Raw genomic sequence first — 56556 nt, forward strand, 5'->3', positions numbered from 1 at the left:
TGAGCTGCGAAGCAGCTTCAAAACCCGCCACTCGGTTATTGCAGAAAAAATGAGCTGACCTTATTGGGACCGCTGCGCGCTCCAACGGGGGACAAGCCCCCTCGCCACAAGGGCCTGAGGATTCCAGTATGAGCCGCGCACCCGATACATGGATTTTGACCGCCGACTGCCCCAGCGTGCTCGGCACGGTGGACGCGGTCACCCGCTACCTGTTCGAGCAGGGCTGCTACGTCACCGAGCACCATTCGTTCGATGACCGCCTCTCCGGCCGGTTTTTTATTCGTGTGGAATTTCGTCAGCCGGATGGCTTTGACGAACAGGCTTTCCGCGATGGCCTGGCCACGCGCGGTGAAGCCTTTGGCATGATCTTCGAGCTGACGGCGCCGAACTACCGGCCAAAAGTGGTGATCATGGTCTCCAAGGCCGATCACTGCCTCAACGACCTGCTGTACCGCCAGCGTATCGGGCAACTGTCCATGGACGTGGTCGCGGTGGTGTCCAACCATCCCGATCTCAAACCTTTGGCCGACTGGCATCAAATTCCCTACTACCATTTCCCCCTCGACCCTAACGACAAACCGTCCCAGGAGCGTCAGGTGTGGCAAGTGGTGGAAGATACCGGCGCCGAACTGGTGATCCTTGCGCGCTACATGCAAGTGCTGTCGCCGGAGCTGTGCCGCAAGCTGGACGGCAAGGCCATCAATATCCACCACTCGTTGCTGCCGGGGTTCAAGGGCGCCAAGCCGTATCACCAGGCGTACAACAAGGGCGTGAAATTGGTCGGCGCCACGGCGCATTACATCAACAACGACCTGGATGAAGGTCCGATCATCGCCCAGGGTGTGGAGGTGGTGGATCACAGCCACTATCCCGAGGATTTGATTGCCAAGGGGCGGGACATCGAAGGGCTGACATTGGCGCGGGCGGTGGGGTATCACATTGAGCGGCGGGTGTTTTTGAACGCCAATAGGACTGTGGTGCTCTGACTGCCCCCGATGAGGCCCTCACAAACAACACAAGAAACAGCATCTGTACCCGAGCACTTAAACGCGCTGCCCACCCAAAAGGGCAACGCAGTTCCATAAAAACAACAGCGAGGTGAAAGCATGTCTGGTAATCGTGGTGTCGTGTATCTCGGCAACGGCCAGGTCGAAGTACAGAAAATCGACTATCCCAAAATGCAGGACCCCCGTGGCAGGAAGATTGAGCACGGCGTCATCCTGCGCGTGGTCTCCACCAACATCTGCGGCTCCGACCAACACATGGTGCGCGGCCGCACCACTGCCCAGACCGGCCTGGTGCTCGGTCACGAGATCACCGGTGAAGTGATCGAGAAGGGCAGCGACGTCGAAAACCTGAAAATCGGCGACCTGGTTTCCGTACCCTTCAACGTCGCCTGCGGGCGCTGCCGCTCGTGCAAAGAGCAACACACCGGCGTGTGCCTGACCGTCAACCCGGCGCGTGCCGGTGGTGCCTACGGCTACGTCGACATGGGCGATTGGACCGGCGGCCAGGCCGAGTACGTGCTGGTGCCGTACGCCGACTTCAACCTGCTGAAACTGCCGGACCGTGACAAGGCCATGGAGAAAATCCGTGACCTGACCTGCCTCTCCGACATTCTCCCGACCGGCTACCACGGCGCCGTCACTGCCGGCGTTGGCCCTGGCAGCACCGTCTACATCGCCGGTGCCGGCCCTGTCGGCCTGGCGGCGGCGGCGTCTGCACGCCTGCTCGGCGCGGCGGTGGTGATCATCGGCGACGTCAACCCGATCCGCCTGGCCCACGCCAAGGCCCAGGGTTTTGAAATTGCCGACCTGTCCACCGACACCCCCCTGCACGAACAAATCGCCGCGCTGCTCGGCGAACCCGAAGTGGACAGCGCCGTCGACTGCGTAGGCTTTGAAGCCCGCGGCCACGGCCACGACGGCGTCAAGGCCGAAGCCCCGGCCACGGTGCTCAACTCACTGATGGGTGTAGTGCGCGTAGCGGGCAAGATCGGTATCCCCGGCCTGTACGTCACCGAAGACCCAGGTGCTGTGGACGCCGCCGCGAAAATGGGCAGCCTGAGCATCCGCTTCGGCCTGGGCTGGGCCAAATCCCACAGCTTCCACACTGGGCAAACGCCGGTGATGAAGTACAACCGCCAACTGATGCAGGCGATCATGTGGGACCGTATCAACATTGCCGAGATCGTCGGTGTGCAGGTGATCAGCCTGGATGACGCACCGCGTGGGTACGGCGAGTTCGATGCGGGCGTGCCGAAGAAGTTTGTGATTGATCCGCATAAGTTGTTTAGTGCGGCGTAGGTGATAGATAAGGGCGACTTAGAGTCGCCCTTGTTTTGTCGCAGATTAGTCTTTTAAAAGCCAGCTGATAAGCATGCCGACGAAGGAAGTGCAAGTAACGAGTGTTGGTATGACCATCCAGTACTTGAGGTGTCTTGGTATTTTTTCAACGTCTTCAACAAGCACCAAACGTCTCCATTGGAGTACTTTTGGAATAAGTATAATGGTGGCCATCGCGAACACCCGTTGAGGGCGTCCTTCAAAGTGTGTATTACGAAAGATATGTTTTTGCACGACTAGATAGGCGCTGTATTGCACATAGCGTTCCGCTGTATCGAGTTTTTCGTACATGGCACAAAAGATGAGCGGAAAGCTTAGTAGCAGCAGGATGGCTGAACCAATGCCAAGATAGAACCAGACCATTTAGTCCCTCACCGTCTCATAGAGAAATTTTCCTGTACTTTCCGCTAGTCCGTTTCCCAGCGCAGCCCCAGCGATTCCGCCTGCTGCGCCGCCGACGATGGCACATGCCAAGGCTCCGGCGCCAGCCGTAGGTATACCAAAAATAATCATGCAGGCGCCGATGCCGACGGAGGCTCCTAGTTTCCCTCCTAAGTATGAGCCACCAACGCCAGCTATCAACTTGCCTGCCTCAACATATTTCGCTTGTTTACATTCTTGTTCACGCCCGGTGGAGCAAGCCTCCGCTATCTCCAGCGTAGTCGCTCCAATATCCAGAGCGATCCCGAGGTAAGTGCCTTTTTTCAACATCTCTGCGGCCTTGGCTACTCGCTTGACCGTCTCTTCATATCCGCGAATTTCCCCATGATGCCAATAACTCTTACTGGAAATCCCCAGCATTTTTTTAATCGAACCTTCGTTTTTCAAACCCGTACCCAAGCGCGCCAGTCCTGACAGTTGCCCATCCAGCCTGGTAAACAACACTCTGCGCTTGGCCAGAAATTCATTCCTCGCACTGGCGGTACCGTTCCTCAGGTACTGCTTATGCAACTCGTCGATTTCCTTGAGCGTCTGCTCGATCTGCGTCAGGTGCTTGCTCCAGGCACTGCTCACGCTGCCGATCCCTAGGGAGGCATGGGACATGATGGCTTGTAACTGATCGTAGTTTTTGATCAAGAATTGATCAGTGGCGGAATGTGCGAACAGAGCATGTTTGATGTTGGCGGCCGATTGCATCAAGCGAGCTTCTTCAGCGGTACAAGCAGCGGTGCGGTTGTCCCCGATAATGACCAACTGTCCAGGTAGCACGACGGTGTTGCGAATGTGCTGGTTGAGGATGTCGAACTTGGTTTGGGTATTTGGGTTGAGCGAAAGGCTGAGTTTTAGCAGTGGATAAGGCTGCGGTCGTTCATTGATAAATGCGTAGGGTCCCTGCATCGCGTACACCTCCAAGACTGTGGCGCACGACTATAAGAAGGCGCCACAAGGGGTGTAAGAGACGTGCAGGGCAGTCGGTAGGATTTCAGAAGCGGACTACCTCAGTTCAGGCTGGTGCCTACAGTTCAGCCCTTACGCCGTGCAACTTTCATTGATGGTTGAACGCGCATCTCAGGTTGTCATTGGCTTTACAGTAGTTGTTGTTCCAAGACGTGCCGGGCGCTGGTGAGAACTGATGCACAGGTTTCAGGACCAGCCTCACGGCGTCGTAGCCGGCCCCGACGTAATCACAGATGACGGCAGGCATGCTGTTTCTTTCGTCGTTCATGGGTTTGTAGTCTGCCGCCGTGAATTCCAGGCTTGCCATGCGTAACTCTGCGGCTGTCTCGTTCTCGCCGATCCACTTCTGATCCACGGGACCATCCGCCAGATAGTGATAGCCGCCTTTGTCCATCCGGTATTGCTTAATGTCGGCAGGCTTGGGGCAGGAAGAGGTTTGTGCCAATGCATTCCCGGTAACAGCGAGCATTGCACACAGCCAAACGGCACGATTGAGGTTCATGAGGGAGACTCCCAGTACAGTGGAGCTTGAATGCTGTGGGAGTTTTTCAGGGGCATCTACTGTGAGAAATGACAGTGGCTTAGATTCAATCTTGATAAAGAGCAGGGTGCTCAGAGCACTCTTGCCACTGTAGGGTCAGCGAGTTGCCAGCGCGCCCTGATACAGCACCGGCCCGGTCGGTTGGCCAGTGGGCGAGCCGCCGCGTGGCTCCAGGCTCACGGCCAGGGTCAGCGGCGCGGTGAGCAGGGCTCGCTGCGCTTCGTTCAGTGGGATTCGGCCCTTGCCTGCGGCGGGCACCAGACCCAGGGAGATCGGTTTGCCACCGGGCGCAATGGCCCACAATTCCAGGTCCTGGGCCGAGGCTACGGCGGCCAGGGTCAAGGGCTCGACTTGCAGGTGATCGGCAAACGCCTTGATCTGCAACGCCGGTTGTTGGTTGGCGGCGACCAGTGTGGCGTTGTACTCCACGCCCAGGTCGCGCTGGTACAGCACGCCTGCCAGCACCGCGATGACAATCGCGAACGCCGCCGCCAACAGCCGCAGGTTCATCCAAAAGGGTTTCTTCGCCGGCACATGCAACACCTGCGGTTCGATGCGTGCCTTGATGCCTGCCCACACGTGGTCCGGCACCGGGCGTTCGGGAAGGGCACCGGTCAGGCTGGCAAGGGCATCCTGCCAATGACCGAGTTCAACGCGCAGCGCGGCGTCGGCCAATAACAGCGCATCAAAACGCCGGCGGGCGGTGGCAGGCATCAGCCCGATGGCGTAGTCGGCGGCGAGCGCGCGGCGCAGGGCAGTGGTTTGGTAGTTCATGATTCCAGGCACCTGCGCAGACGTTCCAGGCCACGGCGAATCCAGGATTTGACCGAGCCCAGGGGGGCGGCCATGTGGTTGGCCAATTCCGAGCACGACAGGCCCTGGAAGTACGCCACGCTGATCGATTGGCGCTGCATCCCGTCGAGGGTGTCCAGGCAACGGTTGAGGGCGCGGGCTTCGCGCTCGCGGTCGAGTTGCTCGTGGGCGCTGGGGCTGTCGTCGAGCATCGCGTCCTGTTGGCCGTCGGCCAGGGGCTGTTCGCGGCGTTTGCGCAATTGGTCGATGGCCAGGTTGCGGGTGATGTTCACCATCCAGGTCATCGGCGCGGCCAGGTGCGCTTCGTAGCGCGAGGCGTTGTACCAGATGCGCACAAAGGCTTCCTGCAGCACCTCTTCGGCCAGGTCCTGGCGGCCCATGAAGCGCAAGGCAACCCCGTGCAGCCTGGGTGAAACCGTGCGATAGAGGGTTTCGAACGCCAGGCGGTCGCCCAGCGCACATTGGGCCAGCAGAGGCTGCAGCGGGTCGGCGTCGGACATGGAAATAGGGCTTCTCCAGGCTCTGGGGGCAGGGCGATGGGACTGCGCACGGTAGGCAGAGGGTAGTTCAGCTTGGGCATTCATTCCATCCGACTCCGGGCGGCGCATAAGGGATATACGCGGCGACGAGTCATTTGGATGCGGACGCTTCTGAACTATTCTTCAGGTGGGAACATTCCTTCGGGACTGTCAGTCAAACGCCTGCTTTTACCCCTACATCCAGAGGTTGCTTCAATGAAGATTTCACGCGGTTTCGCCCTTTCCTGCCTGATGAGCCTGGCCGCCACCCCGGTATTTGCCGCAGGGTTCAGCCTTGGCGACGCGGCCAATGCCATCTCCGGCATGCAAGGGGGCAACAACAAGGCCGCAGCTGCTGCACCGTCGTCCGAGACGGCTGGCCTGCTCAGCGCCCTGACCTCGCAACTGAACATCACCCCCGAACAAGCCGTAGGCGGTACCGGCGCCATGCTCGGCCTGGCCAAGAACAAGTTGAGCGGCAACGACTATTCGCAACTGGGCAACAGCGTGCCGGGCCTCGACCAACTGTCGGGCAACAACGCATTGGGCAGTCTTGGGGCCTTGAGCGGGATGCTCGGCCAGACCGGCGGCAGCAAGACCAGCGGCCTGGACGGCTTGCTGGGTAACGTGAAGAACACCAACGACCTGAACACCGCGTTCAGCGCACTGGGCATGGACAGTGGGATGGTCAGCCAGTTTGCTCCGGTGATCCTGCAATACCTGGGCGGGCAGGGCGCCAACAGCTCGCTGCTGGGTAAACTGGCCCAGGCCTGGGGCACCGGTAGCTAAGGGCGCTCCGCGCGCAATTGTTCGATGCGCGCATCCTTTTCACTCCAGAGCTGGTTGACCCAGTTCTGGACGGTCTGGCGAAACGCTGGATCGTTCTCGTAATCCCCTTGCCACAGTGCTGGATCCAGCTCACGGGTCTGGATATCAATAATCACCTTCGGCACTGCGCCGCTGATCAAATCCCAGAACCCCGGAATCTTTGGCTGCGGATAGACCACGGTCACGTCGAGCACCGCGTCCAGCTGTTCCCCCAGCGCCGCCAGCACAAACGCCACACCGCCCGCCTTGGGCTTGAGCAAACGTGTGAATGGCGAATCCTGCTGCTTGCGCTTGGCCTCGCTGAACCGCGTACCTTCCAGGTAATTGACCACCGTCACCGGCTGGCGCTTGAACAGCTCGCACGCCTCCTTGGTGATCTTCAAATCCTGCCCTGCCAGCTCAGGATGCTTGGCCAGGAATGCCTTGGTGTAGCGCTTCATGAAGGGGTAATCCAACGCCCACCAGGCCAGGCCCAGGAAGGGCACCCAGATCAGCTCTTTTTTCAGGAAGAATTTGAAGAACGGTGTGCGGCGGTTGAGTGCCTGGATCAGCGCCGGGATGTCCACCCAGGATTGGTGGTTGCTGATCACCAGGTAGCTGGTGTCGCCGCGCAGCTCATCGCCGCCGCGAATGTCCCACTGGGTGGGGATGCACAAGGCGAAAATAAGCTTGTCGATCTCGGCCCAGGTCTCGGCGATCCACATCACCGCCCATGAGGCGTAGTCCCGATAGCGACCGGGCGCCACCAGTTTGAGCAGGGCAAACACCAGCAGCGGTCCGATCAGGACCAGGGTGTTGAGCAACAGCAGCAGTGAAACCAAACAGCCGGTGAGCAGGCGGCGCATAAGTAACTCTTGGAATCTTGTGGGCGGGCCATCATAAGCAAGCTGAGTCTAGAGGCCAAATCGCAAATGGCCGTACGAATGTTTCACAATGTGCCGGTTATGGTGGGTGTGACTAACTAAGTGCTGTCTTTGCGGTCTAGAATCCGCCTACTTCTTTCCGAGGAAATCACTTCGTGAAACTGCTTCTTGCCTCCCTAGCCCTGGCTGCCCTGCCTGTCATGGCCGCCGAGCCGACCCTTTACGGTCGCTACGAATACATCCAGTTGCCGGAGATCGGCGAAACCTTCAAGGCCAAGATGGACACCGGCGCGCTGACGGCTTCGCTGTCGGCCCGTGACATCGAAACCTTCACCCGTGACGGTGACGACTGGGTGCGCTTCCGCCTCGGCGGCAAGGACGCCACCAACAAGGTCTACGAGCACAAGGTGTCGCGCATCAGCAAGATCAAGAGCCGCGCCGATGAAGACGATGACAAGGACGAAGCCACCGTGGCCAAGCGCCCGGTGATCGACCTGGAAATGTGCCTGGGCAACGTCAAGCGTACCGTCGAGGTCAACCTCACCGACCGCAGCAGCTTCAATTACCCGTTGCTGATCGGCGCCAAGGCCTTGCGTGAATTTGGCGCAGCAGTAAACCCGGCCCGTCGCTACACTGCCGACAAACCGGACTGCTGATTTGAACCCATGCCCCACATCCTGATTGTCGAAGACGAAGCGGCGATAGCCGACACGCTGATATTCGCCCTGCAAGGCGAGGGCTTTACCACCACCTGGCTGAGCCTCGGCCAGGAGGCGTTGGCCCATCAGCGCCAGACCCCCGCCGACCTGATCATCCTCGACATCGGCCTGCCGGACATCAGCGGTTTTGAAACCTGCAAGCAATTGCGCCGTTTCAGTGAAGTGCCGGTGATGTTCCTCAGCGCGCGGGATGGCGAGATCGACCGCGTGGTGGGGCTGGAGATCGGCGCCGACGATTATGTGGTCAAGCCGTTCAGCCCACGGGAAGTGGCGGCGCGGGTGCGGGCGATCCTCAAGCGCGTCGGCCCCGGTGTGGCGCCGGCGCTGTTCCAGGTCGATCTGGAGCGCATGCAGATCAGCTATCGCGGCCAACCCCTGAGCCTGACCCGGCATGAATTCCGCCTGCTGCAAAGCCTGCTGGAGCAACCCGAGCGGGTGTTCAGCCGCGAGCAGTTGCTGGACGCGGTGGGCGTGGCGGCCGACGCCGGTTACGAGCGCAATATCGACAGCCACATCAAGAGCCTGCGCAGCAAGTTACGCAGCGTGGCCGCCGATGCCGAGCCGATCCAGACCCATCGCGGCCTCGGCTACAGCTACAGCCCGAGCAACAGCTGATGCGCCTGGGGCTGCGGATTTTCCTGGTGTACGCGCTGTTTATCGGCCTCACCGGTTACTTCGTGCTCAGCACCGTGATGAAGGAAATCCGCCCCGGCGTGCGCCAGTCCACCGAAGAAACCCTGGTGGACACTGCCAACCTGCTGGCCGAAATCCTGCGCGAAGACGTGAAGAACGGCACCCTCGGCCAGAGCCACTGGCCCGAATTGCTCAAGGCCTACGGCAACCGCCAGCCCGGCGCGACCATCTGGGGCTTGCCGAAAAACCAGGTCAACCATCGTATCTACGTGACCGACGCCAAAGGCACGGTGTTGCTCGACTCCACGGGCGAAGCGGTGGGCCAGGACTACTCCAAGTGGAACGACGTCTACCTGACCCTGCGCGGCGAGTACGGCGCGCGTTCCAGTCGCAGTGCAGTGGATGATCCCACCTCATCGGTGATGCACGTCGGCGCGCCGATCCGCGATAACGGGCAGATCATCGGCGTGGTCACCGTGGCGAAACCGAACAGCTCGTTGCAGCCGTATGTCGACCGCACTGAACGCCGCCTGCTGTGGTACGGCGCGGGCCTGGTCATCCTCGGCCTGTTGCTCGGTGCGTTGCTGTCGTGGTGGCTGAGCGTTGCACTGCGTCGCCTGACCGCTTACGCCGAAGCCGTCAGTGAGGGCCGAAGGGCAGAGCTGCCGCATTATCGCGGCGGCGAGCTGAAGCAGCTGTCCACCGCCGTCGAGCACATGCGCACGCAACTGGAGGGCAAGGCCTACGTCGAACATTACGTGCACACCCTGACCCATGAATTGAAAAGCCCGCTGGCAGCGATTCGCGGCGCGGCAGAGTTGCTGCAGGGCGAGATGAGCCGCGAACAGCAGCAGCGCTTCGTCGGCAATATCGACAGCGAAAGTGCACGCCTGCAGCAGTTGATCGAACGCCTGCTGAACCTGGCGCAGGTCGAGCAACGCCAGGGTTTGGAGGAGCAGGCGAGTATCCCGCTGGCGGCCTTGGTCGACGCTGTACTCAACGCCCAATGTGCGCGAATCGAAGGTGCTGGGCTGCACGTCGAACAGACGATTGCCGCTGATGTGAAGGTGTTTGGCGAACCCTTCCTGCTGCGCCAGGCCCTGGGTAACGTGCTGGACAACGCACTGGACTTCACACCCCCCGGCGGCGTGTTGAGATTCAGCGCGCAGACGCTGCACAACGACGTGCAGGTGAGCCTGTTCAATCAGGCCGCGCCGATCCCCGACTACGCCCTGCCGCGTCTCAGTGAGCGCTTCTACTCCTTGCCGCGTCCTGGCAGCGGGCGCAAAAGCACTGGCCTGGGCCTCAATTTTGTCGAGGAAGTCATGAAGCTGCACGGCGGCACCTTGCAGATCGGCAATGTGCCGGGCGGCGTGCACGTGGTGCTGCATCTCCACACAGTCTCCACATTGCCCACATAAATCCCCCACACAGGCTGCCCAGACTCTCCCCATCAAAACAGGGAGAGACCCATGAACCGCAGCCTGCTTTTCAAACTTGGCGCGATTGCGCTGCTGATCCTGCTGTTGCTGATTCCGTTGCTGATGATCAACGGCATCATCAGTGACCGCCAGCAACTGCGCGACGGCGTCCTGATGGATATCGCGCGCAGTTCCAGCTACGCCCAGCGCCTCACCGGCCCGGTGATGGTGGTGCCGTATCGCAAGACCGTGCGTGAGTGGAAGCTCAATGAAAAGCTCAACAAGCGCTACGAGGTCACCCGTGAAGAGCGGGGTCGTCTGTATTTCCTGCCGGACCGTTTTGAGCTCGACGGCAAGGTGCAGACCGAACTGCGCGCACGGGGGATTTACCAGGCGCGGCTGTTCCATGCCGACAACCGTATCAGCGGGCGTTTCGAGCTGCCTGCGCAGTTGGGCATCACCGAAGACTTTGCCGATTACCGCTTTGAACCGGCGTTTCTGGCGGTGGGTATCAGCGATATTCGCGGCATCGAAAATGCGCTGAAGCTGGAGCTGGGCAGCCAGCGCCTGGAGTTCGAACCGGGCTCCCAAGTGGACTGGCTGGGGGAGGGCGTGCATGTGGCATTGCCAGAGCAGGACAGCAAAAAACCGGCTGTAGTGGACTTCGCTTTTGATCTGCGCCTGCAAGGCACCGAGCAACTGCAAGTGGTACCGGTAGGCAAGACCAGTCAGGTGTCCCTGGCCTCCAACTGGCCGCACCCCAGCTTTATCGGCAACTTCCTGCCGGCCCAGCGCGAAGTGACTGACAACGGCTTCACGGCCAACTGGCAGACCTCATTCTTTTCCACCAACCTCGAACAAGCCCTGCAAACCTGCCTGGACGGCCAGGGCTGCAACGACTTCAACAACCGCAGCTTCGGCGTGAACTTCATCGATCCGGTGGACCAGTACCTCAAGAGCGACCGGGCGATCAAATACGCGCTGTTGTTTATCGCCCTGACCTTTGCCGGTTTCTTCCTCTTCGAAGTGCTCAAGAGCCTGGCGGTGCACCCTGTCCAGTACGCGTTGGTGGGCGTTGCCCTGGCGTTTTTCTACCTGCTGCTGTTGTCGTTGTCCGAGCACCTGGGCTTTGCCTTGGCCTACCTGATTTCGGCGAGTGCCTGTGTGCTGTTGATCGGGTTCTACGTGTGCCATGTGCTGCGCAGCGTTACCCATGGCCTGGGGTTTTCGGCGGGGTTGGCGGCGCTGTATGGCTTGCTGTACGGGCTGTTGAGTGCCGAGGACTACGCACTGCTGATGGGCTCGCTGCTGCTGTTCGGGCTGCTGGGTACGGTGATGGTGCTGACGCGCAAACTGGATTGGTATGGCGTGGGCAAGCGCAAGGCGGCCGAGCCGCTGCAGTTTGATCTGGAGGCGGTGCAATGATCGGGTTGCGCGAGGATCAGCAAGTGGGGGCGCAGTTAGCCGCAAGGATCGTTACATTCCTCAATACCACCACCGTCCAATGTGGGAGTGGGCTTGCCCGCGATAGCGGTGGTTCAGAAACAGATGTGCTGAATGACATACCGCGATCGCGGGCAAGCCCGCTCCCACATTGGGTCGGTGTAAACGTCAGGCGGGCGGCTGGGTCTCCAGCATCGAAGGCCGCTGGCTGACCTCGGCGTACCAGGCGGCCAGCTTGGGATGATCCAAGCGCCATTGCATGTCCGGATGACGGAAGTCGAGGTAACCCAAGGCACAGCCCACGCTGATCGAAGCGATGTCGAAGTGGCTGGTCAGTTCGGCGATGGCGTCCTCCTCCAACTCGGCGAGGGCGCGGCGGATCTTGTTGCGCTGCTCATCGAGCCACGGCGCCCAGTGTTTTTCCGCCGGGCGCAGGGCGGTCTCGTAACGCACCAGCACGGCGGCATCCATGATGCCGTCGGCCATCGAGGCCAGGGTCAGGCGCCGCCAGCGGGCCGAGCCGTCGCGGGGGATCAGCGGGTTGCCGACGTGCTGGTGGTCGAAGTAATCGAGGATCACCCGGCTGTCGTGCAGCACGCTGCCGTCGGCCAGGCGCAGGGCCGGGATCTTGCCCACGGGGTTGTCTTGCACCAGCTGCGCATCCGGGTTGACCGGGGTCGGCATGCAGCCGTGCAGGGCGACGCGATCCTGCTGGCCGGTTTCAGCCAACAGCACACGGACTTTGCGCACAAAAGGTGACGCGGGGTTGTGGAACAAGGTCATGCTGGGCACAGACATGGGCTTTCCTCTGTAGGAGCGAGCTTGCTCGCGAAGAACGTTAACGATAACGCAGCGCGTCTGCTTTGACGCGGTGCTCTCTGGTTTTTCGCCGGCAAGCCGGCTCCTACAGGAGGGCCCATGCGCCGATCAGCGCGGGGATACCCAACCCCAACCAACTCAACGAATCCCACAACCCATCCCCCAGCAACGCGGCAAACAACCCGGTGACACTGAGCAGGCCAATCCCCAGCGGAATGCCAAACACCTTCCAGAAATTCGACTGCCTTGGCTTCATGCCTTGCCCGCCTTGCGCCGGACGATCCACAAGTAAATCCCACTCACCAGTACGATGATGGTCAGCACATCCAGCGCCGCCCAGAGGATCTTCATCGGCATGCCGCCGTAGTCACCAAAGTGCAGCGGCTGCGACATGCCCATGGCGTCCATGTACCACGGTCGTTCGCCAATGGCGGTGACGGCCAGGGTGCTGGCATCGATGAGGACCGGCGTGAGCAGATGCGAGGTCAGGTGCGTGCTGCCTTTCATGAACACCGCGTAATGGTGCTCGCTGGAGAAGCGCGTACCAGGGAAGGCGATAAAGTCCGGCTGCATGCCGGGCGCGGCCTTGGCGGCGATGTTCAGCAGTTCGCTGGCCGGTGCGCGTTGGGTCAGAGGCGGGGCGTTTTTGTAGGGTTCGATCATTGCGCTGAGGCTGTCGGTGCGCCAAGCGGCGATGATCAGGTCGGCACAGGCGCTGATCACGCCGGTCACGCCCACCACCAGTGCCCAGGTCAACGTGACCACACCGATCAGGTTATGCAGGTCGAGCCAGCGCAGGCGCGTGGACTTGTCCTTGCGCACCGTGGCGAACTTCAAGCGGCGCATGAACGGCAGGTACAGCACCGTTCCCGAGACAATCGCCACGACAAACAGAATGCCCATGAACGCCAACAGCAACTTGCCCGGCAGGCCGGCGAACATATCCACATGCAGGCGCAGCAGGAACAGGGTGAAGCCGCCATTGGCCGACGGCATTTCGACCGCGTCGCCAGTGCGCGCATCGAGCATGAAGGTGTGGGACGAGTTGGGCTCGGTGCCCGCTGTGGCGGCCATGATCGCGATCACGCCGTTCTTGTCGTCTTCATCCCACGCCAGGTATTGCATGGCCTCGCCCGGGCGATGAGCCTGGGCTTTGGCCACCAGTTGCTCAAGGTTGAGCCGTGGCGTATCGACGGGCATCTGCGCCAGTTCGGGCTCGTTGCCCAGCAGATGGTCGATCTCGTGGTGAAACACCAGCGGCAGGCCGGTGAGGGCGAGCAGCAGCAGGAACACCGTGCAGATCAGGCTGGTCCAGGTGTGGATGAAGGACCAGCGGCGGATGGTTTTGCTTTTCATGTTCTAGCCTTCAGACACGCCAAAGCCGCCCATAAGGGCGGCCCGGTGGTTAACTCAGCCGATTACCACTGGTAGGTGGCGCTGGCGACGACGCTGCGCTGGTCGCCGAAGTAGCAGTAATTGCCATCACAGGTAGACAGGTAGTCTTTGTTGAACAGGTTGGTGGCGTTCAACTTAACCGAAGCGCCCTTGAGGCTATTGTCCAGTCGGCCCAGGTCGTAGTGCACCGCGCCATCGAACACCGTGTAGGCATTGGCCTTGCCCAGCCAGGTATTGGCCTGGTCGCCGTAGGTGTTGCCGGTGTAACGGGCGCCAAAGCCGATGCCGAAACCGTCAAGTACACCGGTGTGCCAGGTGTAGTCGGTCCACAGCGAGGCTTGCTGGTTGGGCATCAGTGTCAGGCGGTTGCCTTTGTAGATGCCTTTCTGCACTTCGGATTTTGCCAAGGTGTAGGCGGCGATGACTTTGAGGTTCTCGGTCACGTCGGACACGGCTTCCAGCTCCAGGCCCTTGACCTTCACTTCACCGGTCTGGCTGTTGATCTGCTGGCCCCCTGCGCCGAGGGTGGTCACCTGCACATTCTTCTGGGTCAGGTCGTAGACCGCGGCACTCAGCAACGTGTTGGAACCGGGCGGCTGATACTTGACCCCCATTTCCCACTGCTTGCCTTCGGTGGGTTTAAACGTCTTGAGCGCGTTTGTGTCGGCGTTGCTCGCTGGCTGGAATGACTCGGCATAGGACAAGTAGGGCACGAAGCCAGAGTCGAATACATAGCTCAGCGCCGCGTTGCCACTGAAGTGTTTGATGCGGTCAGTGTTGGTCGCATCGCGGTCGTTGAAGTAGGTGGTGCCCTGATGCACCCAATCTTCACGCCCGCCCAAGGTCAGGCGCCACTTGTCCAAGGCCATCTGGTCTTGCACGTAGAGACCGGTCTGCACGGTTTTCTGGTTGTAGTCGTAAAAAGGACGGACATCGGTCGGGCGCAGGGTTGGCTGGGTGTTGATCGGGTTGAAAATATTGGTGCCCGACGCAGTCCCGAATATCGCTCGATAGGAGGTATCGGTGCGCTGGTGGTCCAGGCCAAGCAGCAGGGTGTGGATGACATCGCCGGTGGCAAAGTCAGCCTGGAAGTTGTTGTCCACCGCGAACTGACCGATGTCCTCGTCGACGTTGGTGGTCGAGCGGCTGATATTGCCCGCCGCATCCGCCGGGGAAAACGCGTAGGAACCCACGGTCAGTTGCTGGAACGACAAATCCGATTTGGTGTAGCGCAGGTTTTGCTTGAACTGCCACGTATCGTTGAAACGGTGCTCGAAGGCGTAGCCCAGCGCATAGTAGGTGCGGTCGTAGAACTCGTAGTCCGGGTCGCCCAGGTTCTTGTGGTGGGAGACCTCGCCCAGCGGTGATTTGATCTTGGTGCCCTGGATCGGCATGAACTGGCTGGTGGTCCCGGTATCGTCACGGGTGAATTGCGAGAGCAGGGTCAGCTTGGTGTCGGTATCGATGTTCCAGGTCAGGCTCGGCGCAATGTTGTAGCGCTTGTTGTCGATGTGATCGACCTGGGTGCCGGCATCGCGTACCACGCCGCTGAGGCCATAGAGGAATTGGCCTTCATCATCGATTTTGCCGGTGCTGGCGAAGTTGATCTGGCGGTAGTTGTCACTGCCGTATTGCACTTGGATGGCGTTGCTCGATTCTGCGCTGGGGCGTCGGCTGACCATGTCCAGCAGGCCGCCCGGTGGGGTCTGACCGTACACCGACGAGGCCGGGCCACGCAGCAGGGCGAGACGGTCGAGGTTCCAGGTTTCCGCTTTGGGGTTGGCGTACACACCGCGCGGCAGTGGCAGACCATCGAGGAACTGGGTGGGCTCGAAGCCGCGCACACGCATCCAGTCGTAGCGGGTGTCGCTGCCATAGCTGGCGGACACGATGCCAGGCATGTATTTGACCGCGTCGTCCAGGTTCTGCACGTTGCGATCCTGCATTTGCTCGCGGGTGGCCACGGAGATCGAACGCGGGGCCTCCACCAGGGCGGTGTCGGTCTTGGTGCCGGCGGCGGTGCGGGTGGCCAGGTAGCCTTGAACCGGGCCCCAGGCACTTTCCTGGTTGCCATCTTGCCCTGTGATGTTAGTCACCGGCAGCGCCATCACCCCCTCCGGAACCGCCACCAGCGTGTACGTCCCCGCGCTGCTCTGCTCCAGCTGCAAGCCGGTGCCACGCAAGGCTTCACGCAGTGCGCTCGGTGCATCGAACTGGCCTCGGACCGGGGCCGAGGTCTTGCCTGCTGCCAGCGTCGGGTTGAGGGTCAGTGCCAGGCCGGCCTGGCTGGCGATCTGGTTCAGGGTGCTGGCCAGCGGTGCGGCCGGCAGGTTGTAGGCGCGCACGCTGGAGGCTTGTTCGGCGGCAATCAGCGCAGTGCTGGTCAGTGGGGCGCTGAGGGCAATAGCCACGGCTAACAGGCTGGGGCGCAACAAGGTGTCTAGCGTGCGGGACATGGGCGGCTCCTGAATGGAAGTAATTCGCAATTGCCTATGTGCCGAACGAGAATCGAAAAGTGATAGGGCAGGATCAAAATATTTTTTGTGGTGGGTTTGAGGGCCTCATCGGAGCAAGCCCGCTACCACAGAACCTAAGGCTTACCCGTGACCGTCACCCACCACGGCGTGTGCTGTTCGATCTGCACCGGGAGTGTGGGCAGCAGCGCATTGAGCGCCAGGGTGGTGTCGTGCAGTGGGAAGCTGCCGGTGATGCGCAGGTCGGCGACATTTTTATCCACCCCCAGATAGCCGGTGCGGTAGCGGCTGAGTTCCTGCACCACATCGCCCAGGCGGGCGTTGTCGACCACCAGCATGCCGCGCGTCCAGGCATCGGTGGCGGGGGTGACGGCAAAGGCAGGGCCGAGGCCGTCGCTGCGCATCAACACTTGTTGGCCTGCCTTGAACACCTGTTCCTGTTGCAGCGCTTCGGGCTGGGCACCCACCGCTGATTGCAGCACGCTCAGGCGCGTGGCGTCGTCTTCGCGCTTGACGATAAACCGCGTGCCCAGCGCGCGCAGGCTGCCGTCGCGGGTTTGCACATAGAACGGACGCGCATCGTCGTGGCCGGTCTCGACGAAGATTTCGCCTTCCTGCAACACGATCAGCCGGCGTTTTTCATCGAAGCGCACGTCGATGGCACTGTGGGTGTTGAGGTTGATCAACGTACCGTCCGCCAGTTTCAGCGTGCGCTGCTCGCCGGTGGCGGTGCGCTGGTCGGCCAGCCAATAGTGGATCGGCACATAGCGCTCGCCGGCAAACAACGCCAGGCCGCATACCAGCGCAATACTCGCCAGGCCGCTGCCCAGCTTGCGCACGCGCTGGCGAATGCCTTCGCGCGACTGCAATAACGCCGCGCGTGCCGGGCCCGAAGCCACGCTGAAACGCTGGTCGAGCATGCCCAGTTGGCGCCAGGCACGGGCGTGCTCTTCATCGCTGGCCAGCCATTTGCTGAATTCTTCGCGCTCCACCGGACTGTCGTCGCCTGAATCGAGGGACAACTGCCAGGCAATCGCCGCATCCAGCACCCGTGCTGAGACAGGTTTGGCGCTGATCAGGGTCATAGCGGCTCGCCATACAGGGCGATGTAGCACTGGCGAATGCCCTGGGCCAGGTACTGGCGCACACGCGGCACCGACACACCCAGGCGTTGGGCGATTTCAGCGTGGCCCAGCCCGTCGAGGCGGTTATAGAGGAAGGCGGCGCGGGCCTTGCTCGACAGCTTGCCGAGCAGGCGGTCGATGGCCTTGAGGTCTTCGAGGATCAGGTGCTGCTCTTCGGGCGAAGGGTGTTCGCTTTCCGGGATCAGCATCAATTCGGTGAGGTAAGCCTGTTCAAGGGCGGCGCGCCGGAAGTAGTCGAACAGCAAACCCTTGGCGATGGCCACCAGAAATGCCCGTGGTTCGCGGGGCTCGCGCAACTCGTCACGGCCGAGCAGGCGCATGAAGGTGTCCTGGCTCAGGTCTTCGGCGCGGCTCGGGCAGGCTACGTTGCGCCGCAGCCAGGCCAGCAGCCAGCCACGATGGTCGCGATACAACGCGCCAACAAGCTCACTGTGTGGGTTCTGGACCGACGACAAGGCATCACCGAATAAACTGTAGGTTTAAACTAACGAGAATTATTCGCGATTGTCTCAGAGGCGTAGAGCGGGCGCAATTGGCGTCTGTCGGGAGATGACATTAAAACGATGGCGCGTGTTTACGCCGTTTCCATTGGCTCAAACGCTCTTGCAGTGCCTGAGGCGTGTCGATCTGCTGCTGACGCGCGCGGCTGAACAGGATCAGCATCAGCTCCGCCGTGGCGAGTGCGTCGGCGCTGGCGTGATGGCGCTCGCCTACGTGCAGGTTGAAGTGATTGATCCAGTCGTCCAGCCCGGCTTCGCGTATCGGTGCCTCGGGACACAGCAGCGGGGCGATGTCGGCCACATCGAGGAATGGGTGGGCCAGGCGGTAACCCAGGCTGTCCTTGAGCGCGCGGCCCAGCATGTGTTGATCGAACGGCGCGTGGAAGGCGAGCAGCGGGCTGTCGCCGACAAACTCCATGAAGTCCAACAGTGCCTCGACCGGGTCGCTGCCGGCAGCAATCGCGCTGGGGCCGATGCCGTGGATCAACACGCTGGGGCTGAGTTTGGTTTCGGCGCGGTGCAGGGTGCGCTCGAACAGTTGGGAAAAGTCCACCGCGCCGTCCTCGATCACAACCGCGCCGATGGACAGCACCTGGTCACGGTTGAGGTTCAGGCCGCTGGTTTCCAGGTCCACCACGACCCAGCGCTGGCTGCGCAACGGATCGTTGCCCAACGGTGAGGGCTTGCGCAGTTGCTCCAGGCGCTGTTGTTGCGTGCTGTCGAGTCCCGGTTTTTTCGTCCGCAGCCAACTGAACAGACTCACAGCTGATACCGCAACGTCAGGCTGCTCTGCAGGCGCTGGGCCTGGCGCAGGGATTCGCGCAGGATGCGCCGGTCCAGGTGGTTGAGGCTGTCGGGGTCGACGCGGTTGGAGTACGGCTGGTTTTCCCGGGTCTGTAACTGGTGCTGCTGCATGCGGGTTTGCTGGATAAAGTGGTACGCCTCTTCATAAGCGGCGCCATCCAGCGGCTCGATCACTTCTTTGACCACCAACTGGCGCAGGCGCTCCAGGGTGTTATTGGCGTGGATGCCATTGGCCATGGCCAGCAGGCGCGCGCCATCTACAAAAGGTGTCAGGCCCTGCACCTTGAGGTCGAGTGTGGCCTTTTCCGCGCCTTTACGGGTCAGCACAAAATCGCGGAAACGTCCTACGGGCGGACGCTGGCGCAAGGCGTTCTCGGCCAGCATGCGTTGGAACAGCCGGTTATCCCCGACCTGGTCAAGAATGCCCTGGCGCAGTTGCTCGCAGCCCCGTTCATCGCCCCAGACTGCGCGCAGGTCAAAATAGATACTCGACCCCAGCAGGTTCTCCGGCGTCGCCTCGCGAATAAACGCGGCAAACCGCCGTGCCCATTCAGCGCGCGACAGGCACAGCTCCGGGTTGCCGGCCATGATATTGCCTTTGCACAGGCTGAACCCGCACAGCGCCAGGCTCTGGTTGATCTGCTGCGCCAGGGGCAGCAACCGCTCGCGAATCTCGGCGGCTTCCACCGCGTCCTTGGCTTCGAACAGGATGCCGTTGTCCTGGTCGGTGTACAGCGTCTGCTCGCGCCGGCCTTCGCTGCCGAAACACAGCCAACTGAACGGCACGCCGGGGTCGCCTTTTTCGGCCAGGGTCAGCTCGATCACCCGGCACACGGTGTGATCGTTGAGCAGGGTAATGATGTGGGTGATCTGGGTCGACGACGCGCCATGGGCGAGCATGCGCTCCACCAGTTGGCCGATCTCGCCGCGCAGCGCTACCAGGTTCTCCACCCGTGGCGCATTGCGGATGGTGCGGGCCAGGTGCACCAGGTCGACCCGTTGCAGGGAAAACAGGTCGCGCTCGGACACCACGCCGCACAGGCGCTGGTCCTTGACCAGGCAGACGTGGGCGATATGCCGCTCGGTCATGGCGATGGCGGCGTCGAAGGCGCTGTGGTCCGGCGTTAAAAAGAACGGCGCCTGGGTCATATGGCCTTCAATGCCCTGGCTGAAGTCGCCGGTGCCGTCGGCCACCACCTGGCGCAGGTCGCGCAGGGTGAAAATGCCCAGGGGCGCCTTGTGTTCGTCGACGATCACAATGCTGCCCACCTGCTGCTCATGCATCAGCGTTACCGCTTCGCGTAGCGGTGTCTGCGGGCTGCAGGTGACCGGGTGGCGCATGGCCAATTCGCCCAGACGGGTGTTCAGGGAGTATTGCGTGCCGAGGGTTTCCACGGCTTTTTGCTGCACTTGCTGGTTGATCTGGTCCAACAGGCTGCTGACGCCGCGCAAGGCGAAGTCTCGGAACGGGCTGGAGAGGGCGAACAGCTTGATAAAGGCTGGCTTGTTCAGTTGCAGGCAGAAGGTGTCTTCGGCGGCTTTATGTTCGGTGCGGGTGGCCCGCTCTCCTAACAGCGCCGCGAGGGGGAAACACTCACCGGTGGTGATTTCGAAGGTGGTTTCTGCTGAGTCCGGGCGCTCACCCACGACTCGGCCTTGCTTGACGATGTAAAAGTGTTCGACCGGCCCGCCCGAGGGCTTGAGGATGCTCTCGCCGGGGCCGAAGAAGCGCAACTGGCACTGTTCCACCAGGAACGCCAGGTGCGCGTGTTCCATCTGGTTGAACGGTGGGAAGCGTTGCAGGAACTGCAGGGTGCCGTGGATGTTCTGCAATACAGCAGTTTTCCCCGCCTGGGCGAAGGCATCAGCTTTACTCATAACCATGACCGCAATTTTTTTGTCGTTATCGTCCTGCATGGTCGACTCCTGAGCGGCAGGTGCCCATTGGACGTAAGTCTAGGTCGATGAAAATGCCGCATAACTAAGGAAAAACCTTACACGACTATCGTCCAAACCCCGTAGAACGCCCACTAGGCAAACTTTCCGACGAAGTGCACATTGATCGCCCTTCCGCAGATGTCTGACGAGTGTGCTGGGAGATTGACGAAAACTGCTGAGAAACGTATGTCCGACCACGATATTTTGAGTGATGCCGAGCGCGAGGCGCTGAGCGCCGTGATGCTGGAGCCTGATTTACCGCCACAACGCGTGTTGATTGTTGACGATGACAAGGACGCGCGGGAACTGTTGGCGGAGATCTTGGGGTTGGACGGTATTCGCTGCATGACTGCCGAAAGTGGTGAGGCTGCGTGGAGTTTGTTGAAATCCAGCAGCTCCATCGGTTTGCTGATCACCGATCTGCGCATGAAACCCAGCAGCGGTCTGGAGTTGATCAAGCAGGTGCGCGAATCCACTCGCGCCGCGTTGCCCATCATCATCATGTCGGGGGACGCCGAAGCGCCGGATGTGATTGATGCGATGCATTTGAGCGTGGTGGATTTTCTGTTGAAGCCGATCGACAGCGTGAAGTTGGCGAAGCTGGTCAAGCGCGAGTTGGGGATGGCTTCCTGATTTTGCGGTGTCTGTACGCGCCTCATCGGGAGCAAGCCCCCTCCCACAGTTGACCGCGTACATCCAGCACCGCCCCAAAGAAAAAGCCCTGATCTCACGATCAGGGCTTTTTCATTTACAGGCCGTTTTTAGCCTTGAACTCCCGACGCCGACGGTGCAACACCGGCTCGGTATAGCCATTCGGCTGCTTAGTCCCTTCAATCACCAGCTCCACCGCTGCCTGGAATGCGATGTTGCTGTCGAAATCCGGCGCCAGCGGACGGTACAACGCATCCCCTGCATTCTGGCGGTCCACCACCGGCGCCATGCGCTTGAGGCTTTCCATCACCTGGGCTTCGGTGACGATGCCGTGGCGCAACCAGTTGGCGATGTGCTGGCTGGAGATGCGCAGGGTGGCGCGGTCTTCCATCAGGCCGACGTCGTTGATGTCCGGCACTTTCGAGCAGCCCACGCCTTGGTCGATCCAGCGCACGACATAGCCGAGGATGCCCTGGGCGTTGTTGTCCAGTTCGTTGCGGATTTCTTCCTCGGACCAGTCGGTGTTGCTGGCCAGAGGAATGGTCAGGATGTCGTCTACCGACGCGCGCTCGCGCTTGGCCAGTTCGGCCTGGCGCGCGAACACGTCGACCTTGTGGTAGTGCAGCGCGTGCAGTGCGGCGGCCGTTGGCGATGGCACCCAGGCGGTGTTGGCGCCGGCCAGCGGATGGGCGATTTTCTGCTCAAGCATCGCCGCCATCAGGTCGGGCATCGCCCACATGCCTTTACCGATCTGTGCACGGCCTTGCAGGCCGGTGCTCAAGCCGATATCGACGTTCCAGTTCTCGTAGGCGCCGATCCATTTTTCCGCCTTCATCGCGGCCTTGCGCACCATCGCGCCGGCTTCCATGGAGGTGTGGATTTCGTCACCGGTACGGTCGAGGAAGCCGGTATTGATAAACACCACGCGCTCGCTGGCGGCCTTGATGCAGGCCTTGAGGTTGACCGTGGTGCGGCGCTCCTCGTCCATGATCCCGACCTTGAGGGTGTTGCGCGGCAGGTTCAGCACGTCTTCGATGCGGCCGAACAGCTCGTTGGTGAACGCGGCTTCTTCCGGGCCGTGCATCTTCGGCTTCACGATGTAGACCGAACCGGTGCGGCTGTTCTTGCGCGTGTTGTTGCCGTTGAGGCTGTGGATCGCCGCCAGGCTGGTGAGCAGGCCGTCGAGGATGCCTTCCGGTACTTCGTTGCCGTCTTTGTCGAGGATCGCGTCGATGGTCATCAAGTGGCCAACGTTACGCACGAACAGCAGCGAACGGCCGTGCAGCGTCACGTCCTGGCCGTCGACGCCGGTGTAGACGCGGTCGGCGTTCATGGTGCGGGTGAAGGTCTTGCCGCCCTTGGCCACTTCTTCGGCCAGGTCGCCCTTCATCAGGCCGAGCCAGTTGCGGTAGATCACCACTTTGTCATCGGCATCGACGGCGGCGACGGAGTCTTCACAGTCCATGATGGTGGTCAGCGCGGCTTCCATCAGCACGTCTTTGACGCCGGCGGCATCGGTCTGGCCGACCGGGGTGCTGGCGTCGATCTGGATTTCGAAGTGCAGGCCGTTGTGTTTCAGCAGGATCGCAATCGGCTCGGCTGCAGGGCCCTGGAAACCGATCAACTGGGCGTCGTCACGCAGGCCGCTGTTGCTGCCGCCTTTGAGGCTGACGATCAGCTTGCCGTCGGCGATCTTGTAGCCGGTGGAATCGACGTGGCTGCCGGCGCTCAGTGGCGCGGCTTCGTCGAGGAAGGCACGGGCGAAGGCAATGACCTTGTCGCCACGCACTTTGTTGTAGCCCTTGCCCTTCTCGGCGCCGTCGGCTTCGCTGATGGCGTCGGTGCCATACAGCGCGTCGTACAGCGAGCCCCAACGCGCATTGGAAGCGTTGAGGGCGAAGCGGGCGTTCATCACCGGCACCACCAGCTGCGGGCCGGCCATGCGGGCGATCTCGTCATCGACGTTTTGGGTCGAGGCCTGGAAGTCTGCGGCTTCTGGCAGCAGGTATCCGATGTCTTGCAGGAAGGCTTTGTAGGCCACCGGGTCATGGGCCTGGCCGGCGTGGGTCTGGTGCCAGGTATCGATCCGCGCCTGGAAATCGTCGCGTTTGGCGAGTAGGGCTTTGTTCTTCGGCGCCAGGTCGTGGATGACCTTGTCGGCGCCGGCCCAGAACTGGTCGGCCGTGATGCCGGTACCGGGAATGGCTTCGTTGTTCACGAAGTCGAACAGGACTTTGGCGACCTGCAGGCCACCGACTTGAACGTGTTCAGTCATTGCTTGCCTCACTCTGCGGAGCTTATGCGCTGTTTCAGATTTTCATTATGTAGTGCACGGGATGGCATACTACATGATGACTTGCGGTTGTGAAAATTAGACTAAATACGTCGTTTAGCGACCCACTTTGGTCGTACGGTCACAGCGGAGAACCGGATGTTCTCAAAAAACTATTGGATTGTTCCAGATAAAAATAAAAATGGTACACGATTTGTTTTCGCGGGCTTCCGAGTCCACCTTGTAGATTGAATTCAGAGGGCGTCGCCATGGACCATCTTGTACTCACTATTATCGCCGCCGACAAACCCGGCCTGGTGGAACGCATCGCGCAGAACATTGCGGCCCACGGCGGCAATTGGCTGGAAAGCCGAATGGCGCATATGGCCGGGCAGTTTGCCGGGATCCTGCGGGTCAGTGTTCCTGCGGAGAGCCGTCAGGCGTTGGTAGGGGCGCTGGAAGACTTATCCACCCATGGCATTCGCGTGCTGGTAGGAGAGGGCAGCACCGGCCAGGCATCGGCTTCCAAACCGATTGTGATGACCTTGGTCGGCAATGACCGCTCGGGCATCGTGCGTGAGATTACCGCGCTGTTGAGCAAGCAGGGCGTGAACCTGGAACGCCTGAGCACCGATGTGCGGCCGGCCCCGATGAGCGGTGATCCGCTGTTCAATGCCGAGGCGTTATTGCAGGTGCCCGCGACGCTGTCCCTGGATAAGTTGCAGGCGTCGCTGGAAACCTTGGCGGATGACCTGATGGTGGAACTGCGCGCCGAGGAATGATTGGTCCACAAGGTTATGCATGGAAATCTTGCATGGGCCTGTGGATAACCTTTGGGTGAATGTCTGCAAGCCACGCTGGCTGTGGCTTACAGAGGCTTGTACGTTATTTGATCAGCGCTTGCGCACGGTGAGCCAGGCGTCCACGCTGTAGACCACCAGGCCTGCCCAGATAAAGGCGAAGGCGATCAGCGTGCTTGGCGCCAGCTGTTCGCCGAACAGCAGCACGGCTTCCAGCAACACCAGGGTCGGTGCCACATACTGCAAAAAGCCTAAGGCGGTGTAGGGCAAATGCCGCGCGGCGGCGTTGAAGCACACCAGCGGGATCAGGGTCACCGGGCCTGCGGCCACCAGCCACCAGGCTTCGGAAGTGCTCCAGAAGGCCAACTGCGCACTATGGGCCGAGGGGTTGAACAGCAACCACGCGACAGCAATCGGCACCAGCATCCAGGTTTCCACCACCAGCCCCGGCAGTGCCTTGACCGGCGCCTGCTTGCGGATCAGGCCGTAGAAACCGAAGGTCAGCGCCAGCACCAACGACACCCATGGCAAGCTGCCCACCTGCCATACCTGCTGCGCCACCCCCACAGCGGCGAGTGCCACGGCCACCCATTGCAGGCGACGCAGGCGCTCGCCGAGGAGCAGCATGCCCAGCAGCACATTCACCAGCGGGTTGATGTAGTAACCCAGGCTCGCTTCGAGCATGCGCCCGCTGTTGACCGACCACACATAGGTCAGCCAGTTACCGGCGATCAACGAGCCGCTGAGTGCCAGGATTGCCAGGCGCTTGGGGTTGTCGCGCAATTCGCGGAACCAGCCGGGGTGCTTCCACACCATCAACAGCAAACCACCGAACAGCGCCGACCAGAGCACCCGGTGCACGATGATTTCGGCGGCGGGCACACTGGCGATGGCTTTGAAGTAGAGCGGGAACAGACCCCAGATGACATAGGCGCTGAGGCCCAGGATGTACCCCTTGCGGGGGTTGGCGGCTTGCATTCGGAGTCCTTGCTTAGGCAGCTAACAAAGCGCGATTGTAAGGATATTTGTCAACCAATGGGATTACCCTTCTGTAGGAGCGGGCTTGCTCGCGAAGATCGTTAACGATAACGCGGGCATCCTGACCGCACGCGGCGCCCTCAGGTTTTTCGCGAGCAAGCTCGCTCCTACAGGAGCGAGCGGCGATTTCAGAAGAGTTTGAGGGGTTCTTCGTTGAGCGCTGAGAGCTGCTCACGCAACGCCAGCACTTGGTCGCCCCAGTACCGCTCGCTGCCGAACCACGGGAAGCTGTGGGGGAACGCGGGGTCATCCCAGCGCCGTGCCAGCCAGGCGCTGTAGTGCATCAGGCGCAATGCGCGCAGCGGTTCGATCAGCGCCAGTTCGCGCGGGTCGAAATCGTGGAATTCCTGGTAGCCGTCCATCAGTTCCGACAGCTGGCCCAGGCATTCCTGGCGATCACCGGCAAGCATCATCCACAAGTCCTGCACCGCCGGGCCCATGCGGCAGTCGTCGAGGTCGACGATGTGGAACATCTCATCGCGGCACATCATGTTGCCGGGGTGGCAATCGCCGTGCATGCGGATGTTCTTGTGCGGCGTGGCTTTGTAGACCTCTTCCACACGCTTGAGCAGGTCGCGCGCCACGGACTCGTAGGCCGGCAGCAGGCTCTTGGGAATGAAATTGCCTTCGAGCAGGGTGGTGAGGGAGTCGTGGCCGAAGTTCTTCACACCCAAGGCTTCGCGGTGTTCGAACGGGCGGGTAGACCCCACGGCGTGCAAGCGGCCGAGTAGCTGCCCAAGGCGATAAAGCTGGTCAAGGTTGCCCGGCTCCGGTGCACGGCCGCCACGGCGAGGGAACAAGGTGAAGCGGAAACCCGCGTGTTCGAACAGGCTTTCGCCGTTATGAATCATCGGCGCGACCACTGGCACTTCGCATTCGGCCAACTCGAAGGTGAAACGGTGCTCTTCGAGGATCGCTTCGTTGGTCCAGCGCTGGGGACGGTAGAACTTGGCGATCAGCGGTTCGGAGTCTTCGATGCCTACCTGATACACGCGGTTTTCGTAGCTGTTGAGCGCCAGAACGCGAGCATCGCTGAGGAAACCGATGCTTTCGACAGCGTCGAGTACCAGGTCGGGGGTGAGTGTTTCAAACGGATGGGCCATGCGAACTCCTGCGCGCAGCAGGTCGCCGCGTCCGGCCGGGTATGGTAACGCTGTAGGAGCGAGCTTGCTCGCGAAAAACCTGAGCGCGCAGTGGGGTGTCAGGTTCCGCTGCGTTATCGTTGACGATCTTCGCGGGCAAGCCCGCTCCTACAGTGGGGCGGTCTATCAGGCGCCGACAATCCCGCCATCGTCCCGCCGAATCGCCATCACCGACGAACGCGGCTTGCCATTCGGCAGGTGTTCCGGCCAGGTCGAACCACCGGTTTCGCCTGGGTGCTGAATCCCCACAAACAGGGTTTTCTGATCCGGCGAGAAGCTGATGCCCGTCACCTCACAGGCCACCGGCCCAACCATGAAACGACGGATTTCCCCGGTGCTTGGGTCGGCGCAGAGCATCTGGTTGTTGCCCATGCCAGCAAAGTCGCCGGCGTTGCTGTAGTCGCCATCGGTGAGAATCCACAGACGCCCGGCCTTGTCGAACCCCAGGCCATCGGGGCTGTTGAACATGTTCTGCGGGTTGATGTTCGACGAGCCGCCTTTTGGCGTGCCGGCATGCGCGCCCGGGTTGCCGGCCACCACAAACAGGTCCCAGCTGAAGTCCGCTGCGCCGTGGTCATCGGCGTTGGCCTTCCAGCGCAGGATCTGGCCGTAGACGTTTTTCTCACGCGGGTTGGGCCCGCCCACCGGTTGGCCGTCTTCGCCGCGCTTGGCGTTGTTGGTCAGGGTGCAATAGACCTGGCCGTCGGTAGGGCTGACCACGATCCATTCCGGGCGGTCCATGCGTGTGGCTTTCACCACACTGGCGGCCAGGCGTGCGTGGATCAGCACTTCGGCCTGGCTGGCGAAGCCGGTGCTGGCGTCGATGCCGTTTTTGCCATGGGTCAGCTCGACCCATTGCCCTTTGCCTTTCGGATGATCGGCGTTGCCATCGCCCGCATCGAAGATGGCCACGTACAAGGTGCCGTGGTCGAGCAGGTCTTTGTTGGCCTTGGGGTTCTTGTGGTTGATCTTGTCGCGGCTGACGAATTTGTAGATGAACTCGCCGCGCTCGTCGTCGCCCATGTACACCACGGCGCGGCCGTCACGGGTTTCTGCAAGGGCGGCGTTCTCGTGCTTGAAACGGCCCAGGGCGGTGCGTTTGGCCGGGGTGGATTGCGGGTCGAACGGGTCGATTTCCACTACCCAGCCGTGGCGGTTGAGTTCGTTGGGGTTCTTGGCCATGTCGAAGCGCGGGTCGTGCAGGTGCCAGTTGATCTCTTTGCTGGCGGCCACCACGCCGTAGCGTTTCTGCCCGGCATCGAAGCTTTGCTGTGGGTTGCTGCTGCCGAAGCAGTCGGTGAAGTTCTCTTCGCAGGTCAGGTAAGTGCCCCATGGGGTCTTGCCGTTGGCGCAGTTCTGGAAGGTGCCGAGGACTTTTTTGCCCGACTTGTCGGCGCTGGTTTTCAACCATTCGTGGCCGGCGGCGGGGCCGCTCAGGCGGATCGGTGAGTTGCCGTGGATGCGGCGGTTGTAGCGCGAGTCCTGGACGAATTGCCAGGTGTCACCTTTGCGCCGCACTTCGATCACCGACACGCCTTCGCTGGCCTGGGCCTTGTGCACGTCTTCGGCCGATTGCGGCGCGCCGCCGTGGGCGTAGAGGTAGCGGTAGTTGGTGTATTCGTTGTTGATCGCCATCAGCGCGCGGTTGTCGTCGCCGGGGAAGGCGAACAGGCTCATGCCGTCGTTGTTGTCGCCGAACTGCTGTTCCTGGGCTTTGGCGGTGCCGTTGCCGGACGGGTCGAAGGCCGGGGCGCTCTTGTGCAGCGGTTGGCCCCAACTGATCAGCACCGAGGCGCTGTAACCCGGCGGCAGGGTGATGGTGTCGCTGGTGGCGGCGGCGATGCTGGCAAAGCCCAGCAACGGGCTGGCGGACGCGGCGTTGACGGCCAGTGCGCTGCGGCTCAGCAGGTTGCCGCCGAGGAACATCGCCGCACCACAGAGGGCGCCGGCACCGATAAAGCGGCGGCGGGTGAGGCCAACCATCTGTTCGAGGTCGGTGGCTTGGTTTTCTTCTAATAGGCTCATATCAGGCTCCCTGCGGTTTTTGCAGACACCTTAAGGAGCGGGCGTGACGAAATTGTTGCAGTTTGACGCGCCGTGCCGCTTAGACCGGCGTGCCGAGCAGTACATTGCTGGGCGCAAATTGCACCTGGAGCGTGCGACCCACGGTGGCGTCCAAGGCCTGGAGCACGGCGGGCTGCGCCAAGGCGCATAAAACCTGGCCGTTGGGCAGGGCGATGCGCACTTCGCTGGGGCCGTCCTCGGCGGCGAGAATCGCGTCTACGGTCCCCTTCATGCAATTGTGTCCAGGTGTTGCAGGCGTATCCAGCGCCAGTAATTCCAACCAGCCGGCCTTGATCAGCGCGACAACTTCCACGCCGGGTTCCAGATCCAGCCGTTGCGTGCTGTCGTGGGTGATTTGTGCTTGCAGGGTCAGCCCGCCGGCCAGTTGCAGATGGATCAGGTCGTTGCGGCCATGGGACTCGATGGCGATCACTTGCCCGTGCAACTGGTTGCGCGCGCTGGTGCGCAGCATCAAGCGGCCAAGCAGGTTGAAGTCGCTGGCGGCTTCATCCGAGCCGAGCACTTCGGCCTGCAACACTTGCAGGCGCTGGTAGAGGCGCAATACCCGTTCACCCTCGGCCGTGAGTTTGGCGCCGCCGCCGCCCTTGCCGCCGACGCTGCGCTCCACCAATGGCTTTTGCGCCAGGTTATTCAGTTCATCGATGGCGTCCCAGGCGGCCTTGTAGCTCAATCCGGCGCTTTTGGCGGCGCGGGTGATTGAGCCTTGCTCGGCAATATGCCCGAGCAAGGCGATGCGCTGGGGGCGGCGCAGGATATGTTGGCTGAGGGACGTCGGCAGGGACATGGGGACACACTTCAATGAGATGCGCCGACGTTGCCGCCCTGGCGCACGGGAGTCAAGTCAGGCGCCGGGTTTGGGGGTGCGGGCCAGGCAGTACACATCGACCTGCCGCGCGCCAGCGTTCATTAACAACCGCGCCAGGCTGTGGGCGGTGGCGCCGGTGGTGAGCACGTCGTCCACCAACGCAAAGTGCCGGTCTTGCACCTGGGCATCGCCGGCCAAGGCGAAGGCGCCCAGCAGGTTGCGTTTGCGGGTCTTGGCGTCGAGGTGTTGTTGCGCCACGGTTTCATGGGGGCGTAACAACAGATGTTCATCATATTCGATGCTCAGGTCTGCGCTCAGCCAGCGTGCCAGCATCAGGGCCTGGTTGTAGCCACGTTCGCGCAGGCGCTTGCGGGCCATGGGCACCGGCAACAGGCAGTCGGGTCGCGTGAGTTCGGCATTGTCGAAGCGATGCTGCAGGTGTTGCCCCAGCAGGTGACCCAGCAGATGCCCCAGTGGCCAGCGTGCCTGGTGCTTGAAGCGGCTGATCAAGGTGTCGACGGGAAAGCTGTAGGCCCAGGGCGCGATCACCTGTTTAAACACGGGCGGGTGTTTCTGGCATTCGCCGCAGACCAGACCGTCCATCGGCAACGGTAAGGCGCACACCGTGCAGTGCTCCATGAGCCATGGCAGTTCGATTTCGCAGGCGTTGCAGATAAAATCGGCGGTTCCCGTGCGTTCATCGCAGATTAAACAGGGTTGGTTGTTTTTTAGCCAGATGTAAACTTCGTGTTTGTATCTCGGTTGACAGTGCATGAATCTTCCTTAAATATGCCGAGCATCCGTGTCGTGCCTGTGGGTATTGCCCTTCCCGCAGCGCTTGCCAAAGCATAATCAAGGAATCGCCCATGAGCGCCAGCACCACCGCCACCTTGCGTCACGATTGGTCCTTAGCCGAAGTCAAAGCGTTGTTCGTGCAACCGTTCAATGACCTGTTGTTCCAGGCGCAGACCGTGCACCGCGCGCACTTCGATGCCAACCGTGTCCAGGTGTCGACCCTGCTGTCGATCAAGACCGGTGCCTGCCCGGAAGATTGCAAATATTGTCCGCAGTCGGGCCACTACAACACTGGCCTGGAAAAAGAAAAGCTGATGGAAGTGCAGAAGGTCCTCGAAGAGGCCGCCCGCGCCAAGGCCATCGGTTCGACCCGTTTCTGCATGGGCGCCGCCTGGAAACACCCATCGGCCAAAGACATGCCCTATGTGCTGCAGATGGTCAAAGGCGTGAAAGCCATGGGCCTGGAAACCTGCATGACCCTTGGCCGTCTCGACCAGGATCAGACCGAAGCCCTGGCCCAGGCTGGCCTCGATTACTACAACCACAACCTCGATACGTCGCCGGAGTTCTACGGCAGCATCATCACCACCCGTACCTACAGCGAGCGCCTGCAAACCCTGGCCTACGTGCGTGAGTCGGGCATGAAGATCTGCTCCGGCGGCATCCTTGGCATGGGCGAGTCCCTCGACGACCGCGCCAACCTGCTGATCCAGTTGGCCAACCTGCCGGAGCATCCGGAGTCGGTGCCGATCAACATGCTGGTGAAAGTCGCCGGTACACCGCTGGAAAACGCCGAGGACATCGACCCGTTCGATTTCATCCGCATGCTCGCCGTGGCGCGCATCCTGATGCCGCAATCCCACGTGCGGCTGTCCGCCGGCCGTGAAGCGATGAACGAGCAGATGCAGGCCCTGGCGTTTTTCGCCGGTGCCAACTCGATTTTCTACGGCGACAAACTGCTGACCACTGCCAACCCGCAGGCCGACAAGGACATGCAACTGTTCTCGCGCCTGGGCATCCTGCCGGAAGCCCGTGAAGAGCACGCCGATGAAGTCCACCAAGCGGCGATTGAGCAGGCGTTGGTAGAGCAGAAAAGCAGCGAGCAGTTCTACAACGCCGTTGTTTGATTGAAATGCGGTTCAAGTGTGGGAGAGGGCAAGCCCCCTCCCACCTGTTTTGACCGAGTTGAACCTGCCACCCCGAGGCCTGCATGTCTTTTGATCTCTCCGCGCGCCTCGCTGCCCGCCGTGCCGAACACCTTTACCGTCAACGTCCGCTGCTTCAGAGCCCTCAAGGCCCGGAAGTGGTGGTCGACGGCCAAGCCCTCCTGGCGTTCTGCAATAACGATTACCTGGGCCTGGCCAATCACCCGCAAGTGATCGAGGCGTGGCGCGCCGGGGCGTCCCGTTGGGGCGTGGGCGGCGGTGCTTCGCACCTGGTGGTCGGGCATGCCACGCCGCACCATGAGCTGGAAGAGGCACTGGCCGATCTCACTGGTCGCCCGCGTGCGTTGCTGTTTACCACCGGCTATATGGCCAACCTCGGTGCGGTCACGGCATTGGTGGGGCAGGGCGATACGGTGCTGGAAGACCGTCTCAACCATGCTTCGCTGCTGGATGCCGGTTTGCTGTCCGGTGCGCGCTTCAATCGCTACCTGCACAACGACGCGACCAGCCTGGCCAAGCGCCTGGAGAAAGCCAGCGGCAATACGCTGGTGGTCACCGATGGCGTGTTCAGCATGGACGGCGATCTGGCCGACCTGCCGGCATTGGCCCGTGAAACCAGGGCCAAAGGCGCCTGGTTGATGGTCGATGATGCCCATGGCTTTGGTCCGCTCGGGGCTAATGGTGGCGGGATCGTCGAGCATTTCGGCTTGAGCCAGGATGACGTGCCGGTCCTGGTCGGCACCCTGGGTAAGGCGTTCGGCACCGCCGGGGCATTTGTGGCGGGCAGTGAGGATTTGATCGAGAGTCTGATCCAGTTCGCCCGGCCGTATATCTACACCACCAGCCAACCGCCGGCGCTGGCCTGCGCCACCCTTAAAAGCCTGGAATTGCTACGCACCGAACATTGGCGGCGCGAGCACCTCAACGGCCTGATTCGTCAGTTTCGCCAGGGCGCCGAGCAGCTTGGCTTGGACTTGATGGACAGCTTTACACCGATCCAGCCGATCCTGATCGGCGACAGTGCCACAGCCATGCGCCTGTCGCAGATGCTGCGTGAGCGTGGCCTGATGGTCACGGCGATCCGCCCGCCCACCGTGCCTGCCGGCAGCGCGCGCTTGCGCGTGACCTTGACCGCAGCCCACAGCGAGGCGCAGGTGCAGCTATTGTTAAACGCATTGGAAGCGTGTTTCCGCTTGCTTGGCGCCACGGAGCCCGACCATGCGTGATCGACTGATCTTGCTGCCCGGCTGGGGCCTCGGCGTATCGCCGCTGGAGCCATTGGCCGCCGCCTTGCGTGGCCTGGACGAACACCTGCAGGTGCAGATCGAGCCGTTGCCGGCGCTGGATTCCAGCGACCTCGATGAATGGCTCGACGAACTCGACGCCACGCTGCCCGACAACGCCTGGCTGGGCGGCTGGTCCCTGGGCGGCATGCTTGCTGCCGAGCTGGCGGCGCGGCGCGGCGAGCGTTGCTGCGGCTTGCTGACCCTGGCGAGCAACCCGTGTTTTGTCGCCCACGACGGCTGGCCCCACGCGATGCCCGCCGAGACTTTCGATGCATTCCTGGCTGGCTGCCACGCCGATTCCCAAGTCACCCTCAAGCGCTTCGGCCTGTTGTGCGCCAAAGGCGCCGAAGACCCGCGCGGACTGTCGCGCCTGCTGGTCAGTGGCGCGCCGAATTCAGCGTCCAGCGTGTTGATGCCCGGCCTGGAACTGTTGGCCCAACTGGATACCCGCGAAGCCTTACTGGCCTATCGCGGCCCACAGTTGCATCTGTTCGCCGGCATGGACGGATTGGTACCTGCCGAAGCCGCCAGCGACCTGCTGACGTTGCTGCCTGATGTAGAGGTCGGCCTGATTGAACAGGCTGGTCACGCTTTTCTTCTGGAAGACCCCCACGGTGTAGCGGGGGCCATCCAGGCTTTTTTGCATGAGTGCGTTGATGACTGATTTATCCCTTCCCCCACTGCCGGGCGCCTTGCCGGACAAGCGCCAGGTGGCGGCGTCGTTTTCCCGTGCGGCGGCCAGTTATGACAGCGTCGCCGAGTTGCAGCGGGCGGTGGGGCATGAACTGCTGGCCCGTCTGCCCTCAGCGTGTGCGCCACGGCGTTGGCTGGATATGGGCTGCGGCACGGGTTATTTCAGCCGGGTGCTGGGTGAGTTGCTGCCGGCCAGCCAAGGTGTGGCACTGGATATTGCTGAAGGCATGCTTGATCACGCACGGCCTTTGGGCGGTGCTGAGCATTTCATCGCGGGTGATGCCGAGCGTCTGCCGTTGAAGGATGGCAGCTGCGGGCTGATTTTCTCCAGCCTGGCAGTGCAGTGGTGTGCGGATTTTGAGGCGGTGCTCAGCGAGGCGTATCGCGTGCTGCAACCGGGTGGGGTGCTGGGGTTCGCCAGTTTGTGCGTCGGCACGTTGGATGAGTTGCGCGAAAGCTGGCGGGCGGCGGATGGCCTGGTGCACGTCAATCGCTTCCGCACCTTCGAGGCGTACCAGCAGTTGTGCGCGGCCAGCGGTTTGCGGGTGCTCAGCCTGGAGCGGCGTGCCCATGTGTTGCATTACCCGGATGTGCGCAGCCTGACCCATGAGCTCAAGGCGCTGGGTGCGCACAATCTCAACCCGGGCCGCCCCGGTGGGTTGACGGGCCGTGCGCGGATTGTTGCACTGGTAGACGCCTACGAGCAGTTCCGTCAGGTCGAGGGACTGCCGGCCACTTATCAAGTGGTGTACGCCGTCCTGGAGAAGCCCCTATGAGCGCCGCCTATTTCATCACCGGTACCGATACGGATGTCGGCAAGACCACCATCGCCGCAGGTCTCCTGCATGCCGCCCGGCAAGCCGGCAAAAGCACTGCCGCTGGAAAACCCGTGGCTTCCGGCTGCGCAGTTACGCCAAAGGGGCTGCGCAACGCCGATGCTCTGGCGCTGCTGGCCGAATGTTCATTGCCGTTGACTTATGCCGAGGTCAATCCGGTGGCGTTCGAACCCGCCATCGCCCCCCATCTGGCCGCACGAGAGGCAGGCATTGCGCTGACGGTGCAGTCGTTGTTGAAACCCATGCAGCAGATCCTGGCGCGTCAGGCGGACTTCACCCTCATCGAAGGCGCCGGCGGTTGGCGCGTGCCGCTGGCCGACCAGGACAACCTGTCGGACCTGGCCATGGCGCTGCAATTGCCGGTGATCCTGGTGGTGGGCGTGCGCCTGGGTTGCATCAGCCATGCCTTGCTGACTGCCGAAGCCATCGCCCGGGACGGTTTGTCCTTGGCCGGTTGGGTGGCGAATATCATCGACCCCAAGACCTCTCGTCTGGAAGAGAACCTCGCGACCCTGGCCGAACGCTTGCCCGCGCCGTGCCTGGGCCGGGTGCCGAAGCTAAAGCGCGCCGGGGCCGAGGCGGTGGCGGAGTACCTGCAACTGGACCTGCTTGACTGATTCTAGCTATCGATAAGGCATTATGCCATTAGTGTTTTTAACGGGCTTTTTGCCAGCATGTCTGCTTCAATTCAACTTCACGATTCTCTAAAGGCAGGTTAAAGCCATGGAAATCTCTGGCAGCAGCGCGTTTTACTCGGGGCTGAGCACTATTCAGGCCGGGCAGAGCCGTGTCGACCAGGCCGCCGGCAGAATTGCCAGCACCGCGACCACTCAGCCGTCGGACGCACAGAGCGACCGGCTGCAAGCCAATGACCGCGCCCAGCCGACGAATTCGGCGAGCAATATGGTGGAAATGGCCCAAGGCAAGTTTCAAGTGGAGTTGGGCGCCAAGGTCGCCAAGGCTTCAGACGAAATGCTCGGTACCCTGATCGACACCTTCGCTTAACCCCTCTTTCGTCTGACCGGCTTCTTCCTGAGGCTGGTCACCCCTGTGCAATCCTCCATTTTCTTCTGAACCGCTTGTGGCATCCCGCCGCAGGCCTCGCCATGCCTGCCAGTGACCCGCGTCATGACAAACGGTGTCTGGACGACGCTTGACATCCCCAGGTCGTAAACGTATGTTTCAAACACCTGTTTGACCGCCATAACAAATCCACGCGGTTGTTCATTCCAGATACATCAGCAGAGGTTTATCGCTATGCCTGACTACAAGGCCCCCTTGCGTGATATTCGCTTCGTTCGTGACGAACTGCTCGGCTATGAAGCGCACTATCAGAGCCTGCCGGCTTGCCAGGACGCTACCCCGGACATGGTTGACGCCATCCTCGAAGAAGGCGCCAAGTTCTGTGAGCAAGTGCTGGCACCGTTGAACCGCGTGGGTGACATCGAAGGGTGCACCTGGAGTGAGTCTGGCGTTAAAACCCCTGCTGGTTTCAAAGAAGCCTATAAACAATTCGTCGAAGGCGGCTGGCCAAGCCTGGCCCACGACGTTGAGCACGGTGGCCAAGGCCTGCCGGAATCCCTGGGCCTGGCTGTGAGCGAAATGGTCGGCGAAGCCAACTGGTCGTGGGGCATGTACCCGGGCCTGTCCCATGGTGCGATGAACACCATTTCCGAGCACGGCACCCCTGAGCAGCAAGAGGCTTACCTGACCAAGCTGGTGTCGGGCGAATGGACCGGCACCATGTGCCTGACCGAGCCACACTGCGGCACCGACCTGGGCATGCTGCGCACCAAGGCCGAGCCTCAGGCCGACGGTTCCTACAAAGTCTCCGGCACCAAGATCTTCATCTCGGCCGGTGAACACGACATGGCCGACAACATCGTCCACATCGTGCTGGCCCGCCTGCCGGACGCGCCGGCCGGTACCAAAGGCATCTCGCTGTTTATCGTGCCGAAATTCCTGCCTGAAGCCGATGGTTCGATCGGTGCACGCAACGCGGTGAGCTGCGGTTCCCTGGAACACAAGATGGGTATCCACGGCAACGCCACCTGCGTGATGAACTTCGACGCGGCCACCGGTTTCCTGATCGGCCCGGCGAACAAAGGCCTGAACTGCATGTTCACCTTTATGAACACCGCGCGCCTGGGCACTGCGCTGCAAGGCCTGGCCCACGCTGAGATCGGCTTCCAGGGCGGCCTGAAATATGCCCGCGATCGCCTGCAGATGCGCTCCCTGACTGGCCCGAAAGCGCCGGAAAAGGCCGCTGACCCGATCATCGTGCACCCCGACGTGCGCCGCATGCTGCTGACCATGAAAGCCTTCGCCGAAGGTAACCGTGCGATGGTGTACTTCACTGCCAAGCAAGTGGACATCGTCAAGTACGGCACCGACGACGAGGCCAAGAAACAGGCCGACGGCCTGCTGGCATTCATGACCCCGATTGCCAAGGCGTTCATGACCGAAGTCGGTTTTGAATCCGCCAACCACGGCGTGCAGATCTATGGCGGCCACGGCTTTATCGCCGAGTGGGGCATGGAGCAGAACGTTCGCGACAGCCGTATCTCCATGCTGTACGAAGGCACCACCGGCATCCAGGCGCTGGACCTGCTCGGCCGTAAAGTGCTGATGACCCAGGGCGAAGCGCTCAAGGGCTTCACCAAGATCGTGCACAAGTTCTGCCAGGCCAACGAAGGCAACGAAGCGGTCAAGGAGTTCGTGACACCGCTGGCTGCGCTGAACAAAGAGTGGGGCGAGTTGACCATGAAGGTCGGCATGGCCGCGATGAAAGACCGTGAAGAAGTGGGTGCCGCCTCGGTGGATTACCTGATGTACTCCGGTTACGCCTGCCTGGCTTACTTCTGGGCCGACATGGCGCGCCTGGCTGCCGAAAAACTGGCTGCCGGCACCAGCGAAGAAGCGTTCTACACCGCCAAGCTGCAAACCGCGCGCTTCTACTTCCAGCGCATCCTGCCGCGTACCCGTACCCACGTGGCTACCATGCTGTCGGGCGCCAGCAACCTGATGGACATGAAAGAAGAAGACTTCGGCCTGGCTTACTAAGCCTTACCGGGTTCACCTGAAACCGTCGCTTCCTGTGGGAGCGGCGGTTTTTTCATGGGGGATAAAAAACACAGTGCAGCATTCAGGGATTGCCGTCGGCTGCCGTTACAGTGATGGCAATGTGATACACGACGGGCAGGTTGTGTTTAACTGTCCGAATCAAGGCACAGTGCCATCATCTTTTGCGGGTCGGAGTTTTACCCTTGTCACGCGTGTCTGCTTTACGTTTCAGTCACTTTCTTCCTTCGTTGCTGCTGTTGCTGGCCGGGCTCTCGGCTGCGTACGTCAAGGACCTCAGCGTCTTCTTCACCTCGCTGTTCAACGTATTGCCGACGCTGGTGCTGTTGCTGGGTGGTTCTTACTGCGCGGTTTACCGTCGTCAGCGTGAATTATTCCTGATGATCACGGTGTACATCGCCTACTTCCTGCTCGATACCCAGACCGACTTTTACCGCGACAATGGCCGCGTGCGCGAAGACGCGGCCGTGGTGTTTCATCTGTGTTGCCTGCTGTTGCCGCTGCTGTTCAGCATCTACGCGCTGTGGCAGGAGAAGACTCACCTGTTCCGCGACTTCGTTGCCCGTTGTGCGGTGCTGCTGGCAATCGGCAGCGTGGCGCTGGCCCTGGAGCAGAGTTATCCCCAGGCCGTGCTGAACTGGCTGGCGGAGATCCGCTGGCCGGCGCTGCATGGCACCTGGATGAGCCTGATCCAGCTGTCGTATCCCATGTTCCTGATCGGCTTCCTCACCCTGGCGGCCCAGTACTGGTATCAGCCGCGCCCACTGCATGCGGCGCAATTGGTGGGATTGCTGGGGTTGTTCTGGATGCTGCCGCAAACCTTCATCCTGCCGTTCACGCTGAATATCATGTGCAGCCAGGTGATGCTGATGATCGCTGCCGGCGTGGCGCACGAGGCGTATCAGATGGCGTTCCGTGACGAACTGACCGGCCTGCCGGGGCGCCGTGCCCTGAATGAACGCATGCAACGGCTGGGGCGCAACTATGTGCTGGCGATGACCGACGTCGATCACTTCAAGCGTTTCAACGACACCCATGGCCACGATGTGGGTGATCAGGTGCTGCGCCTGGTGGCGAGCAAGCTGTCCAAGGTCAATGGTGGCGGACGTGCCTACCGCTACGGCGGTGAAGAGTTCGCCGTGGTGTTCGCCGGCAAGACGTTGGATGAGTGCATGCCGCACCTGGAGGAAATCCGCGAGATCATCGCCAACTACGACATCAAGCTGCGCAATTCGGACCGGCCCCAGGATGATCAACAAGGCCGTCAACGCCGGGCGGGCAGCGGCGCGTCGAGTGTGTCGGTGACAGTCAGCATCGGCGTGGCCGAGCGCCAGATCGACCAGCGCACGTCCGAAGAGGTGCTCAAGTCCGCCGACCAGGCGCTGTACGCCGCCAAGGGCGCGGGGCGTAACTGCGTGGTCGCGGCCGGGCAAACTCGCCGTGGCGCGGTGCGCATGCAGGGCGCTGCCGGTTGAGTAATGGCGGTGTATTCAGCGTCTCGACAATGATTGTCCGAGGCGCTGGCCGGCAGTAGGTTGAAAGGATCTGCTGCCGGAGACATCGCCATGCCTGAGTACAAAGCTCCCCTGCGCGACATGCGCTTTCTGATCGACAACGTGTTTGATTTCCACGGCCACTACGCCGCGTTGGGCGCGACGGATGCCAGCCCGGACATGGTCAGTGCAATCCTCGAAGAAGGCGCGAAATTCTGCGAGAACGTGCTGTCGCCACTCAACCGCAGTGGTGATGAAGAGGGCTGCCATTTTGACAATGGCGTGGTGACCACGCCCAAGGGCTTCAAGGAAGCCTTCGCCCAGTACGTCGAGGGCGGCTGGCACGGCGTGGCGGCAGACCCGGCCTACGGTGGCCAGGGCCTGCCGCAATCGTTGGGCCTGGTGCTCAGCGAGATGATCGGCTCCAGCAACACCTCGTGGGGCATGTACCCGGGCCTGACCCACGGCGCGATGTCGGCGATCCACGCCCACGGCACCGCAGAGCAGAAGGCCACGTTCCTGAGCAAACTCACCGCCGGCGAGTGGACCGGCACCATGTGCCTGACCGAAGCCCATTGCGGCACCGACCTGGGCCTGATCAAGACCCGCGCCGTGCCCCAGGCGGATGGCAGCTACGCGATCACCGGCAGCAAGATCTTCATCTCGGCCGGTGAGCACGACATGAGCGCCAATATCATCCACCTGGTGCTGGCCAAGCTGCCGGATGCGCCGGCGGGCACCAAGGGTATCTCGTTGTTTATCGTGCCCAAGTTCCATGTCGATTCGGCTGAGCGCAATGCGGTGCACTGCGGCTCTATCGAGCACAAGATGGGCATCAAGGCCTCGGCCACCTGCGTGCTCAACTTCGACGGCGCCAAGGGCTTCTTGATTGGCGAGGCGAACAAAGGCCTCAACTGCATGTTCACCATGATGAACCACGCCCGCCTGGGCACCGGCATGCAGGGCCTGTGCAATGGCGAGGCGAGCTTCCAGGGCGCGATCAAATACGCCAACGACCGCCTGCAAATGCGTGCGCTGACCGGCGCCAAGGCCCCGGAGAAAGCCGCCGACCCGATCATCGTGCACCCCGATGTACGGCGCATGTTGCTGACCATGAAAGCCTTCAACGAAGGCAACCGCGCACTGACCTATTTCACGGCGCAGTTGCTCGACACCGCGCACCTTAGCCGCGACGCCGGCCAGCGCCAGGAGGCCGAAGATCTGTTGGCGTTCCTCACTCCCATCTGCAAAGCCTTTATGACCGACACCGGGCTGGAGGTGACCAACCACGGCATGCAGATATTCGGCGGCCATGGCTACATTCGTGAGTGGGGCATGGAGCAATTGGCGCGCGATGCGCGGATTGCGCCGATCTACGAAGGCACCAACGGTATCCAGGCCCTCGACCTGTTGGGGCGCAAGGTGCTGGGCAGCCAGGGCAAGCTGCTGCGCGGCTTTACCAAAATCGTGCATAAGTTTTGCGCGGCAAATGCCGAACATGCGCAGCTCAAGGCCTATGTGGCGCAGCTCAATCAACTCAATCAGGAATGGGGCGAGCTGACCACCCAGGTCGGTATGGCGGCTATGAAGAACCCGGATGAGGTGGGCGCAGCGGCTGTGGATTACTTGATGTACAGCGGTTACATCATCCTCGCCTACCTATGGCTGCGGATGGCCATTGCAGCGCTGGCGCACGATGACGCTGAGTTTGCCAAGGCCAAGCTTGCCACCTGCGATTTCTACTTCAAGCGCCTGCTGCCACGTACCGCAACCCATCGCGCCGCCGTGGAAGCGGGCAGCGAATGCCTGATGAGTCTGCCTGCGGAGTCGTTCGCGCTGTGATGACTCAAAAATACCAGCCAGTCACAAGTGGACCCTATGTGTCTGAAAAGTTGTTCGGGTACACTCGGAGCCTGTAAAACCGATCCCATCGAATCACTTTTCACGTTCTCACGAGGTTTGCCATGGCTGATTACAAAGCGCCGCTGCGTGATATGCGCTTCGTCCTCAACGAAGTCTTTGAGGTCGCCACCACTTGGGCCCAATTGCCGGCATTGGCAGACACCGTTGACGCCGAGACCGTAGAGGCCATCCTCGAAGAAGCCGGCAAGGTCACCGCCAAATCCATCGCCCCGCTCAGCCGCGGTGGCGATGAGCAGGGCTGCCGCTGGGATAACACCGCGGTGTTTACCCCGGATGGTTATCCACAGGCCTACAAAACCTATGCTGAAGGTGGCTGGGTCGGCGTCGGTGGCGATCCCGTGTTTGGCGGCATGGGCATGCCCAAGGCGGTGTCGGCCCAGGTTGAAGAGATGATCAACTCGTCGAGCCTGGCGTTCGGCCTGTACCCGATGCTGACCTCCGGGGCCTGCGTGTCGATCAACACTCACGCCAGCGAAGAACTCAAGGCCACCTATCTGCCGAAGATGTATTCCGGTGAGTGGGCCGGCTCCATGTGCCTGACGGAAGCACACGCCGGTACCGACCTGGGGATTATCCGCACCAAGGCCGAGCCGCAGGCAGACGGTTCCTACACGATCAGCGGGACCAAGATCTTTATCACTGGCGGTGAACATGACCTCACCGAGAACATCATTCACTTGGTGCTGGCCAAGTTGCCGGACGCACCGGCCGGGCCGAAGGGGATTTCGCTGTTCTTGGTGCCGAAGTTCATGGTCAACGCCGACGGCAGCCTGGGGGCGCGTAACCTGGTGAGCTGTGGCTCCATCGAGCACAAGATGGGTATCCAGGCGTCTGCGACCTGCGTGATGAATTTCGACGAAGCCGTGGGTTACCTGGTGGGTGAGCCCAACCGTGGGTTGGCGGCGATGTTTACCATGATGAATTACGAGCGTCTTGGCGTGGGTATTCAGGGCCTGGCGTCCGGCGAGCGTTCCTACCAGAACGCGATTGAATACGCGCGCGACCGCCTGCAAAGCCGTTCGCCGACCGGCGCCCAGGCCAAAGACAAAGTGGCCGACCCGATCATCGTCCACCCCGACGTGCGCCGTATGCTGCTGACCATGAAAGCCGCGAACGAAGGCGGCCGCGCGTTCTCCACCTACGTGGCGACGCAGTTGGACATCGCCAAGTTCAGTGAAGATGCCGCTGCCCGCGAGCGCGCCGATAACCTGGTGGCGTTGCTGACGCCGGTCGCCAAGGCGTTCCTCAGCGACTTGGGTCTGGAAACCACTGTGCTCGGCCAACAGGTATTTGGCGGCCACGGTTACATTCGTGAGTGGGGCCAGGAGCAACTGGTGCGTGATGTGCGCATCACCCAGATCTACGAAGGCACCAACGGCATTCAGGCGCTGGACTTGATGGGGCGCAAGATCGTCGGCAGTGGCGGTGCGTTCTACACCCTGTTCGCCGACGAGATTCGCCAATTCATCGCCTCGGCGGCACCTGGCCTGGCTGAGTTCACCAAGCCGCTGAGCGCGGCGGTGGACAACCTGGATGAGCTGACCGCCTGGGTGCTGGATCGCGCCAAAACCAACCCCAACGAGATTGGTGCGGCCTCGGTGGAGTATTTGCATGCGTTTGGATACATGGCCTACGCCTATATGTGGGCACGCATGGCTAAGGCTGCGTCGGGCAAAGAGGCTGAGGAAGACTTCTATGCCAGCAAGCTTGGCACCGCGCGCTTCTACTTTGCGCGACTGCTGCCGCGTATTCACTCGCTGAGTGCCTCGGTAAAAGCGGGGAGTGAATCACTGTTTTTGCTGGATGAGGCACTGTTCTAAGGGGTTGGAGGGCGTGTAAGCATTCTCTTACATGACGTACTGCTAATCGTCCTCTATCGCCAAATTGGATCCACGGATAATCTACTTCACATGGACGTCGCGCAGGAAGCGCAAAGCAACAACACGGACACGTAGGATTCTGCCAGGATGGCGGAGTGAAATGGATGTCAGGGAAACAGTCTGCAAAGCCCCGCTTCGGCGGGGTTTTCTTTTGCCCGCAGAAAAGTCAGGGAGTCGTCTGTGGGGCATTCATGACGTCTTCCAGCAACGTGCGCAGCAACGCCACCGTCGCCTGCTGGCGCTGTACATCGCGGCACACCAAGCCTACTTTGAGCGGCACCCTGGGTTCACTCAAGGGTTTCCATAGCAGCAACTGGCTGTTGTGTTCATCCTGGGAACGTCCCGGCAATACTGTGGCGAGTTGGGTATGGGGCAAGCTGTCGAGAATCCCTACCATGGTATTCAACTCCGCCTGCACTTGCGGCCGCCGTCCTAGGTTGGATAACTGGCCCTGCCAGATCTGTCGAACCTGAAACTCTTCCCCCAGCAGCAACATCGGCAATTCGGCCGCCTGTTTCAGCGAGACTTTCTTGAATTCGCGCAGGGGATGGTCCTCGGGGATGACCACCTTCAATTCATCTTCGTACAACAACACGCCATGCAATCCCGGCTGGCGTGGCGGCAGGTAGCTGATGCCGATGTCCAGCGAGCCGTTAAGCAACCGCCGTTCAATCTCAAGCCCGGTCAATTCGTAGATCTGCACCACCAAGTGCGGCTGAGCCTTGCGCACGCGCTCGAGCATTTGCGGGACCAGGCTGGTGTGCACGGTTTGCAGCACGCCGATGGCCAGGGTGCGCATGGCCTGGCCCTTGAAGTTACGCAAGGCTTCGACGGCTTGCTGCATGCCGTCGATCAGCGGCAAAGCGTGGTTGTACAGCGTATGGGCGGCCAGGGTGGGCAGCAGGCGCTTGCTGCTGCGTTCAAACAGGCTTACATCGAGGTTCTGCTCCAACTGGCGGATCTGTTGTGACAGTGCCGGCTGGGAGATCGACAGGCGTTCAGCGGCACGGCCCACATGGCCTTCTTCATACACCGCGACGAAATAACGCAGTTGCTTGAAATCCATAAGACTTACTTATCGAAAAAGCTGGAAAATCGAAATGGCCGTTGGCCCCCGAGACGCCTAGTCTAGCGCCTATTCGCAGGGCTTACAGGGCCGGATCGGGCAATGAACAGCGTTTATGTTGATGGCGTTTACATAGGCAAGGCAACACACCCCCAGGCACTGGTTGCCGGAAAACCCGACCAAGGTCCGGTTGCCAATGGGGGGCGGTTGTGAATCTCTTCAATATGCGTCGCCCCGTACCCAGCCTGGACGACCTGGTTCTCGACGCATCGCCTGATGCCCTGTCCAGCGAGGCGTTGATGCCCACCGTGGTCCGGCCTGCCCAGGTCTTCGTACGCGGCCAGGGCTCCTGGCTGTGGGACAGTGATGATCGGGCCTACCTGGATTTCAGCCAGGGCAACGCTGCCAACAGCCTCGGCCACAGTCCGCAGGTGTTGATCAAAGCCCTCGCCGACCAGACCCAGGCACTGATCAATCCGGGCATGGGGCTGCATAACCGCGCTCAACTCAACCTTGTCGACCGCCTGTGCCATCGCACCGGCAGCGACCAGGCCTACCTGCTCAACAGTGGTGCCGAGGCCTGCGAAGCGGCGATCAAGCTGGCGCGCAAGTGGGGCCAGCTGCATCGCGGCGGGGCCTACCGCATTATCAGCGCCAGCAATGGTTGCCATGGACGTAGTTTCGCCGCACTGGCGGCGTCAGCGGGCACTCTGGAAAACCGCTTTGAACCGCAGTTGCCAGGCTTCAGCCACGTGCCGTTCAACGACCTGCCGGCCCTGCATGCCGCCGTCGATGCGCAGACAGTGGCCATCATGCTGGAGCCGATCCAGAGCGAAGCCGGTGTGATCCCCGCGACGGAACATTACCTCAAGGGCGTTGAACGGCTGTGCCGCGAACTGGGGATCCTGCTGATCCTCGACGAAGTACAAACCGGCCTCGGCCGTTGCGGCACCTTGCTTGCCGAACAGCAGTACGGCGTACGTGCCGACATCATCACCCTCGGCAAAGGCCTGGGCGGTGGCGTGCCGTTGGCGGCGCTTCTGGCGCGCGGCAACGCCTGTTGCTTCGACGTGGGAGAGTTGGAAGGCACCCATCATGGCAACGCGCTGATGGCATCGGCCGGGCTGGCGGTACTTAATACGGTGCTGGAGCACAGTTTCCTGGAACACGTCCGTGAATCCGGCCTTTACCTGGGCGAAGGACTTGCCCGCCTGGCCTACCGTTACGACCAGGGCCAATTGCGCGGCCACGGCCTGATGTGGGGCCTGACGCTGTCGGATGATTCTGCTGATGCAGTGGTAAAAGCCGCCCTGCACGAAGGCCTGATCCTCAACGCCCCGCAACCTGACTGCCTGCGCTTCACCCCGGCGCTTACGGTGAGCAAAAGCAACATCGACGAAATGCTCCTGCGCCTGGCCCGCGCCTTCTCCCGCGTGCGCACCGCCCAGTTGCAATGCCGCAAGGGCATCGCCGTTTAACCCACTTTTCTGAACCGTCTCGCGGTATACGCGGCGCCTCCAGTCTGATTTTTTCGGCTGGGGGCGTTTTTTTGTCTGATCATTAAAGGATGGCCCGGTGCCAGATCCCACTGAACCCTCACGAACGCCCAAGGTCGATTAGCTACACGGCTCACACGAGCCGATTTTCTGGAGCTGACCCATGGACATCATTCGTATCATCATCGCCATTCTGCTGCCGCCACTGGGTGTGTTCCTGCAAGTGGGTTTCGCCGGCGCGTTCTGGCTGAATATTCTGCTGACCCTGTGCGGTTACTTCCCGGGCATCATTCACGCGGTGTACATCATCGCCAAGCGCTGAGCCCGTCAGCCTTTTGCGATGAGTCGTGAGTTGCGCTCATTGCGAAAGGCCAGCTGCTCGATGGTCTGGGTGGCATGTTCGGCCTCTTCCCGCGCCTTGAGGATGATGCCGTGCTGCTCGGACTTGCTGCACACCGGGTCGGCATTGCTTGCATCCCCCGTGAGCATGAACGCCTGGCAACGGCAGCCGCCGAAGTCCTTCTCCTTTTCATCGCATGAACGACACGGCTCGGGCATCCAGTCGTAGCCGCGAAAGCGATTGAAGCCAAACGAGTCGTACCAGATGTGCTGCATGCTGTGATCGCGCACATTGGGAAACTGCACCGGCATCTGTCGGGCACCGTGGCAGGGCAGGGCGGTGCCGTCTGGTGTGACTGTCAGAAAAATACTGCCCCAGCCATTCATGCAGGCTTTCGGGCGTTCCTCGTAGTAATCCGGCGTGACGAATATCAGCTTGCACGGGTGGCCTTCGGCTTCGAGCTTGGCGCGGTATTCGTTGGTGATGCGTTCGGCGCGTACCAGTTGTTCCTGGGTCGGCAACAACCCCACACGGTTGAGCTGCGCCCAGCCATAGAACTGGCAGGTGGCGAGCTCGACAAAGTCCGCTTCCAGTGCGATGCACAACTCAATGATGCGGTCGATCTTGTCGATATTGTGCCGATGGGTGACGAAGTTCAGCACCATCGGGTAGCCGTGCGCCTTCACTGCGCGGGCCATCTCCAGCTTTTGCGCGAAGGCTTTTTTCGACCCGGCCAGCAGGTTATTCACCTGTTCGTCACTGGCCTGGAAGCTGATCTGGATATGGTCCAGGCCGGCTTTCTTGAAGTCGCTGATCTTCTGCTCGGTCAGGCCGATACCCGAGGTGATCAGGTTGGTGTAGAACCCCAGCTTGCGCGCCTCGGCGATCAGCTCGGCGAGGTCCTGGCGCACCAGCGGCTCACCGCCGGAAAAACCCAATTGCGCGGCGCCCATCTCACGGGCCTCGCGAAATACCTTGATCCACTGCTCGGTGCTCAGCTCCTTGCCCTGCTCGGCAAAGTCCAGCGGGTTGGAGCAATACGGGCATTGCAACGGGCAGCGGTAGGTCAGCTCGGCGAGCAACCACAGCGGCAGGCCGATGGCCGGTTTTTCAGGCAAGGGTGATCCAGTGCTCAGCACGGGCGACCTCCATGAATTGCTCGATGTCTTCCGCCAGCTCAGGCACGCCGGGGAATTGCTTATCCAGCTCAGCGATGATCGCCGCCACGTCGCGCTCACCGTCAATCAAGCCACCAATCAGCGCGGCGCTGTCGTTGAGCTTGATCATGCCTTCGGGGTAGAGCAACACGTGGCCTTTTTGCGCGGGTTCGTACTGGTAGCGGTAGCCCTGGCGCCAGGTCGGTTTTCTGCTGCGATCAAAGCTCATAGGGTGATCCCTTTATGCCAGACCCGCTGCTCGGTCACGCTGTGATACGGCGGGCGTTTCAGTTCGTAGGCCATGCTCATGGCATCCAGCATGCTCCACAGGATATCGAGTTTGAACTGGAGAATTTCCAGCATGCGCTCCTGGCCCTCACGAGTGGTGTAGTGCTGCAAGGTGATTGCCAGCCCATGTTCTACATCGCGCCGAGCCTGGCCCAGGCGGGTGCGGAAATACTCGTAGCCGGTAGGGTCGATCCAAGGGTAGTGCTGCGGCCAGCTGTCGAGGCGCGACTGGTGGATCTGCGGCGCGAACAGCTCGGTGAGCGAGCTGCTGGCGGCTTCCTGCCAACTGGCGCGGCGCGCAAAGTTGACGTAGGCGTCTACCGCAAAGCGCACGCCGGGCAGCACCAGTTCCTGGGAACGCAGCTGGTCGGGGTCGAGGCCGACCGCTTGGCCCAACCGCAGCCAGGCTTCGATACCGCCGTCTTCACCGGGTGCGCCATCGTGGTCGAGCAGGCGCTGGATCCACTCGCGGCGGATCTCGCGGTCCGGGCAGTTGGCCAGGATCGCCGCGTCTTTCAGCGGGATATTCACCTGATAGTAGAACCGGTTGGCGACCCAGCCCTGGATCTGCTCGCGGGTGGCACGGCCTTCATACATCGCCACATGGTACGGGTGATGGATATGGTAGAAGGCGCCCTTGGCCTTAAGGGCTGCTTCGAATTCAGCGGGCGTCAACGGTGTGTCAGTCATTTCGGTTGCTCCTACAATTCAATGCTCATGCCGTCGTATGCCACTTCGACATTGCGCCGCACCAACTCGGCCCGCTCGGGGGAGTCTTCATCGAGGATCGGGTTGGTGTTGTTGATGTGGATAAGCACCTTGCGCTGCTTGGGCAACTGTTCCAGCACTTCGAGCATGCCGCCGGGGCCGTTCTGCGCCAGGTGGCCCATCTCGCGTCCGGTACGGGTGCCGACGCCACGGCGCTGCATTTCGTCGTCGTCCCACATCGTGCCGTCCACCAGCAGGCAATCGCTGCCGGCCATGATCTCCAGCAACGGCGCGTCGACCTTGCCCAGGCCAGGGGCGTAGAACAGTTTGCCGCCGGTGCGCAGGTCTTCGACGATCAGGCCGATGTTGTCGCCTGGGTGCGGGTCGAAGCGGTGCGGCGAGTACGGTGGGGCGGCGCTGCGCAGGGGCAACGGGGTGAAGCGCAGGTTGGGGCAGGCCGGGATGGTGAAGCTGGTATCCAGCTCGATGCGGTTCCAGGCCAGGCCGCTGTTCCAGTGGGTGAGCATGGTGAACAGCGGGAAGCCGGTGCTCAGATCTTCATGGACCATGTCGGTGCACCACACTTGATGCGGACAACCTTCGCGCAGGCTCAGCAAGCCGGTGGTGTGGTCGATCTGGCTGTCCATCAGGATGATGGCGCTGATGCCGGTGTCGCGCAGTGCGCGGCCGGGCTGCATCGGTGCAAAACCCTGGAGTTGTGCGCGGATATCCGGCGAGGCATTGCACAGTACCCAATTCACGCCGTCGTCGGAAATGGCGATGGACGACTGGGTGCGCGCCTGCGCCCGCAGGCTGCCGTCACGAAAACCTGCGCAGTTCACGCAGTTGCAGTTCCACTGCGGGAAGCCACCGCCGGCGGCGGAACCTAGAATCTGGACAAACATGGCCGCTCCATCAAGCAAAGCTCAAAACAAAAACGCCCCGGGCGAACCGAGGCGTTGTATTACCCAGCGGATTAACGGCTGGCGAAGTACATGGTGACTTCGAAGCCGATGCGCAGATCAGTGTAAGCAGGTTTGGACCAAGTCATATTCTTACTCCTACGAAGGGATGGGACGTTTACTACCAAGTAATACATATAGTCCACCTCCAGTCGGAGATGTTCAGATGTGTGCGTAGGAATGTTACTCAATTCTTTTCAAGTTAGCGCTGTCTTGGTGGAAAAAGCCTGTTGCAGGGTTAGCAATGATCAGCCAGCCGGGTGCCAGGTAGCCGAGATGCGCGGGCCATTGGCGACACAGCGCCAGCCGCCTGCAGCGTCGTTCAGTTGCTGTGCAGCGCGCTGCACGTCCTCATGGGTGAGGCGCTGGATCAGCTGCTGGAGCTGTTCCAGGTAACCCGACGAATGACCGGCCAAGCCCGCCTGCCAAAGCAGTTCGGCGGCTTGGGATATGGGTAGCGCCTGGGCTGAGAATTGCTGCGCCAGGGCCAGATTGCCGAGGTCTTCGCGACCGCTGATCAGCGCAGGTAGTTGCGCCATGAAGGCCAGCAGGTGATCAACGATGTCGTCACGGGAGAGGCTGGGCGACTGCACACCAAACAGCAGGCCGGTTTGTCCGTTGATCTGCCGGACTCCGCTGAAGACGGCGTAACCCAATTGCAGCTCGACCCTCAGGCGTTGGTAGAACGGCCCTTGAAGCACGTGCCCAAGCAATCGCCAGGACGCTTCATCGGCCAGGGATTGGCTGGGGGCCGGGCAAAACAGCAGCACGGCGGCTTCGCTTGAGTCGGTATTAACCTCGTGCCACACACGGTTTGCGCTGATGTTTTGAAGACGCTGCTCGCTGTGTGCAGGTTGTCCGGGCAGGCGGGCGGCAGCGGTCTTTATCAGCGCCTCACACGCGGCGGGCAGCCCCAGTCCCAGGCCGTGCCAGCGTGCAGTGGCCCAGGATGCAGGTTGCGCGCGGGAGTCGACAGTGCCAGTGGTGCAGCACGTGGGGAGTGCCTTGAGCAGTGCTCGAATGGCGATCATGGGCGTTGGTGCCGACGCCGCCTCCGGCGGCAAGTTCAGGCGCTGCGCCAACGCCTCCAGCACGGCTGGCATGGGCTCGTGAAGCCCGATCATTTTTACCAGCCAGTCATTACCCGTGGATTCGACAGATAATTCGACGCCCGCCTGGCGTGCGTCCTCACGCAATGGCTGCAAGGTGCTTTCCAGCGCGGCAGGCACGGGCGCGTCGAAGCGCCACTGCACGTACAGCGCGCCCTCGTCGCTGTCATCCGCCAAGGCTTGGCTGAACGTCAGCGCCGCTACGTCCCTTCGCCCCCGTGAACGATCCTGGGCAAACGTGCGCAAGCCTCGGTGAGCGCTGGTTTGGCCGCGAATCAGGCCGGCGCGTTCTTCTTTGATCGGTGGGCGCAGGAATGGGTTGTTCGGCGGCAGTTGCCAACGCTGTTCGGCGGGCGGCAAGTGCAGTGAATCAAGCAGGGCCTTGAGCGCAGCGACGCCCTGTTCACTGAGGTCTTCGCTGTCGTTTCGGGCCAATGCCAGGGCGCCCTGGGTCTGTTGTTGGCGGGCGTTCAGCAGGGCGAATTCTTCGCGCAGTGGCGTCCACTCGCTGTGTGCGAAAAAGCTCAACCAGTCGTGCAGCAGCGCCTCAATGTGTGTCGCCGGTTCGTCTGCGGCATCGAGCGTAAAGTCGATATCCAAGACGGCTTGCCCCGCAAAGTGGTACAGCACTGACCCCCGCAGGGCGCTGGCCAAGTGTCGGGTTTTCAACTCGGCGAGCAGCCCGCCCGGGGCACTGGCATTGAGCCAGGTGCAGAGGAAGTCCAGGGCTTCACGGGGCGCGTCACAGATCATGACCTGGTGCAGGTGGCCGCTGTCGATGTGTTGATAACGCCGAACCTGGCCTTGCATCAAGGCCGGTGGTGATGCCTGCGGATACCAGTGGCCTGGGATCAGTTGCGCGCCGAACTGCTGCGCCAGGCCTTCCAGCTCTTCCAGCGATTGTGGGCCGGCGAGGCTCAAGGTCATCTGCCCGCTTTGATAGAAATGCGCGTGGAATTCCCGCAGTGCTTGTTGAAATGCCTCACGCTCCACCGGCAGGCTGTCACGGTTGCCGGCGTGAAAACCGCGCAGCGGATGATCGGCTGCCAGGCCGGCCAGCACCGCTACTTGCTGCTGTGCCTGGGCATCCTGGGACCAGGCGATGTACTCGGCGTGCAGCACTTCGCGCTCGCGCAATTGATCTTCCAGGTCCAGGCGCGGATGAGCCAGCATGTCCGCCAGGCGCTCCAATCCGGCGGCAAAGGTCAACACCGGCAGTTCGAAGAAGAAGTCGGTGGTGCGTTCACGGGTACTGGCGTTGATCTGGCCACCGTGGCGCTGCACGTAGGCCATCAGCCCTTCGCCCGCAGGAAATCGCTCAGTGCCCAGAAACAACAGATGTTCCAGAAAGTGCGCCAGGCCCGGCCAGGCGAGCGGTACGTCGTGGCTGCCCGCCGCCACCCGTAGAACAGCCGCACAGCGCTTCAAGCGAGGCGCGTGGCGCAGGGAAATCCGCAGGCCATTGGCGAGGGTCAGGTGTGTGTGGTGAGGGTGGGCCGGCGCAGGCATGGGCACTTCCGAAACGTAGGAAGCGCCTATGCTAGCAAACCCGCCAGTTCAGGGCTTGTACAGCGTGCCGTACAACTCTGGGCGCCGGTCTTGCAGGTAGTGATTGGCGGCGCGCGCGTCGAGGAGCGACTGGCGCTCCAGTGTGCCGACGATCAAGGCTTCATCCAGGCCGGCCTGGGCGATTCTCTGGCCATCCGGTGCGGCGATGCTGCTTTGTCCGCAGTACTGGATATCGCCTTCGTGCCCGCAGTAATTGGCGTAGGCCACATAGCACTGGTTCTCGAAGGCTCGCGCCCGCACGGTGACATCGGCGACAAAGTCGAACGGCACCATGTTGGCGGTGGGCACCAGGATCAGCTCGGCGCCGGCCAAGGCCAGGCGTCGGGTGTTCTCCGGGAACTCGAGGTCATAGCAGATCAAGAACCCCAGCTTCCATCCGTTGAGCTCCACCAGCGGGAAATCATCTTCGCCGGCACTGAACATCGAGTGGTCCAGATCGCCGAACAGATGGGTCTTGCGGTAGTTGCACAGGCGCTGGCCGTGGCTGTCGATCAGTTGTACGGCGTTGTAGACCTGCCCATCGTCGGCGCGCTCCGGGTAGCCGTACAGAATCGCCAGCCCGGCGTTTTGCGCGATTTCGGCGATGGCTTGCGCAGACTCCCCATCTTGAGTCTCGGCCAAGGCCCCCACGGCTTCGGCACCGATGTTGTAACCGGTGAGGAACATCTCCGGCAGCACCAGCACATCGGCATCGGTCGCTTCATGCGCGAGCTGGTGCAGGCGCTTGAGGTTCCCGGCTACATCCAGCGGTAGCGGCGGGCATTGGTACAGGGCGACACGCATGGCGTAACTCCTTAATCGGCCAGGGCAATCGGCCCGATTTCATCAAATACATCACCCGGCCCCGGGTTCTCGGGGTGAGTGCTGCCACCGAAGTGGGTCATGATGCCCCACACCGCGTTCAGTGAGGTTTGTACTGCGCCTTCAACCCAGGCGGGCGTCCAGGACACGTCGTCACCGGCGATAAAAATCCCACGTTGTTCGGCGGGCATGTCCTTCTGCATGAAGTGCGCATACATACGCTGGTTGTAGCGGTAATGACCCGGAAGCGCACCTTTGAAGGCTCCGAGAAAGTGCGGGTCGGCTTCCCAGGACACGGTGATCGGGTCGCCGATGATGCGCGCCTTGATGTCGACTTTCGGGTAGATCTTGTTCAAGGCGTCCAGGGCCAGTTTCACCCGTTTGTCGATGGGTTGCGGGAGCATTTTCAGCGCGTCGCTCATCCACGAGTACGACAGGCAGATCACCCCTGGCTTGTCGTCGCCGTTGTCGAAAAGGTAAGTGCCGCGCGTGAGGCGATCGGTGAGGGTCATGCTCATCAGGTCGCGGCCGGTTTCCGGGTCTTTGTCTTTCCAGAACGGGCGGTCGACCATCACGAAGGTCTTCGACGATTGCATGTAGCGCGTGCGGTCCAGCGCCATCCACATCTTTTGCGAGAACAGGGTTTCATCGCACTCGATCTGGGTGGTCAGCAGCCAGCTTTGGCAGGTGGTGAGCACGGCCGCGTATTCGCGGGTATCGCCGTAGTTGTCGGTCACCGCGAAACGGCCATCGGCCGCATGGGCGATGCGCTTGACCCCGGCCCGTGGTGCACCGCGGTGCAGCGAGCTCAGGCTGGTACCGGCGGGCCAATGGGCGCAACGCTCCGGCACATGGCGCCAGATGCCCATCGGCACCTGGGCCACGCCACCGACGACCAGGTGTTGGTGGTCGTCGCAATTGGTCATGACCACGCGGAAAATTTCCAGCATGGAGTTGGGGAAGTCCGAGTCCCAGCCGCCGGTGCCGAAACCCACCTGGCCAAACACTTCACGGTGGTGGAACGACAACTTGGCGAAGGCCTTGGAGGTGGCCACGAAGTCGTAGAAAGTGCGGTCGTCCCACAAGGGCACCAGCGTGTTCCACAGCGCCTTGAGGCGCGGTACATCGCGGTCGCGGATGGCTTGCTGGATGTCGCCGAATTGCGAGCCGGCTTCCAGGGCATCGGCCCAGGCGTCAGCCACTTCCTGGAACAGCGCAGGCAAATCGGACAGCTTTTGTGCGTAGTGGGTCTGGCCTTCCAGATCGATCACCGTACTGCCGGAGGCCGGCGTCAGTGGGTTCGGGAAGGGTTTGGTTTCCAGGCCCAGCTTGTCGACGTAGTGATAGAACGCGGTGGATGACACCGGAAAGCGCATGCCGCCCAGCTCGGCGATGATGCCTTCGGCTCCTTCGAACGCCTGGGAGCGCAAACGGCCGCCCATCTTCGAGGCCTCATACACTACGGGTTTGAGGCCCAGTTTCATCAGCTCGTAGGCGGCGACCAGCCCGGCGATACCGGCGCCGACGATGGCCACTTCGGCGCCATGGTTGGCGGCGGGGATGCTGCCGAGTCCGGCTGGGTGTTCGATCCAGTCATCAAAGGCGAACGGAAAATCCGGGCCGAAGATGGTGATGGGCTTTTTACCGTCTGCAGGGTGGCGATTGGTCTTGCTGATGGTGCTGGACGGAATGCTCATGGCTGGCCCTTGCTGGCGACTCGGCGGGAAGCGACCCGTTGAGTATAGGAAAAGATGGCAGCCAGTTTAGGCAGCGTTGCGCTCGTTAATAAGACGCAAAGTGCCGTCGTAATGAATTGTTTTTAGTCATAGTGACGAGATTGGTGGTCAGATTGGTTGTGCACGATCCAGTTTGTTACTGAGGATGATCGAAGTGGTGGTCTTTTCAACGCCGTCTACGCTGCCGATCTGGTCTAGCAATTGATCGAGCTGCTCCGGCGAGTCGGTGCGCAACCAGGCCACGTAATCGAACTCACCGCTCACTGCGCACAGTTGCTGAACCTGGGCCATGGCGCTCAGCCTGCGCAGCACTTCTTTGCCCGAGCGCGGTTGCACGGTGATTCCCACATAGGCTTGCAAACCACCGTCCACCACTCGTTGGCCAAGGCGCACACCATAACCGGTGATCACCTGGGTTTTCTCCAGGCGTGCCAGGCGCGACGTCACCGTGGTGCGCGCGATGCCCAGTTGCCGGGCAAGCATGGCCACGCTTTCGCGGGCATTGATCTGCAGGGCGGCGATCAGTTGGCGATCGATTTCATCTAGAACAGGCACGTTAGGCTCCGTGACGGGCGGCAATGGGAACGCATGTTACAGGCATGGATCGGCCAGCAGGCAGCATTCAGCGTGGTCTGGCGGCCGGCGCGGTTGAACTAAACTCGGGGCAACTGACGCCCACAGAGGTTTGAACTGATGACACTCGCACCCTTTCACCTGGCAATTCCGGTATTCGATCTCGCCGCTGCACGCCACTTCTACGGCGAAGTGTTTGGGTTGGAGGAGGGCCGCTCCAGCGAACACTGGGTCGACTTCAACTTCTTCGGCCATCAGTTGGTGATCCACGAACACCCGAAAACCGCCTCTCAAGAAGCCGCCCATACCAACGCTGTCGACGGCCACGACGTGCCCGTGCCGCATTTTGGCGTAGTGCTGGGCTGGGAAGATTGGCACGCCCTGGCAGACCGTTTGAAGGCGCGCCAGACGAAGTTTGTGCTGGAACCGCATATTCGGTTCAAGGGACAGGTGGGTGAGCAGGCGACCTTGTTCCTGTTCGACCCGTGCGGCAATGCGTTGGAGTTCAAGGCATTCAGGGATATTGGGCAGTTGTTTGCGAAATAAGGTTGTCGGCAGCCGCCACGCAAAACGTCTGTGCCAGACACACAAAAGCCGCGCAATGCGCGGCTTTGGAGTTGGTGGGCCCACACGGACTTGAACCGTGGACCAAAGGATTATGAGTCCTCTGCTCTGACCAACTGAGCTATAGGCCCTCAGTAGGTCGCGGATTATAACGATGGTTTCTTCACTGTGCTATCCGAAAAATCCTCAATGCTCCTGCGAAGGAAGGTAGCCGCAAAAAGCTCGGGCGGTAGAGGCAGGCTCACGATGTAGCCCTGCATCTGTTGGCAGCCTTCTGCGGCAAGGAAGGCTTGCTGTGCCGGGTTCTCCACGCCCTCGGCGATGATGGTGAATTGCATGCTGTGGCCCAAGGCGATGATGGCGCGCACGATGGCGGCGTCGTGGGGATCGTCGGGCAGGCCGCGGACGAAGGACTGGTCGATCTTCAGGAAGTCCAGCGGCAACCGTTTGAGGTAGCTGAGGGATGAGTAGCCGGTGCCGAAGTCATCAATTGCCAGTTGTACACCCAGGTGTTTGAGCTGGTGCAGCACCTCCAGGGCTTCTTCGGCCTGGCTCATGATGAAGTTTTCGGTGATCTCCAGTTGCAGGCAGCCGGGTTCGAGGCGGTAATCATGCAACAGCTGTTCGATCCGACCCAGCAAACCGGGGTGGCGCAGTTGCGCGCCGGCAAGGTTGACCGATAGCGGACCGAAGTTATCGAAGGTGGTCTGCCAGGCGTGCATTTGCAGGCAGGCCTGCTCAAGCACCCAGTCGCCAATCTGCAGGATCATGCCGTTCTCTTCGGCCAGGGCAATGAAGTGTTCGGGCGATACATCGCCAAAGGTGGGGTGGTGCCAGCGGATCAAGGCTTCGGCGCCGATCAGTGCTTGCGTTTCCAGGCTCAGTTTTGGTTGGTAATAGAGGCTCAACTCATCACGTTCGATAGCACGCCGCAGTTCGTGCTCCAGGGCCACGCGCTCATTGGCCTGGGCTGTCAGGTCGCGGGTGTAGCTTTCGACCCGGTTACGGCCCTTGGCCTTGGAGCGGTACATCGCGGCGTCGGCGTTCTTGACCAGCGTAGCGACGTCGGTGCCGTCCTGGGGGTACAGGCTGGTGCCGATGCTGGCACTGATGAAGAACTCGTGTTCGCCGGCCTGGAACGGCGGGGTGAAGCAGGCCAGCAGCTTATTGGCCAGGTATTCGGCGTCGCTGGCGTGTTGCAGGCCGGGTAGCAGAATGATGAATTCATCGCCGCCCAGGCGCGCGACGGTATCGATGTCACGCAGTTGTTCCTTGAGGCGTACGGCGATGTCTTTGAGCAGCAGGTCGCCGATCGGGTGGCCAAGGCTGTCGTTGATGTGTTTGAAGCGGTCCAGGTCGAGAAACAGCACCGCGCCTTGTTTACCGGTTTCCTGATGACCGTTGAGGGCCGCCTGCAACCGACTTTCAAATAACGTGCGGTTGGGCAGGCCGGTTAGTGGATCGTGGTGCGCTTGATAGTCGAGGCGTGCCTGGGCGAGCTTGAGACTGGAGATGTCGGCAAACACGGCGACAAAGTGCGTGATCAACTGGTCGCGGTTGCGCACGGCGCTGATGGTCAGCCAGCTGGGGTACAACTCGCCGTTCTTGCGGCGGTTGGAGATCTCGCCCTGCCAATGACCTTGG

53 protein-coding genes, 1 tRNA gene and 1 pseudogene (1 of these 55 only partly in view) are annotated in these 56556 nt (G+C 61.4%); 23 read left to right on the forward strand and 32 right to left on the reverse strand.

Annotated features, from left to right (window positions below; genetic code table 11):
* The first annotated feature begins 128 nt into the window (after positions 1-128).
* Together purU and fdhA are read left to right on the forward strand one after the other, a co-directional pair.
* On the forward strand, positions 129-986 hold the full coding sequence (gene purU, locus J1G35_RS16735; protein WP_005792124.1) for a formyltetrahydrofolate deformylase: 858 nt from the start codon (positions 129-131) through the stop codon (positions 984-986).
* Between the two features lie 120 nt (positions 987-1106).
* Positions 1107-2306: a formaldehyde dehydrogenase, glutathione-independent gene (fdhA, locus tag J1G35_RS16740; RefSeq protein ID WP_053130983.1), complete on the forward strand. Its 1200-nt coding sequence runs from the start codon at positions 1107-1109 to the stop codon at positions 2304-2306.
* A gap of 45 nt (positions 2307-2351) precedes the next feature.
* On the opposite strand, the gene J1G35_RS16745 is transcribed toward fdhA, so the two are convergent.
* The 5 genes from J1G35_RS16745 to J1G35_RS16765 form a co-directional block, all read right to left on the reverse strand.
* The gene (locus J1G35_RS16745) at positions 2352-2708 is read right to left on the reverse strand and encodes a hypothetical protein (RefSeq protein WP_223015488.1); all 357 of its coding nucleotides are present in this window, start codon (positions 2706-2708) and stop codon (positions 2352-2354) included.
* Positions 2709-3683, reverse strand: coding sequence for a hypothetical protein (locus tag J1G35_RS16750; protein WP_223015489.1), 975 nt, complete (start codon positions 3681-3683; stop codon positions 2709-2711). It abuts the gene before it with no gap.
* A gap of 148 nt (positions 3684-3831) precedes the next feature.
* On the reverse strand, positions 3832-4245 hold the full coding sequence (locus J1G35_RS16755) for a DUF3757 domain-containing protein (RefSeq protein WP_053130989.1): 414 nt from the start codon (positions 4243-4245) through the stop codon (positions 3832-3834).
* 135 nt (positions 4246-4380) lie between these two features.
* The gene (locus J1G35_RS16760) at positions 4381-5058 is read right to left on the reverse strand and encodes an anti-sigma factor (protein ID WP_053130992.1); all 678 of its coding nucleotides are present in this window, start codon (positions 5056-5058) and stop codon (positions 4381-4383) included.
* Positions 5055-5681, reverse strand: coding sequence for a sigma-70 family RNA polymerase sigma factor (locus J1G35_RS16765; RefSeq protein WP_223015490.1), 627 nt, complete (start codon positions 5679-5681; stop codon positions 5055-5057). Before J1G35_RS16765 ends, J1G35_RS16760 begins: the two co-directional genes overlap by 4 nt.
* 150 nt (positions 5682-5831) lie before the next feature.
* On the opposite strand from J1G35_RS16765, the gene J1G35_RS16770 reads away from it, so the two are divergent.
* On the forward strand, positions 5832-6404 hold the full coding sequence (locus J1G35_RS16770) for a DUF2780 domain-containing protein (protein WP_053130995.1): 573 nt from the start codon (positions 5832-5834) through the stop codon (positions 6402-6404).
* Here J1G35_RS16770 and J1G35_RS16775 read toward each other — a convergent pair.
* The gene (locus tag J1G35_RS16775) at positions 6401-7288 is read right to left on the reverse strand and encodes an acyltransferase (protein ID WP_223015491.1); all 888 of its coding nucleotides are present in this window, start codon (positions 7286-7288) and stop codon (positions 6401-6403) included. The two genes, J1G35_RS16770 and J1G35_RS16775, sit on opposite strands and share 4 nt — an antisense overlap.
* 173 nt (positions 7289-7461) lie before the next feature.
* On the opposite strand from J1G35_RS16775, the gene J1G35_RS16780 reads away from it, so the two are divergent.
* The 4 genes from J1G35_RS16780 to creD are packed head-to-tail and all read left to right on the forward strand — an operon-like array spanning position 7462 to position 11504.
* Positions 7462-7962: an ATP-dependent zinc protease gene (locus J1G35_RS16780; RefSeq protein WP_053131000.1), complete on the forward strand. Its 501-nt coding sequence runs from the start codon at positions 7462-7464 to the stop codon at positions 7960-7962.
* A 9-nt stretch (positions 7963-7971) separates the two neighbouring features.
* Positions 7972-8640 carry a two-component system response regulator CreB gene (gene creB / locus J1G35_RS16785; RefSeq protein ID WP_027605971.1) on the forward strand — a complete coding sequence of 223 codons (669 nt, stop codon included), beginning with the start codon at positions 7972-7974 and terminating at the stop codon, positions 8638-8640.
* The gene (gene creC, locus J1G35_RS16790; protein ID WP_053131002.1) at positions 8640-10079 is read left to right on the forward strand and encodes a two-component system sensor histidine kinase CreC; all 1440 of its coding nucleotides are present in this window, start codon (positions 8640-8642) and stop codon (positions 10077-10079) included. The genes creB and creC overlap by 1 nt, the downstream gene beginning before the upstream one ends.
* A gap of 51 nt (positions 10080-10130) precedes the next feature.
* Positions 10131-11504: a cell envelope integrity protein CreD gene (gene creD / locus J1G35_RS16795; protein ID WP_053131005.1), complete on the forward strand. Its 1374-nt coding sequence runs from the start codon at positions 10131-10133 to the stop codon at positions 11502-11504.
* Positions 11505-11690: 186 nt separating this feature from the next.
* On the opposite strand, the gene J1G35_RS16800 is transcribed toward creD, so the two are convergent.
* The 8 genes from J1G35_RS16800 to J1G35_RS16835 form a co-directional block, all read right to left on the reverse strand.
* Positions 11691-12320, reverse strand: a complete 630-nt coding sequence (locus J1G35_RS16800; RefSeq protein WP_053131009.1) for a glutathione S-transferase — start codon at positions 12318-12320, stop codon at positions 11691-11693.
* Between the two features lie 106 nt (positions 12321-12426).
* Positions 12427-12597 carry a DUF4175 domain-containing protein gene (locus tag J1G35_RS16805; protein ID WP_223015492.1) on the reverse strand — a complete coding sequence of 57 codons (171 nt, stop codon included), beginning with the start codon at positions 12595-12597 and terminating at the stop codon, positions 12427-12429.
* Positions 12594-13697, reverse strand: a complete 1104-nt coding sequence (locus J1G35_RS16810) for a PepSY-associated TM helix domain-containing protein (RefSeq protein WP_053131232.1) — start codon at positions 13695-13697, stop codon at positions 12594-12596. The genes J1G35_RS16805 and J1G35_RS16810 overlap by 4 nt, the downstream gene beginning before the upstream one ends.
* A 62-nt stretch (positions 13698-13759) precedes the next feature.
* On the reverse strand, positions 13760-16192 hold the full coding sequence (locus J1G35_RS16815) for a TonB-dependent siderophore receptor (RefSeq protein WP_223015493.1): 2433 nt from the start codon (positions 16190-16192) through the stop codon (positions 13760-13762).
* Between the two features lie 134 nt (positions 16193-16326).
* Positions 16327-17295, reverse strand: coding sequence for a FecR family protein (locus tag J1G35_RS16820; RefSeq protein ID WP_223015494.1), 969 nt, complete (start codon positions 17293-17295; stop codon positions 16327-16329).
* Positions 17292-17810, reverse strand: coding sequence for an RNA polymerase sigma factor (locus tag J1G35_RS16825; protein ID WP_223015495.1), 519 nt, complete (start codon positions 17808-17810; stop codon positions 17292-17294). The genes J1G35_RS16820 and J1G35_RS16825 overlap by 4 nt, the downstream gene beginning before the upstream one ends.
* Before the next feature lie 100 nt (positions 17811-17910).
* Positions 17911-18618 carry a 3'-5' exonuclease gene (locus J1G35_RS16830; RefSeq protein ID WP_053131021.1) on the reverse strand — a complete coding sequence of 236 codons (708 nt, stop codon included), beginning with the start codon at positions 18616-18618 and terminating at the stop codon, positions 17911-17913.
* Positions 18615-20537 (reverse strand): putative nucleotidyltransferase substrate binding domain-containing protein, encoded by a 1923-nt coding sequence (locus J1G35_RS16835; RefSeq protein WP_223015528.1) that lies wholly within the window; start codon positions 20535-20537, stop codon positions 18615-18617. The genes J1G35_RS16830 and J1G35_RS16835 overlap by 4 nt, the downstream gene beginning before the upstream one ends.
* 246 nt (positions 20538-20783) lie before the next feature.
* Between J1G35_RS16835 and J1G35_RS16840 the strand changes: the two genes are divergently transcribed.
* Positions 20784-21230 (forward strand): response regulator, encoded by a 447-nt coding sequence (locus J1G35_RS16840; RefSeq protein WP_053131027.1) that lies wholly within the window; start codon positions 20784-20786, stop codon positions 21228-21230.
* 115 nt (positions 21231-21345) lie between these two features.
* On the opposite strand, the gene J1G35_RS16845 is transcribed toward J1G35_RS16840, so the two are convergent.
* Complete coding sequence (locus J1G35_RS16845) at positions 21346-23523, reverse strand: malate synthase G (protein ID WP_053131030.1); 2178 nt, start codon at positions 23521-23523, stop codon at positions 21346-21348.
* Positions 23524-23789: 266 nt separating this feature from the next.
* On the opposite strand from J1G35_RS16845, the gene J1G35_RS16850 reads away from it, so the two are divergent.
* A complete protein-coding gene (locus J1G35_RS16850; protein WP_223015496.1) occupies positions 23790-24302 on the forward strand; it encodes an ACT domain-containing protein in 513 nt (170 codons plus the stop codon).
* A gap of 111 nt (positions 24303-24413) precedes the next feature.
* Here the strand turns inward: J1G35_RS16850 and rarD are convergent, their stop codons facing one another.
* Positions 24414-25298 (reverse strand): EamA family transporter RarD, encoded by an 885-nt coding sequence (gene rarD, locus J1G35_RS16855; protein ID WP_223015497.1) that lies wholly within the window; start codon positions 25296-25298, stop codon positions 24414-24416.
* 85 nt (positions 25299-25383) lie between these two features.
* Here rarD and J1G35_RS30965 point away from each other — a divergent pair.
* Positions 25384-25470, forward strand: a pseudogene (locus J1G35_RS30965) (outer membrane lipoprotein carrier protein LolA); the annotation flags it as partial.
* 16 nt (positions 25471-25486) lie between these two features.
* On the opposite strand, the gene J1G35_RS16860 reads toward J1G35_RS30965, so the two are convergent.
* The 4 genes from J1G35_RS16860 to J1G35_RS16875 form a co-directional block, all read right to left on the reverse strand.
* On the reverse strand, positions 25487-26461 hold the full coding sequence (locus J1G35_RS16860; RefSeq protein ID WP_053131039.1) for a serine/threonine protein kinase: 975 nt from the start codon (positions 26459-26461) through the stop codon (positions 25487-25489).
* 165 nt (positions 26462-26626) lie between these two features.
* Positions 26627-28525, reverse strand: a complete 1899-nt coding sequence (locus tag J1G35_RS16865) for a PhoX family phosphatase (RefSeq protein WP_053131041.1) — start codon at positions 28523-28525, stop codon at positions 26627-26629.
* A 79-nt stretch (positions 28526-28604) separates the two neighbouring features.
* A complete protein-coding gene (locus J1G35_RS16870) occupies positions 28605-29369 on the reverse strand; it encodes a TOBE domain-containing protein (protein WP_223015498.1) in 765 nt (254 codons plus the stop codon).
* Between the two features lie 57 nt (positions 29370-29426).
* Positions 29427-30164: a ComF family protein gene (locus J1G35_RS16875; RefSeq protein ID WP_223015499.1), complete on the reverse strand. Its 738-nt coding sequence runs from the start codon at positions 30162-30164 to the stop codon at positions 29427-29429.
* Positions 30165-30256: 92 nt separating this feature from the next.
* Between J1G35_RS16875 and bioB the strand changes: the two genes are divergently transcribed.
* From bioB to J1G35_RS16925, 10 genes are all read left to right on the forward strand, one after another.
* Positions 30257-31312, forward strand: coding sequence for a biotin synthase BioB (gene bioB / locus J1G35_RS16880; RefSeq protein ID WP_010207025.1), 1056 nt, complete (start codon positions 30257-30259; stop codon positions 31310-31312).
* Positions 31313-31395: 83 nt separating this feature from the next.
* Complete coding sequence (gene bioF, locus J1G35_RS16885) at positions 31396-32577, forward strand: 8-amino-7-oxononanoate synthase (RefSeq protein ID WP_223015500.1); 1182 nt, start codon at positions 31396-31398, stop codon at positions 32575-32577.
* Positions 32570-33301 carry an alpha/beta fold hydrolase gene (locus J1G35_RS16890; RefSeq protein WP_223015501.1) on the forward strand — a complete coding sequence of 244 codons (732 nt, stop codon included), beginning with the start codon at positions 32570-32572 and terminating at the stop codon, positions 33299-33301. The genes bioF and J1G35_RS16890 overlap by 8 nt, the downstream gene beginning before the upstream one ends.
* Complete coding sequence (gene bioC, locus J1G35_RS16895; protein WP_223015502.1) at positions 33294-34106, forward strand: malonyl-ACP O-methyltransferase BioC; 813 nt, start codon at positions 33294-33296, stop codon at positions 34104-34106. Before J1G35_RS16890 ends, bioC begins: the two co-directional genes overlap by 8 nt.
* Positions 34103-34783, forward strand: a complete 681-nt coding sequence (gene bioD, locus J1G35_RS16900; RefSeq protein ID WP_223015503.1) for a dethiobiotin synthase — start codon at positions 34103-34105, stop codon at positions 34781-34783. Before bioC ends, bioD begins: the two co-directional genes overlap by 4 nt.
* A gap of 106 nt (positions 34784-34889) precedes the next feature.
* Complete coding sequence (locus tag J1G35_RS16905; RefSeq protein ID WP_053131056.1) at positions 34890-35171, forward strand: hypothetical protein; 282 nt, start codon at positions 34890-34892, stop codon at positions 35169-35171.
* A 252-nt stretch (positions 35172-35423) separates the two neighbouring features.
* Positions 35424-37229 carry a phenylacyl-CoA dehydrogenase gene (locus J1G35_RS16910; RefSeq protein WP_053131060.1) on the forward strand — a complete coding sequence of 602 codons (1806 nt, stop codon included), beginning with the start codon at positions 35424-35426 and terminating at the stop codon, positions 37227-37229.
* A 203-nt stretch (positions 37230-37432) separates the two neighbouring features.
* Entirely contained in the window at positions 37433-38722 is a 1290-nt protein-coding gene (locus J1G35_RS16915) for a GGDEF domain-containing protein (protein WP_053131063.1), read from the forward strand.
* Positions 38723-38812: 90 nt separating this feature from the next.
* Positions 38813-40582, forward strand: coding sequence for an acyl-CoA dehydrogenase C-terminal domain-containing protein (locus J1G35_RS16920; RefSeq protein ID WP_223015504.1), 1770 nt, complete (start codon positions 38813-38815; stop codon positions 40580-40582).
* 122 nt (positions 40583-40704) lie between these two features.
* Positions 40705-42483: an acyl-CoA dehydrogenase C-terminal domain-containing protein gene (locus J1G35_RS16925; protein ID WP_223015505.1), complete on the forward strand. Its 1779-nt coding sequence runs from the start codon at positions 40705-40707 to the stop codon at positions 42481-42483.
* A gap of 226 nt (positions 42484-42709) precedes the next feature.
* Here J1G35_RS16925 and J1G35_RS16930 read toward each other — a convergent pair whose 3' ends face one another.
* Positions 42710-43609, reverse strand: a complete 900-nt coding sequence (locus J1G35_RS16930; protein ID WP_223015506.1) for a LysR family transcriptional regulator — start codon at positions 43607-43609, stop codon at positions 42710-42712.
* A gap of 209 nt (positions 43610-43818) precedes the next feature.
* Here J1G35_RS16930 and J1G35_RS16935 point away from each other — a divergent pair, with 209 nt between their 5' ends.
* The gene (locus J1G35_RS16935) at positions 43819-45087 is read left to right on the forward strand and encodes an aminotransferase class III-fold pyridoxal phosphate-dependent enzyme (RefSeq protein ID WP_223015507.1); all 1269 of its coding nucleotides are present in this window, start codon (positions 43819-43821) and stop codon (positions 45085-45087) included.
* 181 nt (positions 45088-45268) lie between these two features.
* Positions 45269-45427 carry a YqaE/Pmp3 family membrane protein gene (locus tag J1G35_RS16940; RefSeq protein WP_010207008.1) on the forward strand — a complete coding sequence of 53 codons (159 nt, stop codon included), beginning with the start codon at positions 45269-45271 and terminating at the stop codon, positions 45425-45427.
* Positions 45428-45432: 5 nt separating this feature from the next.
* Here the strand turns inward: J1G35_RS16940 and pqqE are convergent, their stop codons facing one another.
* The 9 genes from pqqE to J1G35_RS16985 all read right to left on the reverse strand — a co-directional run bounded on the left by pqqE (position 45433) and on the right by J1G35_RS16985 (position 54330).
* Positions 45433-46584 carry a pyrroloquinoline quinone biosynthesis protein PqqE gene (pqqE, locus tag J1G35_RS16945; protein WP_167361101.1) on the reverse strand — a complete coding sequence of 384 codons (1152 nt, stop codon included), beginning with the start codon at positions 46582-46584 and terminating at the stop codon, positions 45433-45435.
* The gene (pqqD, locus tag J1G35_RS16950; protein WP_131699110.1) at positions 46556-46831 is read right to left on the reverse strand and encodes a pyrroloquinoline quinone biosynthesis peptide chaperone PqqD; all 276 of its coding nucleotides are present in this window, start codon (positions 46829-46831) and stop codon (positions 46556-46558) included. Before pqqD ends, pqqE begins: the two co-directional genes overlap by 29 nt.
* Complete coding sequence (pqqC, locus tag J1G35_RS16955) at positions 46828-47580, reverse strand: pyrroloquinoline-quinone synthase PqqC (protein ID WP_053131079.1); 753 nt, start codon at positions 47578-47580, stop codon at positions 46828-46830. The genes pqqD and pqqC overlap by 4 nt, the downstream gene beginning before the upstream one ends.
* A gap of 11 nt (positions 47581-47591) precedes the next feature.
* Positions 47592-48503 carry a pyrroloquinoline quinone biosynthesis protein PqqB gene (gene pqqB / locus J1G35_RS16960; protein ID WP_053131082.1) on the reverse strand — a complete coding sequence of 304 codons (912 nt, stop codon included), beginning with the start codon at positions 48501-48503 and terminating at the stop codon, positions 47592-47594.
* A gap of 71 nt (positions 48504-48574) precedes the next feature.
* Positions 48575-48649, reverse strand: coding sequence for a pyrroloquinoline quinone precursor peptide PqqA (gene pqqA, locus J1G35_RS16965; RefSeq protein ID WP_003194766.1), 75 nt, complete (start codon positions 48647-48649; stop codon positions 48575-48577).
* A 159-nt stretch (positions 48650-48808) separates the two neighbouring features.
* Positions 48809-51178, reverse strand: a complete 2370-nt coding sequence (pqqF, locus tag J1G35_RS16970; protein ID WP_223015508.1) for a pyrroloquinoline quinone biosynthesis protein PqqF — start codon at positions 51176-51178, stop codon at positions 48809-48811.
* Positions 51179-51226: 48 nt separating this feature from the next.
* Entirely contained in the window at positions 51227-52021 is a 795-nt protein-coding gene (locus J1G35_RS16975) for a carbon-nitrogen hydrolase family protein (protein ID WP_223015509.1), read from the reverse strand.
* Between the two features lie 11 nt (positions 52022-52032).
* Complete coding sequence (locus J1G35_RS16980) at positions 52033-53715, reverse strand: NAD(P)/FAD-dependent oxidoreductase (protein WP_223015529.1); 1683 nt, start codon at positions 53713-53715, stop codon at positions 52033-52035.
* 168 nt (positions 53716-53883) lie between these two features.
* A complete protein-coding gene (locus J1G35_RS16985) occupies positions 53884-54330 on the reverse strand; it encodes an Lrp/AsnC family transcriptional regulator (protein ID WP_053131091.1) in 447 nt (148 codons plus the stop codon).
* A gap of 138 nt (positions 54331-54468) precedes the next feature.
* Here J1G35_RS16985 and J1G35_RS16990 point away from each other — a divergent pair, with 138 nt between their 5' ends.
* Positions 54469-54894: a VOC family protein gene (locus J1G35_RS16990; protein WP_053131093.1), complete on the forward strand. Its 426-nt coding sequence runs from the start codon at positions 54469-54471 to the stop codon at positions 54892-54894.
* A gap of 72 nt (positions 54895-54966) precedes the next feature.
* On the opposite strand, the gene J1G35_RS16995 is transcribed toward J1G35_RS16990, so the two are convergent.
* Together J1G35_RS16995 and J1G35_RS17000 are read right to left on the reverse strand one after the other, a co-directional pair.
* A tRNA-Ile gene (locus J1G35_RS16995) sits at positions 54967-55043 on the reverse strand.
* Between the two features lie 15 nt (positions 55044-55058).
* Positions 55059-56556: the end of an EAL domain-containing protein gene (locus J1G35_RS17000; protein WP_053131120.1), read on the reverse strand. Its footprint extends 2246 nt past the window's final position; only the last 1498 of its 3744 coding nucleotides appear in the window; the start codon falls outside the window, past its right edge; the stop codon is at positions 55059-55061.

The organism is Pseudomonas sp. SH10-3B (assembly GCF_019891415.1).
Taxonomy (GTDB): Bacteria; Pseudomonadota; Gammaproteobacteria; order Pseudomonadales; family Pseudomonadaceae; genus Aquipseudomonas.

What these genes read in the sequence shown, in the direction of transcription:
- J1G35_RS16925 (WP_223015505.1), top strand. Translation starts at nt 40,705, where the DNA reads ATGGCTGATTACAAAGCGCCGCTGCGTGATATGCGCTTCGTCCTCAAC.
- J1G35_RS16760 (WP_053130992.1), bottom strand. Translation starts at nt 5,058, where the DNA reads ATGAACTACCAAACCACTGCCCTGCGCCGCGCGCTCGCCGCCGACTAC.
- J1G35_RS16875 (WP_223015499.1), bottom strand. Translation starts at nt 30,164, where the DNA reads ATGCACTGTCAACCGAGATACAAACACGAAGTTTACATCTGGCTAAAA.
- J1G35_RS16845 (WP_053131030.1), bottom strand. Translation starts at nt 23,523, where the DNA reads ATGACTGAACACGTTCAAGTCGGTGGCCTGCAGGTCGCCAAAGTCCTG.
- pqqD (WP_131699110.1), bottom strand. Translation starts at nt 46,831, where the DNA reads ATGAGCTTTGATCGCAGCAGAAAACCGACCTGGCGCCAGGGCTACCGC.
- J1G35_RS16850 (WP_223015496.1), top strand. Translation starts at nt 23,790, where the DNA reads ATGGACCATCTTGTACTCACTATTATCGCCGCCGACAAACCCGGCCTG.
- J1G35_RS16810 (WP_053131232.1), bottom strand. Translation starts at nt 13,697, where the DNA reads ATGAAAAGCAAAACCATCCGCCGCTGGTCCTTCATCCACACCTGGACC.
- J1G35_RS16990 (WP_053131093.1), top strand. Translation starts at nt 54,469, where the DNA reads ATGACACTCGCACCCTTTCACCTGGCAATTCCGGTATTCGATCTCGCC.
- fdhA (WP_053130983.1), top strand. Translation starts at nt 1,107, where the DNA reads ATGTCTGGTAATCGTGGTGTCGTGTATCTCGGCAACGGCCAGGTCGAA.
- bioF (WP_223015500.1), top strand. Translation starts at nt 31,396, where the DNA reads ATGTCTTTTGATCTCTCCGCGCGCCTCGCTGCCCGCCGTGCCGAACAC.
- J1G35_RS16765 (WP_223015490.1), bottom strand. Translation starts at nt 5,681, where the DNA reads ATGAATGCCCAAGCTGAACTACCCTCTGCCTACCGTGCGCAGTCCCAT.
- purU (WP_005792124.1), top strand. Translation starts at nt 129, where the DNA reads ATGAGCCGCGCACCCGATACATGGATTTTGACCGCCGACTGCCCCAGC.
- J1G35_RS16940 (WP_010207008.1), top strand. Translation starts at nt 45,269, where the DNA reads ATGGACATCATTCGTATCATCATCGCCATTCTGCTGCCGCCACTGGGT.
- J1G35_RS16890 (WP_223015501.1), top strand. Translation starts at nt 32,570, where the DNA reads ATGCGTGATCGACTGATCTTGCTGCCCGGCTGGGGCCTCGGCGTATCG.
- creD (WP_053131005.1), top strand. Translation starts at nt 10,131, where the DNA reads ATGAACCGCAGCCTGCTTTTCAAACTTGGCGCGATTGCGCTGCTGATC.
- pqqB (WP_053131082.1), bottom strand. Translation starts at nt 48,503, where the DNA reads ATGTTTGTCCAGATTCTAGGTTCCGCCGCCGGCGGTGGCTTCCCGCAG.
- J1G35_RS16870 (WP_223015498.1), bottom strand. Translation starts at nt 29,369, where the DNA reads ATGTCCCTGCCGACGTCCCTCAGCCAACATATCCTGCGCCGCCCCCAG.
- bioC (WP_223015502.1), top strand. Translation starts at nt 33,294, where the DNA reads ATGACTGATTTATCCCTTCCCCCACTGCCGGGCGCCTTGCCGGACAAG.
- J1G35_RS16910 (WP_053131060.1), top strand. Translation starts at nt 35,424, where the DNA reads ATGCCTGACTACAAGGCCCCCTTGCGTGATATTCGCTTCGTTCGTGAC.
- creC (WP_053131002.1), top strand. Translation starts at nt 8,640, where the DNA reads ATGCGCCTGGGGCTGCGGATTTTCCTGGTGTACGCGCTGTTTATCGGC.
- J1G35_RS16770 (WP_053130995.1), top strand. Translation starts at nt 5,832, where the DNA reads ATGAAGATTTCACGCGGTTTCGCCCTTTCCTGCCTGATGAGCCTGGCC.
- J1G35_RS16800 (WP_053131009.1), bottom strand. Translation starts at nt 12,320, where the DNA reads ATGTCTGTGCCCAGCATGACCTTGTTCCACAACCCCGCGTCACCTTTT.
- J1G35_RS16775 (WP_223015491.1), bottom strand. Translation starts at nt 7,288, where the DNA reads ATGCGCCGCCTGCTCACCGGCTGTTTGGTTTCACTGCTGCTGTTGCTC.
- J1G35_RS16865 (WP_053131041.1), bottom strand. Translation starts at nt 28,525, where the DNA reads ATGAGCCTATTAGAAGAAAACCAAGCCACCGACCTCGAACAGATGGTT.
- J1G35_RS16750 (WP_223015489.1), bottom strand. Translation starts at nt 3,683, where the DNA reads ATGCAGGGACCCTACGCATTTATCAATGAACGACCGCAGCCTTATCCA.
- creB (WP_027605971.1), top strand. Translation starts at nt 7,972, where the DNA reads ATGCCCCACATCCTGATTGTCGAAGACGAAGCGGCGATAGCCGACACG.
- bioD (WP_223015503.1), top strand. Translation starts at nt 34,103, where the DNA reads ATGAGCGCCGCCTATTTCATCACCGGTACCGATACGGATGTCGGCAAG.
- J1G35_RS16745 (WP_223015488.1), bottom strand. Translation starts at nt 2,708, where the DNA reads ATGGTCTGGTTCTATCTTGGCATTGGTTCAGCCATCCTGCTGCTACTA.
- J1G35_RS16905 (WP_053131056.1), top strand. Translation starts at nt 34,890, where the DNA reads ATGGAAATCTCTGGCAGCAGCGCGTTTTACTCGGGGCTGAGCACTATT.
- J1G35_RS16805 (WP_223015492.1), bottom strand. Translation starts at nt 12,597, where the DNA reads ATGAAGCCAAGGCAGTCGAATTTCTGGAAGGTGTTTGGCATTCCGCTG.
- bioB (WP_010207025.1), top strand. Translation starts at nt 30,257, where the DNA reads ATGAGCGCCAGCACCACCGCCACCTTGCGTCACGATTGGTCCTTAGCC.
- J1G35_RS16975 (WP_223015509.1), bottom strand. Translation starts at nt 52,021, where the DNA reads ATGCGTGTCGCCCTGTACCAATGCCCGCCGCTACCGCTGGATGTAGCC.
- J1G35_RS16815 (WP_223015493.1), bottom strand. Translation starts at nt 16,192, where the DNA reads ATGTCCCGCACGCTAGACACCTTGTTGCGCCCCAGCCTGTTAGCCGTG.
- J1G35_RS16820 (WP_223015494.1), bottom strand. Translation starts at nt 17,295, where the DNA reads ATGACCCTGATCAGCGCCAAACCTGTCTCAGCACGGGTGCTGGATGCG.
- J1G35_RS16930 (WP_223015506.1), bottom strand. Translation starts at nt 43,609, where the DNA reads ATGGATTTCAAGCAACTGCGTTATTTCGTCGCGGTGTATGAAGAAGGC.
- rarD (WP_223015497.1), bottom strand. Translation starts at nt 25,298, where the DNA reads ATGCAAGCCGCCAACCCCCGCAAGGGGTACATCCTGGGCCTCAGCGCC.
- J1G35_RS16920 (WP_223015504.1), top strand. Translation starts at nt 38,813, where the DNA reads ATGCCTGAGTACAAAGCTCCCCTGCGCGACATGCGCTTTCTGATCGAC.
- pqqF (WP_223015508.1), bottom strand. Translation starts at nt 51,178, where the DNA reads ATGCCTGCGCCGGCCCACCCTCACCACACACACCTGACCCTCGCCAAT.
- pqqC (WP_053131079.1), bottom strand. Translation starts at nt 47,580, where the DNA reads ATGACTGACACACCGTTGACGCCCGCTGAATTCGAAGCAGCCCTTAAG.
- J1G35_RS16755 (WP_053130989.1), bottom strand. Translation starts at nt 4,245, where the DNA reads ATGAACCTCAATCGTGCCGTTTGGCTGTGTGCAATGCTCGCTGTTACC.
- J1G35_RS16860 (WP_053131039.1), bottom strand. Translation starts at nt 26,461, where the DNA reads ATGGCCCATCCGTTTGAAACACTCACCCCCGACCTGGTACTCGACGCT.
- J1G35_RS16835 (WP_223015528.1), bottom strand. Translation starts at nt 20,537, where the DNA reads ATGAGTAAAGCTGATGCCTTCGCCCAGGCGGGGAAAACTGCTGTATTG.
- J1G35_RS16840 (WP_053131027.1), top strand. Translation starts at nt 20,784, where the DNA reads ATGTCCGACCACGATATTTTGAGTGATGCCGAGCGCGAGGCGCTGAGC.